This window comes from Dankookia sp. GCM10030260 (genome assembly GCF_042666655.1).
Classification (GTDB): Bacteria; Pseudomonadota; Alphaproteobacteria; order Acetobacterales; family Acetobacteraceae; genus Paracraurococcus.
Map to the genome: position 1 here is coordinate 331,080 of NZ_JBHTDE010000004.1, position 56,499 is coordinate 387,578.

At 72.3% G+C, this 56,499-nt stretch carries 46 protein-coding genes, 1 tRNA gene and 1 other RNA gene (2 of these 48 running past the window's edge); 18 read left to right on the forward strand and 30 right to left on the reverse strand.

Annotated features, from left to right (window positions below):
- A protein-coding gene (locus ACFQS7_RS17180; protein ID WP_380068329.1) for a DHA2 family efflux MFS transporter permease subunit crosses the window boundary here: on the reverse strand, window positions 1-1,172 show its 5' portion. Its footprint begins 355 nt before the window's first position; the window shows 1,172 of its 1,527 coding nt (coding positions 1-1,172); it begins with the start codon at window positions 1,170-1,172; its stop codon lies beyond the left edge, outside the window.
- A 104-nt stretch (window positions 1,173-1,276) separates the two neighbouring features.
- Between ACFQS7_RS17180 and ACFQS7_RS17185 the strand changes: the two genes are divergently transcribed.
- The 3 genes from ACFQS7_RS17185 to ACFQS7_RS17195 all read left to right on the forward strand — a co-directional run bounded on the left by ACFQS7_RS17185 (window position 1,277) and on the right by ACFQS7_RS17195 (window position 4,170).
- Complete coding sequence (locus tag ACFQS7_RS17185) at window positions 1,277-1,762, forward strand: MarR family winged helix-turn-helix transcriptional regulator (RefSeq protein ID WP_380068330.1); 486 nt, start codon at window positions 1,277-1,279, stop codon at window positions 1,760-1,762.
- Entirely contained in the window at window positions 1,759-2,853 is a 1,095-nt protein-coding gene (locus ACFQS7_RS17190; protein ID WP_380068331.1) for an efflux RND transporter periplasmic adaptor subunit, read from the forward strand. Before ACFQS7_RS17185 ends, ACFQS7_RS17190 begins: the two co-directional genes overlap by 4 nt.
- Window positions 2,854-3,090: 237 nt before the next feature.
- Window positions 3,091-4,170 carry a putative zinc-binding metallopeptidase gene (locus tag ACFQS7_RS17195; protein WP_380068332.1) on the forward strand — a complete coding sequence of 360 codons (1,080 nt, stop codon included), beginning with the start codon at window positions 3,091-3,093 and terminating at the stop codon, window positions 4,168-4,170.
- A 107-nt stretch (window positions 4,171-4,277) separates the two neighbouring features.
- On the opposite strand, the gene ACFQS7_RS17200 is transcribed toward ACFQS7_RS17195, so the two are convergent.
- Complete coding sequence (locus ACFQS7_RS17200; protein ID WP_380068333.1) at window positions 4,278-5,297, reverse strand: NADP-dependent oxidoreductase; 1,020 nt, start codon at window positions 5,295-5,297, stop codon at window positions 4,278-4,280.
- Between the two features lie 164 nt (window positions 5,298-5,461).
- Here ACFQS7_RS17200 and ACFQS7_RS17205 point away from each other — a divergent pair, with 164 nt between their 5' ends.
- Both ACFQS7_RS17205 and ACFQS7_RS17210 read left to right on the forward strand, forming a co-directional pair.
- On the forward strand, window positions 5,462-5,938 hold the full coding sequence (locus ACFQS7_RS17205) for a DUF427 domain-containing protein (protein ID WP_380068334.1): 477 nt from the start codon (window positions 5,462-5,464) through the stop codon (window positions 5,936-5,938).
- A 124-nt stretch (window positions 5,939-6,062) separates the two neighbouring features.
- Window positions 6,063-6,395, forward strand: a complete 333-nt coding sequence (locus ACFQS7_RS17210; RefSeq protein WP_380068335.1) for a hypothetical protein — start codon at window positions 6,063-6,065, stop codon at window positions 6,393-6,395.
- A 19-nt stretch (window positions 6,396-6,414) separates the two neighbouring features.
- Here ACFQS7_RS17210 and ligA read toward each other — a convergent pair whose 3' ends face one another.
- The 24 genes from ligA to ACFQS7_RS17330 all read right to left on the reverse strand — a co-directional run bounded on the left by ligA (window position 6,415) and on the right by ACFQS7_RS17330 (window position 34,510).
- On the reverse strand, window positions 6,415-8,553 hold the full coding sequence (gene ligA / locus ACFQS7_RS17215) for an NAD-dependent DNA ligase LigA (protein WP_380068336.1): 2,139 nt from the start codon (window positions 8,551-8,553) through the stop codon (window positions 6,415-6,417).
- Complete coding sequence (locus tag ACFQS7_RS17220) at window positions 8,550-9,020, reverse strand: GNAT family N-acetyltransferase (protein ID WP_380068337.1); 471 nt, start codon at window positions 9,018-9,020, stop codon at window positions 8,550-8,552. Before ACFQS7_RS17220 ends, ligA begins: the two co-directional genes overlap by 4 nt.
- Entirely contained in the window at window positions 9,017-10,699 is a 1,683-nt protein-coding gene (gene recN / locus ACFQS7_RS17225; protein ID WP_380068338.1) for a DNA repair protein RecN, read from the reverse strand. Before recN ends, ACFQS7_RS17220 begins: the two co-directional genes overlap by 4 nt.
- A 25-nt stretch (window positions 10,700-10,724) precedes the next feature.
- Window positions 10,725-11,591: an outer membrane protein assembly factor BamD gene (locus ACFQS7_RS17230; protein ID WP_380068339.1), complete on the reverse strand. Its 867-nt coding sequence runs from the start codon at window positions 11,589-11,591 to the stop codon at window positions 10,725-10,727.
- Between the two features lie 178 nt (window positions 11,592-11,769).
- The gene (gene lpxC, locus ACFQS7_RS17235) at window positions 11,770-12,744 is read right to left on the reverse strand and encodes a UDP-3-O-acyl-N-acetylglucosamine deacetylase (protein WP_380068340.1); all 975 of its coding nucleotides are present in this window, start codon (window positions 12,742-12,744) and stop codon (window positions 11,770-11,772) included.
- A 245-nt stretch (window positions 12,745-12,989) separates the two neighbouring features.
- A complete protein-coding gene (ftsZ, locus tag ACFQS7_RS17240) occupies window positions 12,990-14,525 on the reverse strand; it encodes a cell division protein FtsZ (RefSeq protein ID WP_380068341.1) in 1,536 nt (511 codons plus the stop codon).
- Between the two features lie 116 nt (window positions 14,526-14,641).
- Window positions 14,642-15,937 (reverse strand): cell division protein FtsA, encoded by a 1,296-nt coding sequence (ftsA, locus tag ACFQS7_RS17245; protein ID WP_380068342.1) that lies wholly within the window; start codon window positions 15,935-15,937, stop codon window positions 14,642-14,644.
- A complete protein-coding gene (locus tag ACFQS7_RS17250; protein WP_380068343.1) occupies window positions 15,934-16,818 on the reverse strand; it encodes a cell division protein FtsQ/DivIB in 885 nt (294 codons plus the stop codon). Before ACFQS7_RS17250 ends, ftsA begins: the two co-directional genes overlap by 4 nt.
- Window positions 16,808-17,731: a D-alanine--D-alanine ligase gene (locus ACFQS7_RS17255; RefSeq protein ID WP_380068344.1), complete on the reverse strand. Its 924-nt coding sequence runs from the start codon at window positions 17,729-17,731 to the stop codon at window positions 16,808-16,810. The genes ACFQS7_RS17250 and ACFQS7_RS17255 overlap by 11 nt, the downstream gene beginning before the upstream one ends.
- Entirely contained in the window at window positions 17,728-18,690 is a 963-nt protein-coding gene (gene murB, locus ACFQS7_RS17260) for a UDP-N-acetylmuramate dehydrogenase (RefSeq protein WP_380068345.1), read from the reverse strand. The genes ACFQS7_RS17255 and murB overlap by 4 nt, the downstream gene beginning before the upstream one ends.
- Window positions 18,687-20,123 carry a UDP-N-acetylmuramate--L-alanine ligase gene (gene murC, locus ACFQS7_RS17265; protein ID WP_380068346.1) on the reverse strand — a complete coding sequence of 479 codons (1,437 nt, stop codon included), beginning with the start codon at window positions 20,121-20,123 and terminating at the stop codon, window positions 18,687-18,689. Before murC ends, murB begins: the two co-directional genes overlap by 4 nt.
- The gene (murG, locus tag ACFQS7_RS17270) at window positions 20,124-21,251 is read right to left on the reverse strand and encodes an undecaprenyldiphospho-muramoylpentapeptide beta-N-acetylglucosaminyltransferase (protein ID WP_380068347.1); all 1,128 of its coding nucleotides are present in this window, start codon (window positions 21,249-21,251) and stop codon (window positions 20,124-20,126) included. It lies immediately after the preceding gene.
- Between the two features lie 52 nt (window positions 21,252-21,303).
- The gene (locus ACFQS7_RS17275; protein WP_380068348.1) at window positions 21,304-22,488 is read right to left on the reverse strand and encodes an FtsW/RodA/SpoVE family cell cycle protein; all 1,185 of its coding nucleotides are present in this window, start codon (window positions 22,486-22,488) and stop codon (window positions 21,304-21,306) included.
- Window positions 22,488-23,858, reverse strand: a complete 1,371-nt coding sequence (gene murD, locus ACFQS7_RS17280) for a UDP-N-acetylmuramoyl-L-alanine--D-glutamate ligase (RefSeq protein ID WP_380068349.1) — start codon at window positions 23,856-23,858, stop codon at window positions 22,488-22,490. The genes ACFQS7_RS17275 and murD overlap by 1 nt, the downstream gene beginning before the upstream one ends.
- Complete coding sequence (mraY, locus tag ACFQS7_RS17285) at window positions 23,855-24,943, reverse strand: phospho-N-acetylmuramoyl-pentapeptide-transferase (protein ID WP_380068350.1); 1,089 nt, start codon at window positions 24,941-24,943, stop codon at window positions 23,855-23,857. Before mraY ends, murD begins: the two co-directional genes overlap by 4 nt.
- Window positions 24,940-26,316, reverse strand: a complete 1,377-nt coding sequence (gene murF / locus ACFQS7_RS17290; RefSeq protein ID WP_380068351.1) for a UDP-N-acetylmuramoyl-tripeptide--D-alanyl-D-alanine ligase — start codon at window positions 26,314-26,316, stop codon at window positions 24,940-24,942. Before murF ends, mraY begins: the two co-directional genes overlap by 4 nt.
- Entirely contained in the window at window positions 26,313-27,782 is a 1,470-nt protein-coding gene (locus ACFQS7_RS17295) for a UDP-N-acetylmuramoyl-L-alanyl-D-glutamate--2,6-diaminopimelate ligase (RefSeq protein WP_380068352.1), read from the reverse strand. Before ACFQS7_RS17295 ends, murF begins: the two co-directional genes overlap by 4 nt.
- Complete coding sequence (locus tag ACFQS7_RS17300; protein ID WP_380068353.1) at window positions 27,769-29,865, reverse strand: peptidoglycan D,D-transpeptidase FtsI family protein; 2,097 nt, start codon at window positions 29,863-29,865, stop codon at window positions 27,769-27,771. The genes ACFQS7_RS17295 and ACFQS7_RS17300 overlap by 14 nt, the downstream gene beginning before the upstream one ends.
- Window positions 29,862-30,797: a hypothetical protein gene (locus tag ACFQS7_RS17305; protein WP_380068354.1), complete on the reverse strand. Its 936-nt coding sequence runs from the start codon at window positions 30,795-30,797 to the stop codon at window positions 29,862-29,864. The genes ACFQS7_RS17300 and ACFQS7_RS17305 overlap by 4 nt, the downstream gene beginning before the upstream one ends.
- Window positions 30,794-31,765: a 16S rRNA (cytosine(1402)-N(4))-methyltransferase RsmH gene (gene rsmH, locus ACFQS7_RS17310; protein ID WP_380068355.1), complete on the reverse strand. Its 972-nt coding sequence runs from the start codon at window positions 31,763-31,765 to the stop codon at window positions 30,794-30,796. Before rsmH ends, ACFQS7_RS17305 begins: the two co-directional genes overlap by 4 nt.
- Window positions 31,762-32,199 carry a division/cell wall cluster transcriptional repressor MraZ gene (locus ACFQS7_RS17315; protein ID WP_380068356.1) on the reverse strand — a complete coding sequence of 146 codons (438 nt, stop codon included), beginning with the start codon at window positions 32,197-32,199 and terminating at the stop codon, window positions 31,762-31,764. Before ACFQS7_RS17315 ends, rsmH begins: the two co-directional genes overlap by 4 nt.
- Before the next feature lie 362 nt (window positions 32,200-32,561).
- An RNA gene (gene rnpB, locus ACFQS7_RS17320) (RNase P RNA component class A) lies at window positions 32,562-32,970 on the reverse strand.
- A gap of 65 nt (window positions 32,971-33,035) precedes the next feature.
- Complete coding sequence (locus ACFQS7_RS17325) at window positions 33,036-33,716, reverse strand: N-acetylmuramoyl-L-alanine amidase (RefSeq protein WP_380068357.1); 681 nt, start codon at window positions 33,714-33,716, stop codon at window positions 33,036-33,038.
- Window positions 33,713-34,510, reverse strand: a complete 798-nt coding sequence (locus ACFQS7_RS17330) for a TerB family tellurite resistance protein (RefSeq protein ID WP_380068358.1) — start codon at window positions 34,508-34,510, stop codon at window positions 33,713-33,715. The genes ACFQS7_RS17325 and ACFQS7_RS17330 overlap by 4 nt, the downstream gene beginning before the upstream one ends.
- 129 nt (window positions 34,511-34,639) lie before the next feature.
- Here ACFQS7_RS17330 and ACFQS7_RS17335 point away from each other — a divergent pair, with 129 nt between their 5' ends.
- The gene (locus ACFQS7_RS17335) at window positions 34,640-35,509 is read left to right on the forward strand and encodes a TauD/TfdA dioxygenase family protein (protein WP_380068359.1); all 870 of its coding nucleotides are present in this window, start codon (window positions 34,640-34,642) and stop codon (window positions 35,507-35,509) included.
- 137 nt (window positions 35,510-35,646) lie between these two features.
- Here the strand turns inward: ACFQS7_RS17335 and ACFQS7_RS17340 are convergent, their stop codons facing one another.
- Window positions 35,647-36,168, reverse strand: coding sequence for a winged helix DNA-binding protein (locus tag ACFQS7_RS17340; RefSeq protein ID WP_380068360.1), 522 nt, complete (start codon window positions 36,166-36,168; stop codon window positions 35,647-35,649).
- A 126-nt stretch (window positions 36,169-36,294) separates the two neighbouring features.
- Here ACFQS7_RS17340 and ACFQS7_RS17345 point away from each other — a divergent pair, with 126 nt between their 5' ends.
- Window positions 36,295-39,903: a hydantoinase B/oxoprolinase family protein gene (locus tag ACFQS7_RS17345; protein WP_380068361.1), complete on the forward strand. Its 3,609-nt coding sequence runs from the start codon at window positions 36,295-36,297 to the stop codon at window positions 39,901-39,903.
- A 19-nt stretch (window positions 39,904-39,922) separates the two neighbouring features.
- Window positions 39,923-42,811 carry an AsmA family protein gene (locus tag ACFQS7_RS17350; protein WP_380068362.1) on the forward strand — a complete coding sequence of 963 codons (2,889 nt, stop codon included), beginning with the start codon at window positions 39,923-39,925 and terminating at the stop codon, window positions 42,809-42,811.
- A gap of 342 nt (window positions 42,812-43,153) precedes the next feature.
- Here the strand turns inward: ACFQS7_RS17350 and ACFQS7_RS17355 are convergent, their stop codons facing one another.
- Window positions 43,154-43,435, reverse strand: a complete 282-nt coding sequence (locus ACFQS7_RS17355) for a hypothetical protein (protein ID WP_380068363.1) — start codon at window positions 43,433-43,435, stop codon at window positions 43,154-43,156.
- A 249-nt stretch (window positions 43,436-43,684) separates the two neighbouring features.
- Between ACFQS7_RS17355 and ACFQS7_RS17360 the strand changes: the two genes are divergently transcribed.
- The 3 genes from ACFQS7_RS17360 (at window position 43,685) to ACFQS7_RS17370 (ending at window position 46,321) form a co-directional block, all read left to right on the forward strand.
- Window positions 43,685-45,088: a M20 family metallopeptidase gene (locus ACFQS7_RS17360; RefSeq protein ID WP_380068364.1), complete on the forward strand. Its 1,404-nt coding sequence runs from the start codon at window positions 43,685-43,687 to the stop codon at window positions 45,086-45,088.
- Entirely contained in the window at window positions 45,088-45,651 is a 564-nt protein-coding gene (locus tag ACFQS7_RS17365; RefSeq protein WP_380068365.1) for a histidine phosphatase family protein, read from the forward strand. Before ACFQS7_RS17360 ends, ACFQS7_RS17365 begins: the two co-directional genes overlap by 1 nt.
- A 115-nt stretch (window positions 45,652-45,766) precedes the next feature.
- The gene (locus tag ACFQS7_RS17370; RefSeq protein ID WP_380068366.1) at window positions 45,767-46,321 is read left to right on the forward strand and encodes an EF-hand domain-containing protein; all 555 of its coding nucleotides are present in this window, start codon (window positions 45,767-45,769) and stop codon (window positions 46,319-46,321) included.
- A gap of 191 nt (window positions 46,322-46,512) precedes the next feature.
- Here ACFQS7_RS17370 and ACFQS7_RS17375 read toward each other — a convergent pair.
- Window positions 46,513-46,587, reverse strand: a tRNA-Val gene (locus ACFQS7_RS17375).
- Between the two features lie 110 nt (window positions 46,588-46,697).
- Here ACFQS7_RS17375 and ACFQS7_RS17380 point away from each other — a divergent pair.
- Complete coding sequence (locus ACFQS7_RS17380; RefSeq protein WP_380068367.1) at window positions 46,698-47,510, forward strand: DUF3108 domain-containing protein; 813 nt, start codon at window positions 46,698-46,700, stop codon at window positions 47,508-47,510.
- On the opposite strand, the gene ACFQS7_RS17385 is transcribed toward ACFQS7_RS17380, so the two are convergent.
- Window positions 47,478-48,128: an HAD hydrolase-like protein gene (locus tag ACFQS7_RS17385; RefSeq protein WP_380068368.1), complete on the reverse strand. Its 651-nt coding sequence runs from the start codon at window positions 48,126-48,128 to the stop codon at window positions 47,478-47,480. The two genes, ACFQS7_RS17380 and ACFQS7_RS17385, sit on opposite strands and share 33 nt — an antisense overlap.
- A 157-nt stretch (window positions 48,129-48,285) precedes the next feature.
- On the opposite strand from ACFQS7_RS17385, the gene glmU reads away from it, so the two are divergent.
- The 6 genes from glmU to ACFQS7_RS17415 form a co-directional block, all read left to right on the forward strand.
- Entirely contained in the window at window positions 48,286-49,596 is a 1,311-nt protein-coding gene (gene glmU, locus ACFQS7_RS17390) for a bifunctional UDP-N-acetylglucosamine diphosphorylase/glucosamine-1-phosphate N-acetyltransferase GlmU (protein ID WP_380068369.1), read from the forward strand.
- Window positions 49,596-51,419 carry a glutamine--fructose-6-phosphate transaminase (isomerizing) gene (gene glmS / locus ACFQS7_RS17395; RefSeq protein ID WP_380068370.1) on the forward strand — a complete coding sequence of 608 codons (1,824 nt, stop codon included), beginning with the start codon at window positions 49,596-49,598 and terminating at the stop codon, window positions 51,417-51,419. Before glmU ends, glmS begins: the two co-directional genes overlap by 1 nt.
- Before the next feature lie 1,403 nt (window positions 51,420-52,822).
- Window positions 52,823-53,971, forward strand: a complete 1,149-nt coding sequence (locus tag ACFQS7_RS17400; RefSeq protein ID WP_380068371.1) for an enoyl-CoA hydratase/isomerase family protein — start codon at window positions 52,823-52,825, stop codon at window positions 53,969-53,971.
- A 3-nt stretch (window positions 53,972-53,974) separates the two neighbouring features.
- Window positions 53,975-54,919 (forward strand): Bug family tripartite tricarboxylate transporter substrate binding protein, encoded by a 945-nt coding sequence (locus tag ACFQS7_RS17405; RefSeq protein WP_380068372.1) that lies wholly within the window; start codon window positions 53,975-53,977, stop codon window positions 54,917-54,919.
- An 8-nt stretch (window positions 54,920-54,927) separates the two neighbouring features.
- On the forward strand, window positions 54,928-56,109 hold the full coding sequence (locus tag ACFQS7_RS17410; protein WP_380068373.1) for an acyl-CoA dehydrogenase family protein: 1,182 nt from the start codon (window positions 54,928-54,930) through the stop codon (window positions 56,107-56,109).
- A gap of 5 nt (window positions 56,110-56,114) precedes the next feature.
- A protein-coding gene (locus ACFQS7_RS17415) for an acyl-CoA dehydrogenase family protein (protein WP_380068374.1) crosses the window boundary here: on the forward strand, window positions 56,115-56,499 show its start. It continues 620 nt past the right edge of the window; only the first 385 of its 1,005 coding nucleotides appear in the window; the start codon lies at window positions 56,115-56,117; the stop codon falls past the right edge of the window.

A 56,499-nucleotide genomic window follows, 5' to 3' on the forward strand; every position in this document is an offset into this window, starting at 1 on the left:
TCGAGCGTGCGGAAGGTCAGCACCGTCAGCGGCACCCAGATGATCCCGACCGCGACGCCCTGCAGCACCGCGTTCCACAGCAGCGTATCGACATCGACGTTGAGGTCGAGGCACATGAGCCACAACCCCGAGACCACCAGCAGGCCGAAGCCGATGCTCATGCCGAGCCGCGGGTCCCAGCGGCCGATCAATAATGTGCTTCCAAAGCCGATGACGCCGCCGATGCCGCGGTAGCCGACGATCTGGCCGATGATGCTGTCGGGGTAGCCGGCATAGGATTGCAGCAGGGTCGGCAGCAGCACGATGGGGGTGAAATTCACCATCCCGTAGATCAGCACCAGCGCCAGCCCCAGGGCGTAGTTGCGGTCCAGCAGCAGCCGCAGGTTCAGGAAGGGCCTGTCCGTGGTCAGCGAATGCGCCAGGAAGACATAGAAGGCGAGGGCGGCGATGCCGATCTCGGCGATGATCTCCGGGCTCTCCAGCCAGTCCAGCCGCTGGCCGCGGGAGAAGACCAGCTGCAGGCAGGCGATGGCGGTGGCCAGCGCCAGGAAGCCGAGCCAGTCCATCGGCACCTGCTGGCCGGGCCGGTCGGGCGGCAGGATGACGGCGACCGCGGCGGCCGCCAGGGCACCCGCCGGGACGATCATGTAGAAGGCCCATCGCCAATTGTAGGTCTCGGCCAGCATGCCGCCGAAGACCGGGCCGATCACCGGCCCCAGCACCACCGTCATGCCGAAGATCGAGCTGACCAGGCCCGCCTGTCTTCTCGGGAAACTGTCCAGCACGATCGCATTGGCCAGCGGCACCACCGGCGCGCCGATGCCGCCCTGCAGGATACGCCAGAGCACCAGCGTCTCCAGGCTCTCGGCCTGGCCACACAGCCAGGTCGCCACGGTCGAGCCGATGACCGCCACCAGCAGCACCCGCTTGCGGCCGAACCGGGCCGCCAGGAAGCCGCTGGTCGGGGTGGCGATGGCGGTGGCCAGGATGTTGAAGGTGGTGGTCCAGGCGATCTCGTCCGGCGTCGCCGCCATGCTGCCCTGCATCTGCGGCAGCAGGGTGGAGGCGACCAGCAGGGTGGTGGCGTAGAGCGTCGAGCACAGCACCACCGCCGCCAGGATCAGCACCCGGCGGATGACGGGAAGCTCCAGGCTTTCCGGCGAATCCGACATTTTCCGCGACGACCACCTCGTAACCTTGACGAAAGTGTGCCGGGCGATGATGACTTAGGCAACAAACCACGGCCAGCCCCTCATGCCCCGCCCAGGACCCGCCCGTGCCGCCCCCGGATGACCGTCGCCATATCGGCTTTCTCATCGCCGACGTGGCGCGACTGATGCGGTCCTCCTTCGACCGGCGGGTGAGACGGATGGGGCTGACCCGGGCGCAATGGCTCGTGCTCAGCCGGCTCGACCGCCACCCGGGCATCAGCCAATCCGAACTGGCCGAGATGCTGGAGGTGGAGCGCGCCACCGCCGGGCGGATGATCGACCGGATGGAGCGCCGCAACTGGCTGGTCCGCCGCCCCGATCCCGCCGACCGCCGCATCAACCGGCTGTTCCTGACCGCCGAGGCCCATGCGGTGCAGGTCGAGATGGGGCTGATCGCCGAGGGGCTGCTCGACGACGCCATGGCCTCGCTCGACGAGAGCGAGCGCGAGGCGCTCACCGACATGATGGAGCGGGTGAAGGGCCAGCTGCTGAGCATGGGCGCGCGCCGCCCCGAGGCACGCCCCGAAGACCGTCCCGGGGCGGCGCCATGAGCGCGCCGCTCCGCCGCCGCCTCCTCCGCTTCACCTTGCTGGTCGGCGTGCCGCTGCTGGCCCTGGCCGGGGCCGCGTTGATCTGGCAGCGCGGCGGCCGCTACATCACCACCGAGAATGCCTATGTCCGGGCCGACATCGTCCAGGTCGCACCCGAGGTCGCCGGCCGCATCCTGGAGGTCGCGGTGCGCGACCATACCCGCGTCGCCGCCGGCGACGTGCTGCTGCGGCTCGACCCCGAGCCCTTCCGCCTGGCGGTCGAGCGCGCCGAGGCCGAGCTGGACACCGCCCGTACCCTGGTCGAGACCGCCCGCGCCACCTACCGAGAGACCCAGAGCGAGATCGGTGAGTTGCAGTCCCGCGCCGACTACCTGCTGCGCCAGGCCCGCCGCCAGCAGGACCTGCACGCCCGCGGCGTGGCGGCGCCGAGCAAGATGGAGGAGACGCAGAACGAGGCCGACGTGGCGCGCGAACGCATCAACGTGGTCCGCCAGCGCCTGGTGCGGCTGCTGGCCACGCTGAAAGGCGACCCCGACCTGCCGATCGACGACCACCCGACGGTGCGCGAACGTCTGGCCGAGCGCGACCAAGCCTTGCTCGACCTGCGCCGCACCACCATCGCCGCGCCGGTCGGCGGCACCATCGTCAACATGCGGCTGCAGCGCGGCGAGCAGGTTAAGGCGGCGACGCCGATCTTCTCCCTCGTGTCCGAACGCCGGCCCTGGGTCGAGGCCAACCTGAAGGAGACCACCCTGACCCATGTCAGCGTCGGCCAGGCGGTGGACGTGGTGCTGGACCTCTACCCGGAGGTGACCTGGGTGGGCGTGGTCGAGAGTATCAGCCCGGCGACGGGCGCGGAATTCGCCATCCTGCCGCCGCAGAATGCCTCGGGGAACTGGGTGAAGGTGGTGCAGCGGCTGCCGGTGAAGATTCAGCTGCAACCCTTCGCCGGGGAGCCGCCGCTGCGCGCCGGCATCACCGCGACGGTGGCGATCGACACCGGGCGGCAAAGGCGGCTGGAGGACATCGCCGCCGCGGTGACGGGCTGGATACGGGGCAGCGCCAGTGCGGCGGCGGTGGCCAGCAAGTAAGGCAAGGTCAGGGAAGAAGTATCCTCCCTGACCCTCCTCTGTTTTTGGGCGTCGGCACCTGCCGCGCGGCGGGTGCCGGATTTCCAAGAAGGAAGGGTGGGGCTTGGCGAGGGAATACGTTTCCCTCCCCAACCTTGCTTGTCCGGCCATGGCCTTTCGCAGGTGCGAAACCCACGGCCCTTTGGCGCGTCCTGCCTCTGCCCGCGACTGCCGCCGGGCGCGTCCCGGAGGCCCGCCATGCGACTCTTCCGCTGCCAGCACTGCGATCAAGTGCTGTATTTCGAGAACACCAAATGTGAGCGCTGCGGCCATCGACTCGGCTTCCTGCCCGAGGTGACGCGGCTCTCGGCGCTGGAGCCCGGCGAGAACAACGAATGGCAGCCGCTGGCCAAGCCCGGCCAGCGCCGGTTGTTCTGCACCAACGCGCAATACGACGCCTGCAACTGGCTGGTGCCGGAGGGCACGACGGATGCCTACTGCGTCGCCTGCCGGCACAACCGCACCGTCCCCGACCTGACCGTCACGGCCTATCTCGCACCGTGGCGGAAGATCCAGGATTCCGAGCGGCGGCTGGTCTATGCCCTGCTGCGGCTTGGCCTACCGCTGCAGGACCGGGTCGAGGATCCGCAGCATGGCCTGGCCTTCGACGTGCTGGCCGACCCGCCGCAGGGCGGCACCTCCCGCGTCATGACCGGGCATGATGAGGGACTGATCACCATCGCCCTCGTCGAGGCCGACGACGCCGAGCGCGAGAAGCGCCGCACTGCGATGGGAGAGCCCTACCGCACCCTGCTCGGGCATTTCCGGCACGAGAGCGGGCACCACTACTGGGACCTGCTGGTGCGCGACGGCAACCGGCTGGAGGCATGTCGCGCGGTCTTCGGCGACGACAGCCAGGACTACAACGCGGCGTTGCAGCGCCACTACCAGTCGGGTCCGCCGGCGGACTGGCAGACCTCCTTCGTCAGCGCCTATGCGACGACGCACCCGTGGGAGGACTTCGCCGAGACCTGGGCGCACTACCTGCACATCATCGACACGCTGGAGATGGCCGACGCCTTCGGCCTGCAGGTCTCGCCCAAGGTGGCGAAGACCGACGACCTGGATACGTCGATCAACTTCGACCCCTATGCGCAGGAGTCCATCCAGCCGCTGGTCGAGGCCTGGTTGCCACTGACTTTCGCGGTGAACAGCCTGAACCGCTGCATGGGCACGGCGGATCTGTACCCGTTTCTGCTGTCGCCACCGGCGATCGATAAACTGGACTTCGTCCATCGCCTGGTGCGGGAGGTCAGCCGGGACCGGGCGAAGCCGTAAGGCCGGGGGAGAAGGTATTCTGCCCCGAACCGCGCGGCGAATACCAAGCCCGCACACAGGAAGGGTGGGGTTGGGGAGGGAATGCCTTTCCCTCCCCAACCTTGCCTTCAGTCGACCTTCACCACCAGCTTGCCGAAATTCTTGCCTTCCAGCAGCCCGATGAAGGCCTGCGGTGCATTGCGCAGCCCTTCCGCCACGTCCTCCCGCCAGGCCATCCGGCCATCCGCCATCCAGCCGAGCATCTCCTTGCGGAACTGGCCGTAGCGCGGCCAGCCCTTGTCGCTGACGATGAAGCCCTGGATGTGCAGACGCTTGCGCACCACGGCGCCGAGGTTGGGGCCCGGCGCGCCGCCGAAGCTGTCGGCGCCCTCGACCGAATTGTACTGGCTGATGACGCCGCACATCACCATGCGGCCGAAATCGCGGAAGCGCGGGAAGACTGCCGCCTGCACCGGGCCGCCGACATTCTCCCAATAGACGTCGATGCCCTCGGGGCAGGCCGCGTCGAGCTGCGCGTCGAGGTCGCCTCTGTGGTCGATGCAGGCATCGAAGCCCAGCTCCTCCGTCACGTACTGGCACTTCTGCGGCCCGCCGGCGATGCCGATGACCTTGCAGCCGCGGATCTTCGCGATCTGCCCGACCACCTGGCCGACCGCGCCCGAGGCGGCCGAGACCACCACCGTCTCGCCGGCCTTGGGCTGGCCGATATCCTCGAGGCCGACCCAGGCGGTCAGGCCCGGCATGCCGAGCACGCCGAGATTGGCCGAGAGCGGCGCCTCCTTGGGGTCCACCTTGATCAGCCCGGCGGCCTTCACGCAGGAGTAGCGCTGCCAGCCATAGCCGCCCGCGACGATGTCGCCTGGCGCGAAGCCCGGCGCCTTGGAAGCGACCACCTCGCCGGCGGTGCGGCCTTCCATCACGGCGCCGAGCTCGACCGGCTTGGCGTAGCTCTTCGCCTCGGCCATGCGGCCGCGCATGTAGGGGTCGAGCGAGAGGTACTGGTGGCGGATCAGCACCTCGCCCTCCTGCGGCTCCGGCACCGCCGTCTCGACGATCTCGAAATCCTCGGCGACCGGGGCGCCCTTGGGGCGGCGGCGCAGCAGCACCTGCAGGTTGGCGTTGGTCATGGCATTCCTCCTCGTTGAGCAAAGGCCGGCCGGGTGGTCTCAATCCGGCCGCGTGATTTGCTCGCTTGATCAAGCCTGGACCGGCCGTGCCCAAGCAGGGCCGGTCCAGCTGGGCGCAACATCGCCCCGGTTGCGGCCCGGGGGAAGGGGGCCACCTGCTGCGCATGACCCAACGCCCCACCGAACGCGTCGCCGACTACCCCCGCCCGCCGCGGCTGGAACGTAGCGACCGCCTGGTCCGCATCATGCTCGGCGGCGAGACCATCGCCGAGACGCGCGAGGCCATGCGCGTGCTGGAGACCTTCCACCCGCCGAGCTGGTACCTGCCGCCCGAGGCCTTCCGCCCCGGCGTGCTGCGCCCGGCCTCCGGCGGCAGCTACTGCGAATGGAAGGGGAAGGCGCGCTACTGGACGCTGGCCGCCGGGGGCGTTGTGGCGGAGGCCGCCGGCTGGTCCTACCCGGACCCGACCCCGGCCTTCGCCGACCTGCAGGATCATGTCGCCGTCTATGCTGGCCGGATGGATGCCTGCTTCGTCGATGGGGAGCGGGTGGTGCCGCAACCCGGCAGGTTCTACGGCGGCTGGATCACCGCCGAGCTGGTCGGTCCCTTCAAGGGCGGGCCCGGAACGCTGGGGTGGTAGCGCCACGCGCTCAAAATCGTGAACTGGATGAGCGCGACATTGCCCCGTCGGCAAGCCGTTGTGATCCGCGTTCCAACGCCAATCCGGCGAGGGTGGCGGCGGAACCTTCTGGGGATGACACTGCATGCGAATCCACACTCTCACGCTTGCCCTCGTCGCCGCGGTGGCATTGACGGCCTGCGCCGACGTGAAGACGACCAGCGGCCCGCCGGTCGCCGGCACCGCGGCCGGCCCGGGCTCGGCGCCGCTGACGCAACAGGCGCGTGACACCATGGGCGCCAACAGTGCGAATGCCTCAAGCGGCACCGCCACCATCACCGGCACCCGCTCCGGTGGCGACGGCGGCGCCAAGCCGCAGATCGGCTATACCGGCGCTGCGCCGAGCGGCGGCGCCGGCAGCCCGACCCCCGTGCCGCTGCCGACCGGTGGCCGCCGCGAGGGCAACAAGGGCAGCTGAACCGGCTGTCCGGCGGGGCTCAGCCGAGCCCCGCCATCGCCCGCCACTCCGCTTCGGTCAGGACCTTGACGCCGAGCTCGGCGGCCTTCGCCGCCTTGCTGCCGGCATCCGCGCCGACCACCACGAAATCCGTCTTCTTCGACACGCTCTTGGTCACCTTGGCGCCGAGCGTCTCGGCCCGCGCCTCGGCCTCGGGCCGGGTCATGGTCTCCAGCGTGCCGGTGAAGACCAGCACCTTCCCGGCGAAGGCCGAATCCGCGGCGCTGGTGAAAGCGACCGGTGCGGGCGTGACCTGGCCGGCGAGGTCGTCGAGCGCCGCGATGTTGTGCGGCTCATCGAAGAAGTCGACAAGCTCCTGCGCGATCGCCGGGCCGATACCCTGGATCGAGCCCAATTCCTCCCGTGCCTCCGACCCGATGATGCGTGCGGCCAGCATCCTCTCCCGCCATTCGGGCAGCGAATGATAGTGCCGCGCCAGCAGCTTCGCGTTCGCCTCGCCGATCCGACGGATGCCGAGGGCGAAGATGAAGCGGTCGAAGGGCGGTGTCCGCCGTGCCTCGATGGCGCGGACCAGGTTGCGGGCCGAGAGCGCGCCCCAGCCTTCCAGCGCGGCGATCGTCTCCTCGTGCGCCGGCAGGCGGAAGATGTCGGCAGGCGAGGCCAGCAGGCCGGCATCGCGCAACTGGACGATCCGCTCCTCGCCGAAGCCGTCGATGTCGAGCGTGTTGCGGGCGACGAAATGCTTGAGGCGCTCGATCGTCTGGGCCGGGCAGATCAGCCCGCCGGTGCAGCGCTTCACCACCTCGCCCGGCGGGCGCACCGCATGGCTGCCGCAGAAGGGGCAGGTGTCGGGGAAGGCGAAGGGGGTGCTGTCGGCCGGGCGCTTCTCCGGCACGACGGAGACGACCTGCGGGATGACGTCGCCGGCGCGCTGCAGCACCACCGTATCGCCGACGCGGATGTCCTTGCGGGCGATCTCGTCCTCGTTGTGCAGGGTGGCGTGCTGTACCATGACGCCGCCGACATTCACCGGCTCCATCACCGCGCGCGGCGTCAGCGCCCCGGTGCGGCCGACCTGGATCTCGATTCGCAGCAGCGTCGTCGTCGCCTGCTCGGCGGGGAACTTCCAGGCGATGGCCCAGCGCGGCGCCCGGCCGACGAAGCCGAGCCGGGTCTGCCAGTCCAGCCGGTCCAGCTTGTAGACCACGCCGTCGATGTCGTAGGCGAGGCCGGCGCGCTGATCGGCCATCCGCGCCTGGAAGGCCTCGGCCGCCTGCTCGTCGGGCAAGGGCTCCGATAGCGGGTTGACCTGGAAGCCCCAGCGCTTCAGCTGGTCCAGGTAGCCGGAATGGGTCTCCGCCACCGGCGCGCTGGAGACCCCCTGGGCATAGGCGAAGAGCTTCAGCGGCCGCCGCGCGGTGATCCCGGGGTCGAGCTGGCGCAGCGACCCGGCTGCGGCGTTGCGCGGATTGGCCGGGATGCGGATGGCCTCGCCGACCTTCTCCCCGGCTTCGCGGCGCGCCTCGCGCTCGGTGAAACGCCGGGTCTGCTCGGCCTGGAAGGTCAGGAAATCCGCCTTGGTCATGAAGACCTCGCCGCGGATCTCGATCCGGTCGGGGAAGGGCGCCGGGAGACGACGTGGCAGATCGGCCAGCGTGAGCAGGTTGGCGGTGATGTCCTCGCCCTCGCTGCCGTCGCCGCGCGTAGCGCCGCGGACGAAGACGCCCTGCTCGTAGGTCAGGTTCACCGAAAGTCCGTCGATCTTCGGCTCGGCGACGAAGGCAAGCACCTCCGTTTCGGCCAGGCCGAGGAAGCGGCGGATGCTGCGGGCGAATTCGAGGAAATCCTCGGCCGCGAAGGCATTGCCGAGGCTGAGCATCGGCGTGCCGTGCCGCGCCTTGGCGAAGCCGGCGGCCGGCGGCGCGCCGGGCGCCGCGTCGGTCGGGCTGTCGGCGCGCTTCAACTGCGGGAAGCGCACCTCGATCGCCGCGTTGCGGCGGCGCAGCGCGTCGTATGCGGCATCGGTGACCTCGGGCGCATCCTGCTGGTGGTAGGCCCGGTCGTGATGCGCGATCTCGGCGGCCAGGGCGGCGAGCTCGGCGGCAGCCTCGGCCTCGTCCAGCGCCTCGGGCGGCCGGGCACGGCGTGCGGCGCTCATGGCAGGCTCTCCCCGGCCAGCCGGTCGAAGGTCTCACCGGCGAGCAGGAAATCGGTCACCATCGCCTCCTCGGCGCCGAGCGTGGCATGGAAGCCGAGCGCCAGGTCGTCCCCCGCATCGGCATTCCACCAGACGAAGCGGCCGCCGTCGCGGCGCGCCGCCGCGGCGACCGCGCCGACCAGGGCCCGGCCGATGCCGCGCCGCCGCGCCCCGGGCGCGACGTACAGATCGTTCAGGAACATCCCCCAGCGGCTGTGCCCGCTGTCGTAATGGGGATGCGCGGTGGCGAAGCCGACCGCCTCGCCGGCCTGGACCGCCAGCAACACCAGCGCGCGCGGATCGCCGATCAGGTCGCGCGCCACGCTCGCCGTCGAGATCAGGTCCGGCCGCAGCCCAGGCTCGTCGTTGATCGCGCGCAGCATGGCGGCCAGCGCTGCCGCATCCGCAACGGTCGCCGGCCGGATCACAGCAGCCCGCCGGTCAGCAGGCTGTCGGCCGCCGCCCGCGCCGCATCGGTTACGCGTTCGCCAGCCAGCATCCGGGCGATCTCCTCCCGCCGCTCGCGCTTGCCCAGCGGCTCGACCGTGGTCGCCGCGCGGTCGCCCTTCACCGACTTGGCCACCCGAAGCTGCTGCGCCCCGCGCGCCGCGACCTGCGGGCTATGAGTCACCACCAGTACCTGCAGCCGTTCCGCGACGCGGGCCAGACGGTCGCCGACCGCCGCCGCGGTGGCGCCGCCGATGCCGGCATCGACCTCGTCGAAGACCAGGGTCGGCACCGGCGAGCCCCGCGCCAGCACCACCTTCAATGCCAGCATCAGCCGCGACAGCTCGCCGCCCGAGGCGATCTTCTGCAGGTGCCCGGGCGTCTGACCGGGATTCGTCGAGACCAGGAAGGTAACCCGGTCCATCCCGTCCGCCGCCCAGCCGCTTTCCTCGCGCGGCGCCACCTCGACCACGAAGCGGGCGCGGTCGAGCTTGAGCGGCGGCAATTCCTTCGCCAGGGCGGATTCCAGTCGCTTCGCCGCGGCCGTCCGCGCTTCGGTCAATGCCCGTCCGGCGGCCAGGTAGGCGATGCGCGCCTTGGCGGCGGCGGCTTCCAGCCCGGCGACGCGCTCGGTGCCCGCATCCAGCGCGCCGAGCCGGTCCTTCAGCTGCGCCAGGTGCGCCGGCAGCTCGACCACCGGCACGGCATGCTTGCGGGCGGCGGCGCGGAGGCCGAACAGCCGGTCCTCCAGCACCTCCAGCCGGCGCGGGTCGGGCCCGCCGTCATGCATCATCCGTTGCAGCGCCATCTCCGCCTCGGCCAGCGCATCCTGCGCCTGGGCGAGGAAGCCGAGGATCGGCTGCGCTTCCTCGTTCGGTGCCGGCAGGCGTTCCAGCGCGCGGGACGCGCCGCGCAGCGCATCGCCCGGCCCGCCGCCGCGGCGACGGTCGCGCGGCTGCAGTTCCGCCAGCGCCGCGGCGATGCTCTCGGTGCGCCGTTCGCTTTGCTGCAGGCGCTGGCGCTCCTTGGACAGTTCCTCCTCCTCGCCCTCCTCCGGGGCGAGGTCGGACAGTTCCTGGACCGCGTGGCGAAGGAATTCCTCGTCGCGCTGGGCGGCGGCAATCGCCTCCCGCGCCGTGGCCAGCGCGCGGGCCGCCTCCCGCCAGCCGCGATGCGCCGCGGCGGTGGCGTTGCGGCGGCCTTCCAGCCCGCCAAAGGCGTCGAGCAGCGCGGCATGGGTCGCCGGATCCGCCAGGCCGACCTGGTCGTGCTGGCCCTGGACCTCGACCAGCGTCGCCGCCAGCCGGCGCAGCAGGGTAACGCCGACCGGCTGGTCGTTGACGAAGGCGCGGCTGCGGCCGTCAGCCTGCACCACGCGGCGCAGCACCAGCGTGTCCTCGCGCTCGATCCCCTGTTCGGCCAGCACTGCCAGGGCCGGGTGCCCGTCCGGCGGGGCGAAGGCGGCGGTGACCGAACATTGCGCCTGGCCGCTGCGGACCATTCCCGACTCGGCACGGATGCCGCAGGCCAGGCCGAGGCTGTCCAGCAGGATCGATTTGCCCGCGCCGGTCTCGCCGGTCAGCACCGTCAGCCCGGGGCCGAAGGCGAGGTCGAGCCGCTCGATCAGGACGACGTCGCGGATGGCAAGGGAGGTCAGCATCGGCGGGGCGCGACCGGCCCTGGCCTCAGAACACCCAGTTCCAGGCTCGTCGCGCGAAGCCCGGCCGGTCCTGCGCGGAGGCCTCGGCGCCCGCCACCAACAGGGCGTAGCTGTCCTGGTACCAGGGGCTGCCGGGGAAGTTGTGGCCGAGCACCGAGGCGGTCTTCCTCGCTTCCTCCGTCAAACCCAGGGTCAGGTAGACCTCGGTCAGCCGGTGCAGCGCCTCCGGCACGTGATTGGTGGTCTGGTATTCCTCCACCACCCGCTTGAACCGGCCGATCGCCGCGGCATAGAGACGTTGGCGCTGGTAGTAGCGGCCGATATTCATCTCCTTGCCCGCCAGGTGGTCGCGGCCGAGGTCGATCTTAAGCCGGGCGTCGCGGGCATAGGCGGTTTCGGGGAAGCGGTTCACCACGTCCTGCAGCGCCGCCATGGCCTGTTCCGTGGTGCGCTGGTCGCGCTGCGCATCGGCGATCTGCTCATAGTACGACAAGGCGCGCAGATAAAAGGCATAGGCGATGTCACGGTGCGCCGGATGCAGCTGGATGAAGCGGTCGAGCGCGCCGATCGCCTCGGCATAGCGGTTGCGCTGATACTCGGCATAGGCCGACATCAGCTTGGCGTTGGTTGCCCATGTCGAATAGGGGTGGTCGCGCTCGATCTGGTCGAAGTAGTCGGCCGCCGCGGCATAGCGCTTGGCCTGCAATGCCTCGACGCCGGCCGCATAGAGGCCCTCCGGCGAGGGATCGACCGTGGCATTCGCCGTGATCCGGCGCTCGCCATCCAGGGTAGCCTGCTTGCCATCCCAGCTGTCGAACCAGGACGAACAACCCGGCAGCGCAGCCAGGCCGAGGCAGAGAACGAGCAGGGTGGGGAGGCGTCTGGTCATCATGGCCCGGTCGCTGGAGTGCCGTGGCGCTGGGGCGGCTTCACGCTGCCGAGGCAGCATGCCGGCGCCCGAGGCCGCTGATCGATGCGCGGAATCCCGCGGCCGGGCAAGCCCGTCCCGCGGCGCCCCGCTCTATAGCACAGCGACGCGCCCGCCGACAGGACGGGCCGGCAACCCGGGTTCAGGCGACGGCGGCCGCCGCGGCGGCCGAGAACGGCATGCGGGCGCCGCCATCGAGGCTCGCGCCACCCGACAGGGCGCGCCAGTTGGCCCGGTCGGCGAAGAGCGCCCGCAGCAGCCGGTTGTTGAGCGCATGGCCGGAGCGATGGCCGGTGAAGCGGCCGCGAATCGGCGCCCCCGCCAGGGCCAAGTCGCCCACCACGTCCAGCATCTTATGGCGGACGAATTCGTCGGGCCGGCGCAACCCGCCAGGGTTCAATATCTCGGGCCCGTCCACCACCACAGCGTTGGCCAGGCTGCCGCCCAGCGCCAGGCCCGCAGCGCGCAGCCGCGCCACGTCCTCGGCCAGGGTGAAGGTGCGGGCATCGGCCAGGCCGGTGCGGAAGGTCTGCGGGGTGACCCGCAGGGAAACCGACTGCCGGCCGATGGCGGTGTTGGGGAAGTCGATGCTCAGCGAGGCGTCGAAGCGATCGCCACTGCCGGGGGCGAGCTCGGCCCAGGCGGCATTGGCGCCTTCACCCTCCTGCACCCGGACCGGGCGCAGGACCTCGATCGCCTCGGCCACGCCGGCGCCGATGCCGCCATGCGCGCTGAGGCCCACGCAGTCGATCAGGAAGACGAAGGGCGCAGCCGAGCCGTCGAGAATGGGGACTTCCGGCCCGTCCAGCTCGATCACCGCGTCGTCGACGCCGCAGCCGGCCAGCGCCGCCATGACATGTTCGACGGTGCCGATGCGGTGCTGCGGCGCTTCGGTGGCGCCGAGCGCAGTGCAGAGCCGGGTATCCACCACCTGATCAAACGACGCCGGGATCTCCAGGCCGATATCGGTCCGATGGAAGACGATGCCGGTGCCCGGGGCGGCCGGCCGCAGCATGAGCTGAGCACGGCGTCCGCTGTGCAGGCCGATGCCGACGCAGCCGATGGCGGCTTTCAGCGTCCGGCGGCGACCTGTCTCAAGCGCGATGTAACCGTCCATTCCAACCCCTGCGAGCCCTGGACCACGCGCCAAGGCGCTCGTCCCATCGCATAGGTGCCACGCTTGATGCGCTGCGGCGAATAAAGCCTTGTTTCGTCATATTACGCTGTAAGTCACTGATCTAAATAAATTATTGCACTGCAAAATACTTCGCTGCGTTAACGATGTGGGCAGAGATGGGAAAGGCCGCCGCGGTCACCCGCAGCGGCCCCCGAAGTCGGCCCGGGCCGGGACGGCCCGCCGGATCAGTTCGACTGGCGGCGCAGGAAGCTCGGGATCTCAAGCGCCATGTCATCCTGCTGCGGCGCCCGCGTGGCCGGGCGCGGTGCCGGCGGCTCCGACAGGAGCCGGTCCGCCACCGGGGCGGGCGCCGGCTCGGGCAGGTTGCGACGCATCAGGCCGCCGCCGGTGACGTTGCGAAACAGGTTGCGGAAGCCGCCGCCGCTCGGCGGCGGGGCCGGGCGGACCTCGACCGGGCTGACCACCGGGGCCGGACGGCCGGCGGGCACGGAGTTCGGCGCCGGTGCCGGGGTGCTCAGCATAGGCTCCGGCTCCTCGACCAGCACCGGGCCCAGGGCATGCGGCTCGGCGGCCGGCACCGGGCCGGCGGTCACCGCGGGACGGAGGAAGGAACCGGGCATGCCCACGGCGCGGCGGGTGGCAGGGCCGGGCTGCTGCACGCCGGCGACCGGTGAGGCGGCGCGGGCCGGGGCCATCGCCGGCGCCGCCGCCGGGGCGGCGGGGCGGCCACCTGGGACCAGGGTCAGCGCTTCCGGCTTCGGCGCCGGCACCGCGGCCTGCTGGCCCTGCACCGCGTCGATGCCGGTGGCAACGACGGAGACGCGCAGCCGGCCGTTCAGGTCGTCCTCGACCGAGGTGCCGAAGATGATGTTGGCGTCCTCATCGACTTCCTTGCGGATGCGGCTGGCGGCTTCCTCGACCTCGTACAGGGTCATGTCGTAGCCGCCGGTGATGTTGATCAGCACGCCGCGCGCGCCGCGCAGCGAGGCATCGTCCAGCAGCGGGTTGCTGATCGCCTTCTCGGCCGCCTTCACCGCGCGGTCGTCGCCCTCGGCCTCGCCGGTGCCCATCATCGCCTTGCCCATCTCCGCCATGACGGTGCGGATGTCGGCGAAGTCGAGGTTCACCAAGCCGGGCTTGATCATCAGGTCGGTGACGCCGCGGACGCCGTCATACAACACCGCATCGGCCATCTTGAAGGCCTCGGCGAAGGTGGTGCGCTCGTTCGCCATCCTGAAGAGGTTCTGGTTCGGGATGATGATGAGCGTGTCGACGACCGACTGCAGCTCCTCGATGCCCAGCTCGGCGGCCCGCTTGCGCTTGCCGCCCTCGAAATCGAAGGGCTTGGTGACGACGCCGACGGTCAGCACGCCGCGCTCGCGCGCCATGCGGGCGATGACCGGCGCCGCGCCGGTGCCGGTGCCGCCGCCCATGCCGGCGGTGACGAAGACCATGTGCACGCCGTCGAGGTGCTTCTGCAGCTCCTCGGTCGCTTCCTCCGCGGCGGCGCGGCCGATCTCCGGCTTGGCGCCGGCGCCGAGCCCCTGCGTGAGATGCGGGCCGAGCTGCACACGGCGTTCCGCCTTGCTGTGCACCAGCGACTGCGCATCGGTATTGGCAACGACGAACTCGACGCCTTCCAGCCCCATGGCGATCATGGTGTTGACCGCGTTGGTGCCGCCGCCACCGACGCCGATCACCGTGATGCGCGGGCTGAAATCGGTGTGCTGGGCGACAGGCAAGGTGAGGTTGAGCGTCATGCGGGCATCTCCTCAGGCAATCCTAATGAGGTCAATCGATTCGCGTCCTGCGGGTGATGCCGGGATCGGCGATTCATCCACAGGAATTTTCGGGGCGGTGTGGCGTGCTGGCTGCATCACGCGCGATCCCGCAGCCAGTTGACCAGGCGCCGGAATACGCCCGGCGGCTGCTCCAGCCCCGGCAGCAGGTCGAGCAGCGGCCGGCCTTCGCCAGCGCACCAGCCGAGCAGGCCGAGCGGCGCGGCGAAGGCCGGGCCCTGCGCGGTTTCCGGCAGGCCGCGCACCGCATGCGGCCGGCCGAGCCGGACCTGACGATCGAGCACGCGCGCGGCGAGTTCGCGCGCGCCGACCAACTGGCTCGCGCCGCCGGTCAGCACCACGCGGCGACCCATCTCCTGGCTCAGCCCGGCGGCGTCGAGCCGGTCGCGGATCAGCTCGAATGTCTCCTCCAGCCGCGGACGGATGATGCCGACCACCATGGCGCGCGGGATGCGGGCGATCTGGTCGTCCTCCTCCCCCACCAGCGGCACCGGCAGCCATTCGCGCTCGTCGTCCGGCGCGCCGAGCACGCCGCCATGCAGCGTCTTCAGCCGCTCGGCATGCGCGACTGGCGTGGAGAGCAGCCGGGCAAGGTCGTTGGTCACGTGCCAACCGCCGACCGGCAACTGCGCGGTGTGCAGCAGGTGGCCCTCGGCGAAGACCGCGAAGCTGGTGGTGCCGCCGCCCATGTCGATGACGGTGGAGCCGAGCTGCTTCTCGTCCTCGACCAGCGTCGCCAGGCCGGCGGCGAAGGGGGCGGAGACCAGTTCCTCGACCTCGAGGTCGCAGCGCATCAAACAGGAGCCGAGGTTGCGCAACGACGCCTGCGCCGCATCCACCATATGCAGCCGCGCGGTGAGCTGGTCGCAGATCATCCCGCGCGGGTCGTTGGCGCCGGGCGTCGCATCCACCGTGAAGCCCAGCGGGAAGGCATGCACCGTCTCCCGCCCGTCCTCGGCGCCGCGGCGGCGGCCTTCGGCCAGGATGGCGCGCAGGTCGGCCTCGGTCACCGCGCGGCCGCCGATCTGCCACTGGATATTGTGGTGGCGTGATTCCGGCTGGCCGCCGGAGAGGTTGACGACGACGCTGCGCAGCCTGGTGTCGGCCATCTCCTCGGCCTGACCGACCGCAGCGCGGATCGCGGCCTCGGCCTCCTCCAGGTCGATGATGCTGCCGGCCTTGATGCCGCGCGCCCGCTGCCAGCCGAAGCCGAGCGCGCGCGGCTCGCCGTCATTCTCGATGCGGGCGATGATGCAGACGATCTTGGTGGTGCCGATGTCGAGCACCGCGAAGACGCCGGACTTGGCGCCGCGGCGCCGGCGGGTCGGCGCCGGCGGGTCGATGGCGGGGGGCAGGCGGGACAGCTGGTTCATCCGCGGCCGCTCCTCGACTTCTGCTGCTCGGCCGCCGGGATGCCGGGCGGCGCCGGCGGCAGCCGCAGCACCAGCTTGTCCGGCAGCCGCAGGTCGATGGCGACCAGCGGCCGGTCCATCAGTCCCTGCTTCGCCTGCAGCTCGGCCAGCCGGGTGATCGCCGCGATCTCCTGGCCCTCCGGCAGCAGCACGTCGGTGCCGTTGCGCAGGCGTAGGTTCCAGCGCCGCTCGGAGACGCGGACCAGGGCATGGACGCGTTCCTGCACCTCAGCCGCGCTGCGCAGCGCATCGACCATCGGCGCCGCGGCACGGTCGGCGCCAAGGCCTACGATCAGCGGCAGCCGGCCGAAGGCGCCGACATTCTCGGTCGCCACCACGCGGCCCGCGCGGTCGATGACCGAGAATTTGCCGTCGCGCTGCCAGATCGCGAAGGGCTGGCGTTCCTGCAGCCGCACCTTGATGGTGCCGGGCAGCAAGCGCTCGACATGGGCCTGTTCGACCCAGGCAATCTGTTCCAGCTGCTCGCGCGCCCAATGCGGATCGAACCCCAGCATCGGGTCGCCGCGGCGGACGCCGAGCGCCTCGCGCACCAGCGCCGGCGCGGTGTGGTGCATGCCCTCGACCTGCACGTCCTGCACCTGCAGGCCGCCGGCGGCGGCGATCTCGGCCGCACCGTCCCAGATGGCGGTCATCCGGCCATAGGGATCGGCCGCCATGACCGCGAAGGCGGCCACGGCCAGCCCGCCGGCGGCCAGCACGCCGAGGCCCGCCGGGCGCAGCAAACCACGGCGGCGGCGCAGCCAGAGGCGCAGCGAAGTCGGCCGGCTCGGCGCGCTGCTGAGCGAGGCACGGCTGCGGGCAGGGGAGGGATTACGTGCCATGGCGCGCCTGCTCGACCATCCAGGCGCAGAGCGCGGGAAAGGGGATGCCGACATGCGCGGCCTGTTCCGGCACCAGCGAGGTGCGGGTCATGCCGGGCTGGGTATTGACCTCGAGCAGGAACAGCCGGCCGGGCTCGCCCGCCGTGTCGTCGTAGCGGAAATCGGCGCGGCTGACGCCGCGGCAGCCGAGCGCGCGATGCGCCGCGACCGCGGCCTCCATGGCCTGGCGCGCGGCGTCGGGGTGGATCGGTGCGGGGATGGCGTGGCGGCTGCCGCCCTCGGCGTATTTTGCCTCGTAGTCGTAGAACTGCAGGTGGGTGGCGATCTCGGTCACCGCCAGGGCGCGGTCGCCCATGACGGCGACGGTCAGCTCGCGGCCGGGGATGTACGGCTCGACCATGATCTCCGGCCCGAAGCGCCATTCGCGGGCGATGGCGGCGCGGCGGTTGTCGCCGTCCCGCAGGATGGTGACGCCGACCGAGGAGCCCTCGTTCGGCGGCTTCACCACGAAGGGCCGCGGCATCGGGTCGGCGGCTTCCAGCGCTTCCGGCGTCACCATCACATGCGCGCAGACCGGCAGCCTGGCCGCGGCGAGCAGCGCCTTGGCGGCCGGCTTGTCCATCGCCACGGCCGAGGCGCGGACGCCCGACCCCGTATAGGGCAGCTGCAGCCAGTCGAGCACGCCCTGGATGCAGCCATCCTCGCCGAAGCGGCCATGCAGGGTGTTGAAGACGACGTCGGGCTTCGCCGCGGCGAGGGCCGCGATGACGCCGGCAAGGTCGGCCGAGACATCGACCGGCGTCACCTCGAAGCCCGCCTCGCGCAGCGCCGCGATGCACTGCGTGCCGGAGGCGAGGCTGACCTCCCGCTCCGCCGAGATGCCGCCATAGAGGACCGCGACTCGGGTCGTCATGCGGGCTCTCCCAATCGCTTGATTTCCCATTCGAGCGTGATGCCGCTGTTGGCCAGGACACGGGCGCGCACCGTCTCGCCCAGTGCTTCCAGCTCGGCCGCGCTGGCGCCGCCGGTATTGAGCAGGAAGTTGCAGTGCTTCTCGCTGACCTGCGCCGCGCCCTGGGTCAGGCCGCGGCAGCCGGCGGCGTCGATCAGCTCCCAGGCCTTGCGGCCGGGCGGGTTCTTGAAGGTGGAGCCGCCGGTGCGGGCGCGGACCGGCTGGGTCGCCTCGCGCGCCGCGCGGATCTCGTCCATGCGCGCGGCGATCGACACCGCATCGCCGGGCCGCGCATGGAAGCGGGCTCGGGTGACGACGGCGCCGGCCGGCAGCGTCGCGTGGCGATACGCGAAGGCGAGTTCGGCCGCGACCAGGCGGCGGATGCCATCCGCGGTGGCGATCTCGGCCCAGTCCAGCACGTCCTTCACCTCGGCCCCGTAGGCGCCGGCATTCATCGCCACCGCGCCACCAATGCTGCCCGGGATGCCGGAGAGGAATTCCAGTCCCGTCAGCCCCGCCGCCGCGGCGTGCTGCGCCACGGTGACGTCGAGCGCCGCGGCGCCGGCGACGATCCCATCCGCCTCGACCCGGACCTGCCCGAAGGCGCCACCCAGCCGCAGCACCATGCCGGGCAGCCCGCCATCGCGGATGATGAGATTGGACGCCGCACCGAGCACGGTCAGCGGCATGCCCGCGGGCAGGCCCGCCAGCAGCGCCACCAGGTCGGCGTCGTCGGCGGGCCGCACCAGCCATTCCGCCGGGCCGCCGACGCGGAACCAGGTGAAGGGCGCCAGCGGCGCCGCAGCCTGGACGCGGCCGCGGAGGACGGGGATGGCGCGGTCGCCCCCGATGACCGCAGGGCCGCTTGGCCCGGAGGTCTCAATCGGCGGGCGCTTCATGACCATCCTGCGCGCGCTCATGCGCGCCTCATCGGCGTGACGCGCCCGCCCGGCTGAAGCGCGGTCAGTTGTTCCGGCAGGGCATGCGCCCAGGTGGTGATGCTGCCGGCGCCGAGGCAGACGACGAAGTCGCCCGGCTTGGCGATGGCGTTCACCATCTCGGCCAGGCTGTCCGGCCCCGGCAGCGGCACCACGCTGCGATGCCCGCGCGCGCGCAGGCCCTCGACCAGCCCGTCCTTGTCGATGCCCTCGATCGGCGCCTCACCGGCGGCATAGACATCCGCCACGATCACCGTCCCGGCGTCGTTCATGCAGGTGCAGAAATCCTCGAACAGGGTGGCGAGGCGCGAGTAGCGGTGCGGCTGGACCACCGCGATCACGTCCCGCGCCCCGGCCTGCCGCGCCGCCTTCAGGACGGCCGCGATCTCCACCGGGTGGTGGCCATAGTCGTCGATCACCGTGATGCCGCCGGCCTCGCCCACATGGGTGAAGCGGCGCTTGACCCCCTTGAAGCCGGCCAGCGCGCTGCGGATGGTGTCCTCGTCGATCTCCATCTCGACGCCGACCGCGATCGCCGCCAACGCGTTCTGCACGTTGTGCTGGCCGAGCATCGGCAGCCGCATCGGCTTCATCGTCCGCGTGCGGCCGGTGGTGCGGTCCTGGACGGAGACCGTGAAGGTGGCGCCCTTGCGGTCGGTCAGCAGCTTCTCCGCCCGCACGTCGGCCTGCGGCGAGAAGCCGTAGGTGACGATGCGGCGGTCGAGCTTCGGGATCATCGCCTGGACTTCCGGGTGGTCGAGGCAGAGCACCGCGAAGCCGTAGAAGGGGATGTTGGAGACGAACTGGGCGTAGCCCTCCTTCATCGCCTCGGCCGTGCCCCAGTGGTCCAGGTGCTCGGCATCCATGTTCGTCACGATGGTGACCACGGAGGGCAGCCGGAGGAAGGAGCCGTCGCTCTCGTCGGCCTCGACCACCATCCATTCCCCGGCGCCGAGCCGCGTGTTGGTGCCATAGGCGTTGATGATGCCGCCGTTGATCACGGTCGGGTCGATCTTGGCGGCTTCCAGCACGCAGGCGACCAGGCTGGTGGTGGTGGTCTTGCCATGCGTGCCGCCGACCGCGATCGACCATTTCAGCCGCATCAGCTCGGCCAGCATCTCGGCCCGCCGCACCACCGGGATCAGCTTGGCGCGGGCCGCCTGGACCTCCGGGTTGTCCTTCTTCACGGCGGTCGAGACGACGACGACCTGCGCCGCGCCCAGGTTTTCCGCCGCATGGCCCACCGTCACGGCGATGCCGGCGGCGCGCAGCCGGGCGACGTTGTAGCCCTCGGCGATGTCGCTGCCCTGGACCTGGTAGCCGAGGTTGTGCAGCACCTCGGCGATGCCGGACATGCCGATGCCGCCGATGCCGACGAAGTGGATGGGGCCGATGGTGAGGGGCAGGGCGCGCATTCAGTGGGAATCCTGCCGGGCGCGGGCCCGCACGAGGGAAAGGATGAGGTCGGCGAGCCGCCGCGCCGCATCCGGCTGGGCGAGCTTCGCCGCGGAGGCGGCGGCGCGGGCCAGGCCGCGGTCATCCGCCAGCAGCGCGCCGAGCTGGCTGGCCAAAGTCGCCGGGGTCAGGCTGGCCTGCGGCATGACGATGGCCGCGCCGGCTTCGGCCAGGGCGCGGGCATTGGCCTGCTGGTGGTCGTCGATCGCATGCGGCAGCGGCACCAGGATGGCCGGGCGGCCGGCGCAGGCGAGCTCGGCGATGGTGCCGGCGCCGGCCCGCGCCACCGCCAGATGCGCGGTGGCCAGCCGCCCGGCAACATCGGGGAAGAAGGCGGAGAGCTCGGCCGGCACGCCGGCCGCGTCGTAGGCGGTGCGGACCCGGGCCAGGTCCTCCGGCCGGCACTGCTGCGCGACCACCAGGCGCTTCCGCAGCGGCTCCGGCAGCGCGGCGACGGCGGCGGGGACGATATCGGCGAAGATCCGGGCGCCGAGCGAGCCGCCGAGTACCAGCAGCCGCAGCGCGCCCTCGGTCCCCGGATAGCCGGCGCCGACCAGCGCGGCCAGCGCCGGGCGAACCGGGTTGCCCACCACCTCGGCCTTCGCGCCGGCCGGCACCCGCGCGGTGCTGCCATGCGACAGGGCGAGCAGGTCGGCGCGCGGCGCCAGCAGCCGGTTGGCACGGCCGAGCACGGCGTTCTGCTCGTGCAGCACGGTCACCGGGCCACGGCCGAACATGGTCATGGCGGCGAGCAGCGGCGGCACGCTGGGATAGCCGCCGAAGCCGACCACGGCGGCGGCGTGCAGGTCGCGCAGCAGGCCGCGCGCCTGCATGGTCCCAGCAGCCAGCGCCACCGCGCCCTTGGCCGCCCGCAGCGCGCCGCGGCCGGCGAGGCCGGAGCCCTTGACCACGAAGCGTTCGGCATTGGCGAAGGCCGGGCTGTCGAAGGCCGCCGACCGTGCATCGGTCATCAGCGCGATACGCTCGCCGCGCGCCAGCAACTCGGCGGCCAGCGCCTCGGCGGGGAACAGGTGCCCGCCGGTGCCGCCGGCGGCGATGACGATGGGATGCACCGCGGGGCCTCTCACTCTCCCCTCCGATCGTCGGAGGGCGCAGCCCGGAGGCGTGAATCGGCGGGGGTCATTCGCGGCCTTCCAGCCGCGGACCGCGGCGGCGCGTCAGCGCGAGCAGCATCCCCATCCCCAGCGCGATCGCCAGCACCGACGACCCGCCATAGGAGACGAAGGGCAGGGTCATGCCCTTGGTCGGGATCAGGTGCAGGGTCGAGGCCATGTTGACGAAGGCCTGCAAGCCGAACTGCGCCAGCAGCCCGGTCGCGGCGAGCACCACGAACATGTCGCTCTCGGCCATCAGCCGCCACAGCCCGCGCACCACGATGAAGCCGAACAGCAGCAGGATAACGGTGCAGATGACGAAGCCGAATTCCTCCCCCGCCACGGCGAAGACGAAGTCGGCATGCGCGTCGGGCAGGGCATTCTTGACCCGGCCCTCGCCGGGGCCGCGGCCGAACAGCCCGCCATAGCCGAAGGCCTCCATCGACTTGGTGATCTGGAAGGTGTCGCCCGCGGCGGGGTCGAGAAAGCGGTCCACCCGGCTGCGCACATGCGGCAGGACGAAATAGGCGCCGATCGCCAGGCCGACGCCGCCGGCGGCGCAGACGCCGACCAGCAGCAGGTTCAGCCCGGCGACGAAGAACTGCGCCAGGAAGACCGCGACGACGACCATCAGCATGCCGAAATCCGGCTGCGACTTCAGGATGACGGCGATCACTGCCAGCAGCAGCAGCGCGAGGCCCGGCCACAAGACCTGGGGGTGCAGCAGGCCGATGCCCTGCGGGCGGCCCTCCGCCAGCCGCGCCGCGGCGGCATCCTTGCCCAGCGCCATCAGCCAGGCCGTCACCACGGCGAAGCAGGGCTTGAGGAATTCTGAAGGCTGCATGGTGCCGAGCAGCGGGATGATCAGCCAGCGCCGGGCGCCCTTGGTCTCGAACCCGATCACCAGCGTCGCCGCGGTCAGCACCAGGGCGCCAAGGCAGCCCAGCAGGGCGAAGCGCCGCACGCCCTTCGGCGAGAGCAGCGAGACGATCACCATCAGCGACGCGGCCAGCCCGAGGAAGACCACCTGCTTGGCCAGCAGCAGCGAGCGGGACGAGGTGCCGATGACGCGCTCCGCGACCGCCGGCGAAGCCGCCAGCATCATCACGTAGCCGAAGCCGATCAGCGCCAGCAGCGCCGCCAGCGTCCAGCGGTCGATGGTCCACCACCAACGGCCGATGGTGGAATTGTCGGCCCGGCTGATCGCCATCAGGCGGCCCTCCCCTGCGTCAGGGCGGTGACGAGGTCACGGAAGCGGTCGCCACGCGCGTCGTAGCCGGTGAACTGGTCCCAGGAGGCGCAGGCGGGCGAGAGCAGCACCACCGGCGCGCCGCCGGCGAAGGCGGCGGCGGCGGCGGCGGGCAGCGCGGCGTCGAGCGTCCCGGCGATCTCGTGCGGCACGCCATGCGCGGCCAGGGTTGCGGCCAGGGCCGGTGCGTCGCGACCGATCAGCACGGCGCGGGCGATGCGGGGGAAGAAGGGGGCGAGGCTCTCGATCCCGCCCTCCTTGGCCTCGCCGCCGGCGATCCAGACGACGCGGTCGTAGCTGGCCAGGGCACGCGCCGCGCTGTCGGCATTCGTCGCCTTGCTGTCGTTGACGAAGGCGACGCCGCGGATCGTGCCGACCCGCTCCTGCCTGTGCGGCAGGCCGGGGTAGCTCCGCAGGGCTTCGGCCACCGCCGCGCGCGTGAGACCAAGGTCGAGCGCGCAGGCCGCGGCAGCGGCGGCATTCTGCGCATTGTGGCTGCCAGGCAGGCTGGTGGCCTCGCCCAGGTCGAGCAGCGGGCCGGACTCGTCCTGCAGCAGCGGCCCCACGGCCCAGACGCCGCCTGGCTGGAACGATTCGCCCGAGATCGGCACCAGCCGGCCGCACGCGGCGCTGCGCAGCGCGCGGCTGCCCGCGTCGTCCATGCCGAGCACGGCGAGGTCCGCCGGCCGCTGCCCCGCGAAGACCCGAGCCTTCGCGGCGGCATAGCCGGCCATGTCGCCATGCCGGTCCAGATGGTCCGGCGATAAATTCAACATTACCGCCGTATTGAAGCGAACCGTTACGAGTCTCTCCAACATGTAAGACGACATTTCGAGGGTGTAGAGACCGCCATCACACAACATGTTGAGCGAAAGGGCCGCAGGGCCCAGGTTTCCGCCGACCTCGGACGCAATGTTCCCATGTCGAAGCATATGGTGCAGCAGCGCCGTGGTGGTCGACTTGCCGTTGGTGCCGGTGATGCCGACGAAACGGGCAGCCGAGCCTGCCGCCCGGACGGCGCGGTACAGATATTCGACGTCGCAGAGGATCGGGCGGCCCGCGGCCCGCGCGGCAGCCGCCGCCGGATGTACGCGGGGCAGGAGATGCGGGATGCCGGGGGAGAGCAACAGCGCGTCCCAGCGGAAGGCGCCCTCCGCCGGATTCGCCACCGCCAGTCCCGCGGCTTCCGCTGCGGCGCGGCCTTCCGGCCGGTCGTCCCAGCAGGTGACCTCGGCGCCCCAGTCGGCCAGCCGGCGCGCTGCGGGCAGGCCGGCGCGGCCGAGGCCGACCAGGGCGATGCGTTCGCCGCAGAAGGGTTGGAAATTGCTCATCGGATCTTCAGCGTCGACAGGCCGACAAGCGCCAGCACCATGGCGATAATCCAGAACCGGATCACGATGGTCGGCTCCGCCCAGCCCTTCTTCTCGAAGTGGTGGTGCAGCGGCGCCATCAGGAAGACGCGCCGTCCGGTTCGCTTGTACCAGAAGACCTGGATGATGACGCTGACGGTTTCGACCACGAACAACCCGCCGACGATCGCCAGCACGATCTCATGCTTGGTCGCCACCGCGACGCCGCCGAGCGCGCCGCCCAGCGCCAGCGACCCGGTATCGCCCATGAAGACGGCGGCCGGCGGCGCGTTGAACCAGAGGAATCCGAGCCCCGCGCCGACCAGCGCGGCGAGGAAGACCGCGAGCTCGTTGGCGCCGGGGACGGCGTGCAGCTGCAGGTAATCCGCCAGCACCCGGTTGCCGACGAGGTAGGCGATGAGGGCAAAGACGCCGGCGGCAATCATCGCCGGCACGATCGCCAGCCCGTCCAGCCCGTCGGTCAGGTTCACCGCGTTGGAGGCGCCCATCATCACCACCATCCCGACCAGCGGGAAGGCGAAGCCGAAGGGGATCAGAACCTCCTTGAATACGGGCACCGACAAGCCACCGGCGATCGCGGGCGGATGCAGCCACCAGACCCAGATGGCGGCGACCAGGCCGATGCCGGCCTGCACCGCCAGCTTCATCCGGCCGGAGACGCCCTTGGTATTGCGCTTGGTCACTTTCAGCCAGTCATCGGCGAAGCCCAGCAACCCATAGCTGACCGTCACCAGCAGCACCGCCCAGACCAGGCCGCTGCGCAGATCGACCCAGAGCAGCGTGGACAGCACCAGGGCCAGCAGGATCAGCACGCCGCCCATCGTGGGCGTGCCCTTCTTGGTCACCAAGTGGCTCTGCGGCCCATCGTCCCGGATCGGCTGGCCGCCGCGTTGGAAGCCGCGCAGCCAGCGGATCACCGCCGGGCCCAGCACCAGGGAGAAAACCAGCGCCGTCAGGCAGGCGGCACCCGCGCGGAAGGTCGTGTACCGCACCAGGTTGAACAGTGCGAACTCGTCCGCATAGGGCGCGAGCAGGTTGAAGATCACGTCACAGTCTCCGTCAGCGCCCGCACCACCAGCGCCATACGGCTGCCCAGCGCACCCTTCACCAGCACCACGTCCCCTGGACGCAGCGCCTCCCGCACGATCGGCCCCAGCGCAGCGCTGTCCGCCGCATGCGCGCCCCGCTTCGCCGCCGGCAGCAGCGCATAGAGCCGCGCCATCTCCGGCCCGCAGCAGAAAACCACGTCCGCCTTGCCAGCTTCCGAAGCGAGACCCGCATGCAGCGCGGCGGAGAACTCGCCCAACTCGCGCATGTCGCCCAGCACCGCCACGCGTCGTGCGCCGGGCCGCTGCGCCAGGGTCCGCAGCGCCGCCCGCATCGCCGGCGGCGCGGCGTTGTAGCTCTCGTCCACCAGCAGGGCGGTACCGCCCGGCACTGCGATCTCGCGCGGCGCGCCACGGCCGGCACCCGGCGCATAGGCCAGCAGCGCCGGCGCGACACGCCCGGCGTCGTGCCCCAGCGCCTCGACCAGGGCCAGCGCGCAGCAGGCATTCTCGGCATGGTGCAGGCCCATGGCCGGCATGGTGACCTCGACCAGCCGGCCGCGGATGCCGACCAGCAGGCGGGTGCGGCCGTCGCGCAGGATGCTGGCCTCGGCCAGGCGGACCTCGGCGCCGGGGTCGCGGCCGAAGCCGATGATGCGGCCTGCCCCGGCGGCCCGTGCCATGGCGGCGAGCCGGCCGAAGAACTCCGAATCGCGCGGCAGCACCGCGGTGCCGCCCGGCACCAGCCCGGCGGCGATGCTGCCCTTCTCGTCGGCCACCGCCTCAAGGCTGCCCATGTGGCCGATATGTGCCTCCCCGATCATCGTCACCGCGGCGGCATGCGGGCGGGCGAGGCGGGCGAGGGGCAGGATCTCGCCCGGATTGTTCATGCCGATCTCGATGACGGCGAAGGCGGCGCTGGCCGGCATCCGGGCGAGGGTGAGCGGCACGCCCCAGTGGTTGTTGTAGGACGCGGCGGCGGCGTGGGTCGCACCGATCGCGCCCAGCAGCAGCCGCAGCATCTCCTTGGTCCCGGTCTTGCCGACGCTGCCGGTGACGGCGGCGACCTGGCCGGCGCAGCGGGCGCGGCCGGCGACGCCGAGCGCGGTCAGCCCGGCCAGCGTATCCGCCACCCGCAGCAGCGGCGCCTCGGCCGGCAGGCCGGGCATGTCGCGGTCCACCATGGCCGCCGCCGCGCCGGCGGCCAGCGCATCGGCGACGAAGTCGTGCCCATCGCGCAGGTCGCGCAGCGCGACGAAGAGGTCGCCGGGCGCCAGGGTCCGCGTGTCGATCGAGATGCCGGTGACGGGGGCGGCGGGGGCAAGGTTCCCCCCGGTCGCGGCGCGCAGGGCCTCGGCGGTCCAGAGGCTCATGCCAGCCCCCCGACCAGGTCGCGGACCACCGCCGCGTCGTCGAAGGGCGTCGTCACGCCATGGATGGTCTGGCCGCTCTCATGCCCCTTGCCGGCGACCGCCAGCACGTCGCCCGGGCGCAGCGCGGCGAGGGCCGCGGCGATCGCCGCGCGGCGGTCGCCGGCATCGATGCCGCCCGGGCAGCCGGCCAGCACCGCGGCGCGGATCGTCGCCGGGTCCTCGGAGCGCGGGTTGTCGTCGGTCACCCAGGCGCGGTCGGCATGCGCGGCGCAGGCGGCGCCCATCAGCGGCCGCTTGCCGGGATCGCGGTCGCCGCCGGCGCCGAAGACCACGTGCAGCGCGGCGCCGGGCGCCACATGCGGGCGCAGCGCCGCCAGCAGCCGCTCCAGCGCGTCGGGCGTATGGGCGTAGTCCACATAAGCGGCGGCGCCGTTGGGCAGCCGGGCGGCCAGCTCCATGCGGCCGCGCACGCCGGCGAGGCGCGGCAGATGGGCGAGGGCCCGCGCCGCCGGCATCCCGGCGGCGATGGCCAGGGCCAACGCCATCAGCGCGTTGTCGGCCTGAAAGCGGCCGGGCAGGGCCAGCCGCACCACCTGGCGGGTGCCGAAGGCGTCCAGTTCGATATCCTGGCCGTCCGGCAGCGGCCGCTGCGCCTGCAGCCGGATGTCCGCGCCGGCTTCGCCGACCGTGACCAGCCGCAGCCCGCGCGCCGCGGCGACGGCGCGGATCGCCGCCAGCGTCGCCGCATCCATGTCGGCATTGGCCACCGCGGTGGCGCCCGGCGGCAGCAGCGCCGCGAACAGCCGCAGCTTGGCCGCCCGGTAGGCCTCCATGCCGCCGTGGTAGTCGAGGTGGTCGCGGGTCAGGTTGCTGAAGCCGGCCGCGGCCAGCCGCACCCCGTCCAGCCGACGCTGCTCGATCCCGTGCGAGGAGGCCTCCAGCGCCGCATGGGTGATGCCACCGCGGGCCAGCGCCGCCAGCTGGCCCTGCAGCGCCACCGGGTCGGGCGTGGTCAGCGAGGGGCCGGGCGGGAAGCCTTCCGCCAGCAGTCCCAGCGTGCCGAGCGAGGCGGCCCGCGCGCCGTCCAGCGTCCAGAGCTGGCGGAGGAAATCCACCATGCTGGTCTTGCCGTTGGTCCCGGTGACGGCGACCACCGTCTCCGGCTGCGCCCCGGCCTCGGCCGCCGCCAGCAAGGCCAGCGCCCGGCGCGGGTCGGCCACGGCGAGCAGCGGCCGCGCCGGGACCCCGGCCGGCCAGGCGGTGCCCTCCGGCGCCAGCACCGCCGCGGCGCCCTGCGCCACCGCCTGGCCGATGAAGCCGCGGCCATCGGCCTGCGTGCCCGGCAGGGCGGCGAACAGGAAGCCGGGCCGTACCGCCCGGCTGTCGGCCGTCAGCCCGGCGATCTCCACCGCGGCGCCCGCGGCGGCATCGAGCCCGGCGCGGCGGAGGAGGTCATCGAGGCGCAAGGCCGGCCTCGTCCGACGGGGCCGGGAAGGCGACGAGCCGGAAGGCGGCCGGCAATTCGGTGCGGCGCAGCGCCGGCGGCGGTGGCACGGCCGGCACCGCCGGAACCGGCCGCATCGGCGCGGCCGGCGGGCTGTTGGCCTGCGCGTTGGCGCGCGGCGCGGCCGGCGGCCGGGTCGGGGTGCCGGCCGGGCGGCCCGGCTGCAGCGGGATGGCGATGGTCTGCTGGATCTGCGGGATGCGGTCGGTCTCCGGCACCATGCCGAGGATCGGCGCGACCCGGCGGATCACCGCGCCCGCCGCCGGCGCCGCGACCCAGCCGGCGGTCGCATAGCCGTGGCTCTGCGCATTCGGCTTGGGCTCGTCCACCATGACGTAGATGGCGTAGCGCGGCTGGTTCATCGGGAATGCGCCGACGAAGGCAGCGACCCGCCGGTCCTTCAGGTAGCCGCCGCGCGCCGCCGACTTCTCCGCCGTGCCGGTCTTGCCGCCGACGAAGTAGCCGGCGACCTCGGCACCCTTGCCGGAGCCGTCGGTCACCACCAGCCGCATCAGCTTGCGCATGGTGTCGGAGGTCTTCTCCGACAACACCCGCGTGCCGTCCCGCGCCACGCCGTCGGGCTGCGCCACGATGGTCGGCTGGCGCAGGATGCCGCCATTGGCGATGGCCGAGACGGCGTTGACGACGTGCAAGGGCGTCACCGAGATGCCGTGGCCGAAGGCGACGGTCATGGTGTTGATGTCGCGCCAGGCATTGGCCGAGGGCGCCAGCGGCCGGGCGGTTTCCGGCACTTCGAGGCCGAGCCGGTTCAGCATGCCCATCCGCGCCATGAATTCGCGGTGCCGGGCCGGCCCGACGCCCATCGCCATGTGCGCGGCGCCGAGGTTGGAGGAATAGGCGAGCACTTCCGGCAGCACCAGGGCGCGGTGCTTGCCCTTGTAGTCGCTGATGGTGAAGCGGCCGTAGCGGATCGGCTTGGAGGCGTCGAAGCTGCTCCAGATATTCGCCGTGCCGGCATCGAGCGCCATCGCCGCGGTCAGCAGCTTGAAGGTCGAGCCTGGCTCATACAGGCCGACGGTCGCGCGGTTGAAATGCGGGTCTTGGTCCGGCCGTGCCGTGACTGGCGTCGGGGCGCGGGCGGCGACCTGGCGGATCGGCGATTCCGCGTCCGCCCGCTGCTGCAGCCCGCCGGGGTCGGAGGCGTCGTAGTCGGGCAGGCTGACCATCGCCAGCACTTCGGCGGTGTTGATGTCGAGCACAACGCCGGCGCCGCCGACGCCGTTGAAATCGGCGATCGCCTTGTCCACCGCCTCCCGCAGCGCGACCTGGACGCGAACATCGACCGACAGGCGCAGCGCCGCATGGTCGGCGCGCAGCCGCTCGTCGAAATGCTTCTCGACCCCGGCGATGCCGTGGCCATCGACATCGACCTGGCCGAGCACGTGCGCCGCGGCGCGGCCCTGCGGGTAGAAGCGGCGCTCGGCGGCACGGAAATGGAAGCCGGGGATGCCGAGGTCGTTGATCGCCTGCTGCTGCCGCGGCGGCAGGTTGCGGGCGATATAGGCGAACTGCACCGGGCGGTCGCTGTCGCCCACGGTGCGCTGGCTGATCCGGGCGATCAGCCTTTCGCGGTCGAGCCCGGGTAGCACGCGGCGCAGTTTGTCGGCGGCGGCGGCCGGGTCGTTGATCTCCTGCGGGTTGGCGTAGAGTTCGGTCACCTGCAGGGAGACCGCCAGCACTTCGCCGTTGCGGTCGGTGATCGGGGCACGGCCGATGGTCGGCGAGCCGTCCGGCACCCGCGCGGCGGCGCGCAGCTTCGGCTGCAGCGGGTCGATCACGGTGGCGACCGCCAGCTTCAGGCCGACCGCGCCGAACAGCAAAGCGAAGCCGCTGGCGGCGATGACCAGCCGCCCGCGCGTGGTGTCGAGCTGGGCGCGGCGGGCGAGGTCGGGTCCGCTGACCCGCACCAGCGTGCGCGAGGCCGAATGGGCCGGGCCGCTGCCCATGGGCAAGGGCCGCCCGGCTGGCGCGGCATGCGGGGAGGGCGGTGGGCGCAGGTCCTCGCGGTCGAATTCGAGGTTCACCGCAGGCCACCCCCCAGGCTGGCGGCATTGGCGGACCCGAAGGGCACCGGCGGCGCCAGCAACGGCCGGCTGCTGCCGAGCGCGGAGCCGAGCGAGATGGCCGGCGCCTCGGACAGGCGCGGGGCCGGGGCGGTGGCGACCTGGGTGACGGCCGGGCGCGGGGTCGGGGCCGGTGGCGGCGCGGCGCGCGCGACCAGCGCGGGCGCGGCCATGGCGGGGCGCGGCGCGGCGACGGATGGCAGCGCCGCCACCTCCGGCGCCTGGCGCGGCGCCGGGCGGGCCACGACGAAGCGGGCGGGCGGCGCGATGCGCGCAGGCTCGACCGGCGCCGGCCTGGCTTCACGCACCGGCTCGCGCCCGATGTCACGTGCCGGCTCCCGGACGACGAGCACCGGCGGTGGGGCGGGGCGGGGTTCGGCGACGGGCTTCGGCGGTGCGTCCGGCAGCGCCAGGATGACCGGGGCACTGACGGCCGGCGGGGCTATGGGCGCGGCGACCGGCGTCGGCGGGGCGGGCGGCGGCGGCACGGCACGCGCCAGCTGGACCGGGTCCGGCACCCGCGGCAGCAGGGCGAGGGCGACGGGGCCTTCGGGCGCCACCGGCAGGCGTTCGGCGAACAGCGCCGTCGGGCCGTCATAGGCGGCGAGCATCGGCAGTCGCCGCTCGGCCTCGTTCAGCCGGAGGAATTGCGTCGGCTGCATGGGTTCCAGCTGCAGGTGCCGCTGCGCCACGCCGCGCAGCCGCTCCGGCTCGTTCAGCCAGGCCCATTCGGCCTGCAGCGCCTGGCTGCGGTCGTTCGCCTCGTCGATCTGCCGGGCGATGCCGCGCAGTTCGCGGTCGAGCAGCGCGACCTCGTGCTTGCTCTGATAGAGGTGCAGCCCGGCGAAGGCGGCGGCGAGGAAGGTGCAAAGGCTGAGCGGGCGGAAGATCATGCGGCGTCCCGTGGCTCAAGGCGTTCGATGGCGCGCAGCCGGCTGCTGCGGGCGCGTGGATTGGCATGGGTCTCGGCCTCGCCGGGGCGCAGCGGCCGCGGCGTCAGCAGGCGGAAATCGGCGGCCGGGCCCTTCGACATCAGCGCGCCGGGATCGTGGCGGGAAGCGCCGCCGGCCCGGCCGGTGCGGCCCGCCATGAAGCGCTTGACGATGCGGTCCTCCAGCGAGTGGAAGGCGACGACCACGAGCCTGCCGCCCGGGGCGAGCAGCGTCGCCGCGGCGTCGAGCCCGCGCTCGACCTCGCCCAGCTCGTCGTTCACCGCGAGGCGCAGCGCCTGGAAGCTGCGCGTCGCGCGGTCCATGCCGGAGGGATCGCGTGGGGTGACGCTGCGGATGATGGAGGCGAGCCGGCCGGTCGTGACGATCGGCGCCTCGGCGCGCGCGGCGACGATGGCACGCGCGATGCGGCGCGAATGGCGCTCCTCGCCGAGGGTGAAGAGGATATCGGCCAGGTCCGAATCGTCCAATGTATTCACGAGATCGGCGGCGGACTTGCCGGCCTTCTCCATGCGCATGTCAAGCGGCCCGTCGCCGCGAAAGGAGAAACCGCGTTCCATCTCGTCGATCTGGAATGAGGAGACGCCGAGATCGAGCACGACGCCGTCGAGCGCTGCGACGCCTGCGGCCGCGAGCAGGTCGAGCATTTCGCCGAAGCGCCCTTCCAGTAAATGAAGGCGCCCGGCGTAGCGGGCGGCCAGCGCGGCGCCGCGGGCGATCGCATCGGGGTCGCGGTCGATGGCGTAGAGCGTGCAGCGCGCCGCTTCGAGGATCGCGGTCGCGTAGCCGCCGCCGCCGAAGGTGCCGTCGCAATAGGTGGCGCCGTCGCGCGGCGCCAGCGTCGCCAGCACCTCGGCCAGCAGGACCGGGACGTGGCCGCCAGTGGGGGTGTCGGGGTGCGTGTCGGTCATACGTCGCCCCCCTCGTCCTCGGCTTCGAGCCGGGCTTCTTCCTCGGCCAGCCGGGCGGCGGACCAGATCTGGAAATAGGCGCCGAGGCCGGTGAACTGGATCTCGCCGTCGAGCCCGGCCTTCTCGGCCAGCTCCTTCGGCATGACGATCCGGCCCTCGCCGTCCGGGCGCAGCGTGTGGATGCGGGCGACCAGCTTGCGCATGATCGACTGGTATTCGGCGGAGAGTTGGCTGAGGCCTTCGACGCGGCGTTCTACCTCGGCCATGTAGGCCGGCTCCGGCCAGACATCGATGCACGGGGCATGGCGGGACGGCCGGAGGATGATCTCCTCCGCGCCGAGGCGGGCCAGGCTGGCGCGGAAGTTGGCCGGCACCGAGATGCGGCCCTTCTTCGCGTCAAACGTCCCACCAAATGTCCCCGCAAATCCGGACATCGCCCAGTGACCGCCCCCCCGGGCCAACGGCGCCCCCGCCGGATCAGCGGCCGGCGGGGCCCCCCGACCCCGCCGACTCGCCCGACCACCCCGTTCCGGACCACTCGCCCCCCCGAGCGTCTGGGTCCTTCACGGGATGCCATGGGATAGCACGCCATAGCCTGGGACGACAAGGGAGAATGCCGTTGCGAGTCACTAAGCTTTCTTGGTGAAGGCTCGGATTCTTAGAGGTTTAGCTTGAAGACTCGCCACAGGTTCAGGAAAGGGTCACTTGTCAATGGTATCCGATCAAAGTTGCCAGGTTGTTCTTTGAGCGGCTCAAACATGCCGCGGCAATCATGCCGCGGCCATGCTCGGAAAAGTGCGCCAGGTGGCCGGTAAGCCGGGTTCTGTCCATCTCCGGCAAGCCGGATATGGGACGACCATTCCTCTGGGGCATGCCTCGCGGCGTGCCTCACGCGGCCAACCCGGGTGGTGGGGCGGGAAGGCCCTCGCGTCACGCTCCCGAAGGAACGCCGCCGACCACCCCTATTCGGCCTTGCTCCCGGTGGGGTTTACCATGCCGCCCCCGTTGCCGGGGGTGCGGTGCGCTCTTGCCGCACCCTTTCACCCTTACCCGTGGACCTTGCGATGCACGGGCGGTCTGCTCTCTGTGGCACTGTCCCTGAGGTCGCCCTCGCCGGCCGTTAGCCGGCACCGTTTTCCCGTGGAGCCCGGACTTTCCTCCAGCCCCGCCTTGCAGCGGGGACCAGCGGTCGTCTGGCCACCTGACGCGGCGGTGTCATGCGCAGGGCCAGCGCGCCGCGTCAACGCCGCAGGGGCCGCGAATCGCGCCGTTACGCGCCTGTTGCCGCGGCGACGGCAGCGAGACGGGCCAGCGTGCCGGCATCGGCCACGCCATCCACCCGCGCCGGCCGCCAATGCCGCTGGAAGGCGGCGAGCAGGACATCGAGCGGCAGGTCCGTCCGGTAGCCGATCGCGGCGAGCAGCGCCGCCGCCTCGCCGGCCGGCGCCGCGGCCTCGGCCGGCCACAGGCCGACGCCGTTCGCCGCCAGGCCCTCCCAGTCGAACAGCTCGCCCGGGTCCTGCTTGCGGTCGGGGGCGATGTCGCTGTGCGCGACCACGTTGATCGCGGGGATCGGGTGGCGCGTCAGGATATCGAGGCATAGGTCGCAGACCGCGGCCATCTGCAGGGCGGGGAAGGGGCGGTAGCCCCAGTCGTGCCCTGGATTGACGATCTCGATACCGATGCTGCGGCCGTTCAGCGCGTCCATGCCGCGCCAGTGGGAGACGCCGGCATGCCAGGCCCGCCGCATCTCCGGCACCAGGCGGAAGACGGCGCCATCCTCCTCCACCACATAGTGTGCGGAGACCCTGGCCGCCGGGTCGCGCAGCCGGGCGATCGCCTCGACCCCTGTGCGCATGCCGGTGTAATGCAGCACCAGCACGTCGATCGGCAGGCCGTCCTCGCGGTCGTCGTGGTTCGGGCTTGGCGTATCCCGGACGCGAAGGCTCACAGCTTGCGCTCGCGCTTGACCCTGTCCCAGGCGGCGTTGATCTCGGCCACCTTGTCGGTGGCCCGCTTGACGAATTCCGGCGGCACGCCGCGCGCCGCCAGGCTGTCCGGGTGATTCTCCCGCATCAATTGCCGCCAGGCCTGGCGCAGCGCGTCGTCGCTGGCGTCGCGCCCGACGCCGAGGACCGCATAGGGGTCGGGGCCCGACTGCGGCGCCGCCGCGGCCGAGGAGTACTGCTGGGTCCGCCCGTCCCGCGCCCGTTCCCAGGCCGGCGCATCCAGGCCGAAGCCCAATTGCACCTGCTGCAGGAAGGCCACCTCCGACTTGGTCAGCGGCCCGTCGGCGCGGGCGATCTGGAACAGCGCCGCCAGCACGTCCTCCAGCATTCCCTTGTTGTCCTGGAAGGACTCGCCGAGCCGCTTGGCGAAGGGCCGGTGGTCGTCCGCCGAGTCGCGCGCCTGGTCGAACAGCTCGCCGACCTCGCGCAGGCTTTCCGGCGGGATGCGGAACAACCGCTTGAAGGTGTCGATCTCCGGCCGCTTCACCGGCCCGTCGCATTTGGCCAGCTTGGCGGCCAGCACCACGACCGAGATCGCGAAGACCTGCTCCTTCGAGCCCAGCATGGCGGCGACATCGGCGGCCTGCCGCGCCGAGGGGCGGCCGAACACGCCACCCATGGCACGCCCACCGCCCGCATCCGCGGCATGGCCCAGCGCCGCGCCCATGACGGCGCCCAGCGGCCCGCCGGTCACGAAGCCCGCCACGCCGCCGATGATCTTGCCCCAGAGGCTCAATGCGTGAATCCCTTGCTGGCTTGGGCTTACCACGCCGGGCGCCCGGCGGGGGAGGGGGCACGCGCCCGGGCGTTCACGCCGGGCCGCGATCGGCTCTAACCTCCCGGGCAGAAAAGAAGGGGAACCGCCATGACGCTGTCCTTGCGCCCGCTGCATCCGGTCTTCGCCGCCGAGGCTTCGGGTATCGACCTGCGGCGGCCGCTGGGCCCGGCGGAGATCGATGCGGTGGTCGCGGCGATGGATCGCCATGCCGTCCTGTTGTTCCGCAACCAACCGATGTCGGAGGACCAGCAGGTCGCCTTCGCCACTCAATTCGGCCCGCTCAACCCCGGCCTGAAGCAGATCGGCCGGCAGCATGAAAGGATGTCGCAGCACGCGCTGATCGACATCTCCAACCTCGGCTCGGACGGCAAGCCGCTGGCGCGCGACGCCAAGAAGATCGTCAGCGGCCTGGCCAACCAGCTCTGGCACTCGGACAGCAGCTTCCAGGCGCCGGCGGTGTCCTATTCCATGCTCTCGGCGGTGCGGCTGCCCTCCTGGGGCGGGGAGACCGAATTCGCCGACCTGCGCGCCGCCTGGGACGCGCTGCCGCAGCGGCTGAAGGACCGGGTGCGGGGGCTGCAGGCGGAACACTTCGCCCTGCATTCGCGGATGACGCTGCTGGGCGACACCGACTACACGGCGGAACAGCAGGCCGCCTTGCCGCCGGTGGTCTGGCCGCTGGCCCGGGTGCATCCGGGCAGCGGGCGGACGGCGCTGTTCGCCGGCATCCATGCGCGGCGCATCCTCGGGATGGGGGTGGCGGAGGGGAAGATGCTTCTGCTCGACCTGCTGGAGCACGCGACCGACAAGGCCTGGCGCTGGCGGCACGAATGGCAGCCCGGCGACCTGCTGATCTGGGACAACCGCTGCACCCTGCATCGGGGGCGGGCCTATGACCTGGACGAGCCGCGGGAGCTGCGGCGGACGACGAACGACGAGGTGCCGCGGGCGGCGTAGGAAAAGGGAATCTGGGAAGACGTCCTTCTCCCCGTTGGACGCATGCGTCCGACCCCGCATCCATTTTTCCGGGTTTGCCGGCTGCCAAGCCCACAAAAGCAGGAAGGCGGAGGAGGTCTGTCCCCCCGTCTTGCTTCCTACAGCGTCGCTGCAGCGCGCGATGCCGCGTCGTAGAAGCCCGACAGCGTCCGCAGCAGCGCCGCCACCGCCGACAATTCCGCCGCCCCCGGCCCGCCCTGGCCGACCGGCGCCGCCACCAGCCGCTCGCGCAGCGCGGTGTAGCGGGCGCACAGCGCCGCGCCTTCCGGGGTGATCGCCACCAGCTTCACCTTGCCTGCGCGGCCGGTCTTCACCAGCCCGGCCGCGGCCAGCTTGCGGATCGCGTAAGTGGCGATGTGGGTGTCCTCAATCGCCAGGGCGAGCAGGATCTCCGCCTGGCGCTTCGGCCGGTCGCGGTGCTGCACGGTGTGCAGGATCAGGACCTCGGTCGGCGACAGGCCGGGCTGCCCGGCCGCCGCGGCGCACAGCACCATCCAGCGCTGGAAGGCGTGGCCGGCCAGGATCAGCCCGTACTCGACCTCGGACAGGCCAGGGGAGGCGCCGGCGGCGAGATGGGCGGAGGATACGATGGGACCAGGGGGCGTCCGGGACTTCGGCATGCGGGGATCTCCTGCACCGCGACGTTGACAAGATACCGATAAATCGTCAACGAATTACCGGCGATGCAGCCCCGGCCTTGCGCCCGCGGCCCGGCATTGCGATGACGCGAGCGGGCGGAGGGTGCGATGAGCGGTTCCTGGCAGTTCTGGATCGATCGCGGCGGCACCTTCACCGATATCGTCGCGCGCGACCCCGCGGGGCGGCTGACCACCGCCAAGCTGCTGAGCGAGAATCCCGGGCGCTACCGCGATGCGGCCGTGGCCGGCATCCGGCAGATCCTCGGCTTGGCCCCCGGCGCCGCCATCCCGCCCGGCACGATCGAGGCGGTGAAGATGGGCACGACGGTGGCCACCAACGCGCTCCTGGAACGCAAGGGCGAGCGCGTGCTGCTGCTGGTCAACCGCGGCTTTGCCGACCTGCTGCGGATCGGCAACCAGGCCCGCCCGCGGCTGTTCGACCTGAATGTCCGGCTGCCCGACCTGCTGCACGAACGCGTCGCCGAGATCGGCGGCCGCGTCGCGGTGGACGGGGAGGAGATCGAGCCGCTCGACGAGGCCGCGGCCCGCGCCGCGCTGCAGGAAGGCTTCGACGCCGGCATCCGCGCCGTCGCCATCGCCCTGATGCATGCCTGGGCGCATCCCGGCCATGAGCTCCGCCTGGGCGAGATCGCCCGGGAGCTGGGCTTCCCGCAGGTCAGCCTCTCCCACCAGGCCAGTCCGCTGCCGCGCATCGTCCCGCGCGGGGATACCACGGTGGTGGATGCCTACCTCTCGCCGATCCTGCGCCGCTACGTGGAACAGGTCGCCGGCGAATTGCCCGGCGTGCGGCTCTATTTCATGCAGTCCAATGGCGGCCTGGCCGAGGCCGGGTCCTTCCACGGCAAGGACGCCATCCTGTCCGGCCCGGCCGGCGGCATCGTCGGCGCCGCCCGCACCGCCGGGATGGCGGGCCTGACGAAGATCATCGGCTTCGACATGGGCGGCACCAGCACCGATGTCGCGCTCTATGCCGGCGAGTTCGAGCGGGCCTTCGAGACCCTGGTCGCCGGGGTGCGGATGCGGGCGCCGATGATGGCGATCAATACCGTCGCCGCCGGCGGCGGCTCCATCCTGCATTTCGACGGGGCGCGCTACCGGGTCAGGCCGGACAGTGCCGGGGCGGTGCCGGGCCCGGCCTGCTACCGCCGCGGCGGGCCGCTGACAGTGACGGATGCGAACGTCATGGTCGGCAAGATCCAGCCCCGGCACTTCCCGAGCCTGTTCGGGCCCCAGGGCGACGCGCCGCTGGATGGCGAGGTGGTGCGGGAGAAGTTCGCGGCGCTCGCGGCCGAGATCGCGGCCGCCACCGGCATGCAGCAGGACCCGCGCGCGGTGGCCGAGGGCTTCCTCCGCGTCGCCGTCGCCAACATGGCGAATGCCATCAAGCAGGTCTCCATCCAGAAGGGCCACGACGTCACCCGCCACGCCCTGCAATGCTTCGGCGGCGCCGGCGGCCAGCACGCCTGCCTGGTGGCGGACGAGCTGGGCATGGAGACCGTATTCATCCACCCCTTCGCCGGCGTGCTGAGCGCCTATGGCATGGGCTTGGCCGACCAGACCGCGATCCGTGAGGGCGCCGTGGAGGCGCCCTTCACCGCCGGGTCGATCGAGGGCCTCGCCGCAAGGCTCGACGCCCTGGCGGCCGAGGGTCGCGCCGAGCTGCTGAAGCAGGGCGCGCCGGCCGACCGCATCGCCGCTGCCCGGCGCCTCCATCTGCGCTATGCCGGCACCGACAGCTTTCTGCCCGTCCCCTTCGGCGACCACGCATCGGTGCTGGAGGCCTTCACCGCCGCCCACCGCCAGCGCTTCGGCTTCGCCACGCCGGAACGCCAGGTGGTGGTCGAGGCCTGCATCGCCGAAGTCACCGCCGCCGGCGAGGCGGTGGCGGAAGCGAGGCTGGCCGCCCGCCCTGCCGGCCAGGCGCCCGCCATCATCGATACCGTCCCGCTGTTCACCGCCGGCGCGGCGGCCGAGGCCCCGGTCTTCGACCGCGACGCCCTGCTGGCCGGCGACCGGCTGCCCGGCCCCGCCCTGATCCGCGAGGCCAATGCCACCACCGTGGTCGAGCCCGGCTGGACCGCCGAGGTGACGCCGCTGAACCACCTCATCCTCCGCCGCACCACGCCACGCGCGGCGACGCGGGTGGACGCGACCGGGCGCCCCGACCCGGTGATGCTGGAGCTGTTCAACAACCTGTTCATGAGCATCGCAGAGCAGACCGGCGCGGTGCTGCAGAACACCAGCCTGTCCGTCAACATCAAGGAGCGCCTCGACTTCTCCTGCGCCGTCTTCGACGCGACCGGCGCGCTGGTGGCCAATGCCCCGCATGTCCCGGTGCATCTGGGCGCCATGGGCGAGAGCGTCCGCACCGTGATCCGCGAGCGCGGCAAGACCTTGCGGCCGGGCGACGTGGTGGCGTTGAACAACCCCTACAACGGCGGCACCCACCTGCCGGACGTCACCGTCATCACGCCCGTCTTCGACGCCGCCGGGGCGGAGATCCTGTTCTTCCTCGGCAGCCGCGGCCACCATGCCGATATCGGCGGCCTGACCCCCGGCTCCACCCCGCCGGTCTCCCGCACGCTGGAGGAGGAGGGGGTCGTCATCGACAACTTCCTGCTGGTCGAGCAGGGCCACCTGCGCGAGGCCGAGTTCCGCGCCCTGCTGGCCTCGGCGACCTACCCCGCCCGCAGCCCGGACGTGAACGTCGCCGACATCAAGGCCCAGGTCGCGGCCAACGAGAAGGGCGTGCAGGAACTCCAGCGCGCGGTCCGCGACTACGGGCTGGAGACCGTCCGCGCCTACATGCGCCACGTCATGGACAATGCCGAGGAGAGCGTCCGCCGCATCCTCGACCGGTTGCAGGACGGCGCCTTCGAGACCACCATCGACGACGGCACGCCGCTCAAGGTCGCGGTCCGCGTCGACCGGCCGAACCGCCGCGCGATGATCGACTTCACCGGCACCGGCCCCCAGCGCCCGACCAATTTCAACGCCCCCGCTGCGGTCTGCCGCGCCGTGGTGCTCTATTGCTTCCGCGCTTTGGTGGGGGAGGAAATCCCGCTCAACGACGGCTGCCTGAAGCCGCTCGAGATCGTGGTGCCCGAAGGCACCTTCCTCTCGCCGCGCCCCGGCGCCGCGGTGGTCGCCGGCAATACCGAGGTCAGCCAGATGACCTGCAACGCCCTGCTCGCCGCGCTCGGCGCCTGCGCCTCGGCCCAGGCCACCATGAACAACCTGCTGTTCGGCGACGCGATCTACCAATATTACGAAACGGTCTGCGGTGGCGTCGGCGCCGGCCCCGGCTTCGACGGCTGGGGCCCGGTGCAGACCCACATGACCAATACCCGCATGACCGACCCGGAGATCCTGGAACTGCGCTACCCCGTCCGCCTGGAAGAATTCTCCATCCGCCGCGGCTCCGGCGGCGCCGGGCAGTGGTGCGGCGGCGACGGCGCCCGGCGGCGGATCCGCTTCCTCCACCCGATGCAGGCCGTGGTCGTCGCCTCTCGCCGCAACGTCGCGCCGCACGGGCTGCGCGGCGGCGCCGATGGCGCGCCCGGCCGGCAATGGGTGGAGCGCGCCGACGGCAGCATCACCCCCATCCCCGGCAATACCGGCAGCGCCCATCTCGCCGTCGGCGATACCCTGGTGCTGGAGACGCCCGGCGGTGGCGGCTGGGGCTCCCCTGGCTGACGCAGCGCCCGCACCCGGGGTGACCGGGCCGCCGGCCCCGTCCTGGACGCGCCGGCTGCTGCTCGGCCTCGGCGGCCTCGCCGGGCTGCTGGCCGCGGCGCTGTGGATCGTCCCCCGGCTGCTGGACTGGGAATCCTGGCGCCCGCAACTGGCCGAGCTCGCCACCGACCGGCTCGGCCGCCCGGTCCATCTCGATGGCCCGATCACCCTCGTCCTGCTGCCGCAGCCGCGGATCGAGGCGCAGGACGTCTCGGTCGGCGCCGCCGACGACGGGCTCAGCATCACCGCCCGTGGCCTGCGGCTGCGGCTCGACCTCGGCGCGCTGCTGGCCGGCCGGCTCGAGCCGCGCGAGCTGGTCCTGGTCGGCGGCGACATCGCGCTGCCCTGGCCGCCCGTGGCGCTGCCCGGCTTCCGCGCCCCGCCCTGGCTCGGCCCGCTCGACGCCCGGCTGGAGGATTGCCGGCTCCGCATCGGCGGCCTGCAGGCCGATGCGGTCAACGCAAGGCTGCTGACCGGCGGCGCCACGGACGCCGTGGTGGCCGAGGGCAGCCTCGCCTGGCGCGGCTATGCCGCCCGCTTCAACGTCCAGCTCGGCCGCGCCGGCTTTGACGGCGTGGCGCCGCTCGACCTCAGCCTCGCGGCCGTCGGCTCCACCTTCTCGGCCCGCGGCGCACTCGCCGCCGAGGGCGGCTTCGAGGGCCGCATGGAGGCCGGCGGCAGCGACCTTGCCCTGCTGCTGCCGGCGCCGGCCGGGCCCTGGCGCGCCACCGGGCGGCTGACCGCCGCGGCCGACCTGATCGCGGCTGACGACCTGAATTTCGACCTCAACGGCCAGCCCGCCCGCGGCGCCGCCACCTTCCGCCTGGCGCCCGATGCGCGGCTCGACATCGCCCTCGCGGCCGGCCGGCTCGACCTCGACGCCTGGGTCGCGGCGCTGCGCCAGAGCCGGGGGTACACCCTGCCCAGCACGGTGCCGGTCAGCATCGACCTGTCGGCCGAATCGACCGGCTTCGCCGGCCTACCGCTGCGCCGGCTCCGCGGCGCCTTCTTTCTTGAAGGAGAGCGCCTCTCGCTGTCGGACGTCTCCGCCGTGCTGCCGGGCGAGACCACGATCGAGGTCGCCGGCGCCACCGCCGGGCCGCGCCTCGACCTTGCCGTCCAGTTCAGCGCGAAGACCCTGCGGGAGACGCTCGCGGCGCTCGGCCTGCCGCTGGCCGGCACCGACCCGGCCCGGCTGCGCAGCGCCGAGGGCCGCTTCAAGCTGGCGCTGGAGGGGACCGAGGCCGCCGTCTCCGACCTCGCCGCCACGCTGGACGGGGCGAAGCTCGCCGGCAACGCGGTCTGGCGGCCGGCGGTGGCCCAGGCGGCGCGGCCCAGCCTCGGCCTCGGCCTCACCATCGACCGTCTCGACCTCAACGGGCTGCTGCCGCCGCTGCCCGAGGCCGCGGCGCTGAATGCCCGGCTGGCCGGCTTCGACCTCAACCTCCGCCTCGCCGCCGACCGCGTGCTCTGGCGCGACCTGGCGGCCGAGCGCGCCACCCTCGACGCCGCGCTGGAGAATGGCCGGGTCACACTGCGCCGGCTGTCGCTGCGGACCGGGGAACTGGACGCCGCCGCCTCCGGCGCCGCCCAGCTCGGCGCGCCGCTGCGCTTCTCCGATGCCAGCCTGGAACTGGCCGGCGCCGGCGCCGCGCTGCTGCCGCTGCTGCCGGCCGGCTGGGCCGGGCTCGCCCCCCTGCTCGCCCAGCCGCTGGCGCTGCGGCTGTCCGGCAGCGGCGCGCCGGAAGCCCTCGCCTTGCGCGGCGAGGGCGATCTCGGCGCGTTGCGCGCCGAGGCGACCGCGACGCTCGACACCACGCAAGCGCGCGGCAACGGCACCCTGACGCTCCGCCACCCCGGCACGCCGCGGCTGCTCGCGCCGCTGCTGGGGGCGGAGGCGGTGGGCTGGCTCGGCCAGGGGTCCTTTTCCGTCATCGCCGGCCTGTCCGGCCAGGGCCGCACCCTGACCGCCGAGCACCTGGACCTGGTCGCCGGCAGCTTCCGCGGCCGCGGCCAGATGACCCTGGCGCTGGACGGCGCCCGGCCACGGCTGACCGGGCGCTTCGCCGCCGACGTGCTGCCGCTGCCGCTGCTGCCGCTGCGTGGGGCGGACCCGCTCGGGCTCGACCGGCTGGGCACGCTGGAAGCCGACCTGGCGCTGGAGGCGGCCCGGGTGGAGGCGGCCGGCGGGCTGGTGCTGGAGTCTGCCGGCACGGCGCTGAAGCTGGCCGGCGGCACGCTGCGGCTGGAGGGTCTGCAGGCCCGGCTCGGCGGCGGCGGGCTGAAGGCGGCGTTGGTGGTGGAAGGGGCGGCGGTACCGCCGCGCCTGGCGCTGGAGGCCGCGCTGGCGGATGCCATCATCTCCGGCCCGCTGTTCGACCTGCCGCTCGACCTCGGCGCCGGACGGGTGGAGGGGACGGCCAGGCTGGCGGCGCAGGGCCACAGCGCGGCAGCGATCCTGGCGACCCTGGGCGGGGAGGCGAGCGTGCTGGTGCGCGACGGCGTGCTGGTCGGCTTCGACCTGGCGGCGCTGCAGGCGGCCGGCGGCATCACCGACCTCAAGGCGGCGGAGGCGGCGCTGCGCCAGGCCCTGGCCGGCGGGGCGACAGCCTTCGAGCGGCTGGAGGGCGCGGCGCGGCTGGAGGCCGGCCGGGCGGTGCTGGAGGCGATGCGGCTGACCACCGAAGGCGGCGGCGAGGCGATGGCAAGCGGGGCGATCGACCTCGGCCGCGGCGCGCTGGACCTGCGGCTGGCGGCGAAGCCGATGGCGGAGGCGGCGGAGGTCGGGCTACGGCTGACCGGGCCGGTGGGGGCGCCGCGGCGGCTGCCGGAAGTGGCCGGGTACCTGCAATGGCGGGCGGGGCGGTGAGGCGATGGCCGGGAAGGGCGCTGCCCTCCCCGGACCCGTCCCGCCAGGCCAGGACCTGGCCTGGACCGGTTTGTGGGTCCGCCGGTTTCGGACAAAACGCCTGGGGCGGGGCGTCCGGGCGGTTGGGACGGACCGAATTTTACGTCGCCTAAAGCCGCGGGAATGCGGTTTTCGGACAAAGGGTGCTGACGGGATGCGGCAGCGCTTGCAAGCGTCGCGGCGATGCGTGGAAGGGCACCCTCGGGTGCCGGGAACGGGGCGCGCCTGCCCATCCGGTAGCCTCCAAACAGGCGGCCTGAATAGGAAATATTTACTATTATTTCAAGCGAAATCGGCGATGGGTCAGGGTCCGGCGCGGTCCATGCTCGGCCGCAGGCCCAGATGGCGAGCACCCGTGCCACCGTCGCCAGACCGGGGTCCCCGTCCTCGGCCCGGGCACGGCAGGGCGTCGGCCGCGCTGGCGATCTGGCTCATGCCGGTGGCACGGGCAACGGCGCCGAGCCCTTGCGCGATATCCCCCGGGTCGCCGCTGGCGGAGAATTGGCGGAGGCATTCGAGGCGGCTTTCCTCGTCGGTCAGCATCCCGGCGGAGTCGAAGGGCGTGGTCTCGAGCGGCGTGGTCATTGCCTGTCCTGACGTGCGATCACCTTGGCCGTCGCGATGTCCCGGCTTTGCGAGCCCTCGTCGCCACCGCACGACGACACGACGGCGATTCGATCGCGCCGCTTTTCGTATCCTATGGAAGACAGGCCGGGACGCGAACACGGCTCGGCCGTCTCGTTGGCGGGGTGAACGCACGCCCCGCCCGCCATGGACCGCCGGCCCCGCCTTCGCCATGCTCCGCGGCCCACCCCCATCTGCCCGGGACCCATCATGCCCACACGCCAAGGCGCCATCGCCCGCGCCGCGACCTTCTTCGACGACGGCGCCTACAAGGCCCTGCTGACTAGACTGGTCGAAATCCCCTCCACCGCCCAGGACCCCGCCTTCGCGGCCGAGCTGCACCGCTACCTCGACCAGGCCATCCGCCCCTGGGTCGAGTCGATGGGCTTCACGGTCACCATCCATCCCAACCCGCTGGACGGCTTCGGCCCCATCCTCACCGCCGCGCGGATCGAGGACCCGTCCCTGCCGACCGTGCTGTTGTATGGCCACGGCGACACCGTGCGCGGCCTGGACGAGCAATGGCGCCCCGGCCTGCTGCCCTGGACGGTGACCGAGGAGGGCGACCGCTGGTACGGCCGCGGCACCGCCGACAACAAGGGCCAGCACGCCATCAATCTGGCGGCGCTGGAGGCGGTGATCGCCGAGCGCGGCGGCCGGCTCGGCTTCAACGTCAAGCTGCTGCTGGAGATGGCGGAGGAGCGCGGCTCGCGCGGCCTGCAGGAATTCGCCGACGCGCACAAGGACACGCTGGCGGCCGACGTGCTGATCGCCTCCGACGGCCCGCGGGTGGAGCCGGGCCTGCCGACCATCGCCACCGGCAATCGCGGCATCTTCCAGTTCGACCTGGTGCTCAGGCTGCGCGAGGGCGGGGTGCATTCCGGCCATTGGGGCGGGCTGACCACCGACCCGGCGATCCGCCTGAGCCACGCGATCGGCGCCATCATGGACCCGCGCGGCAAGATCCTGGTGCGCGACTGGCTGCCCCGCAACGGCATCCCCGCCGAGGTGCGCGCGGCGCTGGCGGGATGCCCGGTCGGCGCCGGCGACGGCGCGGCCTCGGCCACCATCGATTCCGACTGGGGCGAGCCCGGCCTGACTCCGGCCGAGAAGATCTACGGCTGGAACGGCTTCATCGTGCTGGCGATGGTCAGCGGCCAGCCAAAGAACCCGATGAACGCCGTGGCGCCCTCGGCCCGCGCCACCTGCCATATCCGCTACACCGCGGACACCGACCCGGCGACCTTCGAGGCCGCGCTGCGCAAGCACCTGGACGGGGAAGGCTTCGCCGACATCGCCATCGAGAATGCCGGCATGCGGATGGCCGCGGCGCGCACCGCGCCGAACCACCCCTGGGTGCTCTGGGCGCAGGACAGCATGCAGCGCACACTGGACATGCGGGTGCAGGTGATCCCGAACAGCTCGGGCGGCCTGCCGGGCGACGTCTTCGCCGACCAGCTCGGCCTGCCGATGGTCTGGGTGCCGCACAGCTACAACGGCTGCAAGCAGCACGGGCCCGACGAGCACCTGCTGATGGGCCCGGCGCGGGAGGGGATGCTCGCCTTCGCCGGCCTGTGGTGGGATCTCGGGGAAGCGGGGACGCCGAAGCGCTGATGGGCACGGCTTGGTTCGTCACCCATCCGGAGGTCGAGATCGACCCCGCGGTGCCGGTGCCGGACTGGGGCCTCTCGGCGGAGGGGCGCCGCCGCGCCGGCCTGCTCGCCGGCCGCCCCTGGGTGTCCGGCCTCGTCGCGGTCTTCAGCAGCGCCGAGCGCAAGGCGCGGGAGACTGCCGCGGTGCTCGGCCTGCCGGTGCTGGTGCGGGCGGCGCTCGGGGAGAACGACCGCAGCGCCACCGGCTACCTGGCGAAGGCCGCCTTCGAGGCGACGGCCGACCGCTTCTTCGCCGAGCCCGAGGCCAGCATCCGCGGCTGGGAACGCGCGGTGGATGCGCAGGCCCGCATCCTCGCCGCGGTCGCCGCCGCCCTGGCCGAGGCACCGCCGGGCGATCTGGCGATCGTCGCCCATGGCGGCGTCGGCGCCCTGCTGCGCTGCCACCTGGCCAGTGTGGCGATCACCCGGGCCGAGGACCAGCCGCCCGGCGGCGGCGGCCATGTCTTCGGCTTCGACCGGGCGACGCGCCGCCTGCTGACCCCCTGGCGGCGGATCGAGGATTGAACAACCCCCGTTACGAAACCTCACTCCATTGCGCTGCCGCTGTCATGCGCCCGTTACATGGGCGGCGCATCTCTTTACGGCATGGCCCGTTGGGTCCGCACAGGAGGACTTGCCGATGAAGAATTTCCGCATGGCGCTGCTGGGCACAGCCTTGCTCGCCGCAGCCCCCGCCCTGGCGCAGCCCGCGCCGCCGGCCGGCGCGCCGGCCCCCGGTGGTCCGGCCCCGGCCGCTCCGGCCCCCGCCGCCCGCCCGCGCGCCGATCGCGGTCCAGGCGTGATGTTCAACCAGGTCGACGCCAACAAGGACGGCAAGGTGACCTGGGAGGAAGGCTGGGCCTATGTCCAGCAGCGCTTCGCCGCCGCCGACCCGGACAAGGACGGCAGCCTGACCCAGAAGGAGATGGAGGCCGCCCGCCTCGGCCCCGGCGCCGGCCGGCCCGAGGGCGGCCCCCCGGGTCCGCAGCGCGAGCGCATGGTCGGCATGATGTTCCGCGGGCTGGATGCCAACCGCGACGGCGTGGTGACGCTGGAAGAGATCAAGCCGATGGCCGAGGCCCGCTTCCGCAGCCTCGACGCCAATGCCGACGGCGTGGTGACCAAGGATGAACTGCCCAGCCCGCGGCGGCAGCATCACCCGCACCGCGGCCAGGGCGGCCCTTCGCCGACCTGACCGGCGCGGGCTGCTGCCCGCCATGGAGACGCGATGAGGCGTAGCCCGCGACGGGACATCCCGCCGCGGGCCGACCACCACGGTCGGCATCATGGGCATGGTCCGGAGCCGCAGAAAGAAGATCGGGTCTCGCCGCCGCCCGGGCGACGCTTCGGGCGAGTGGCAAGCCTGGACAGGATCGAAGGAGAAAATGGTGGGCGCGACAGGGATTGAACCTGTGACCCTTCGCGTGTGAAGCGAATGCTCTACCGCTGAGCTACGCGCCCGTCCTGCGGGAGGCGGGGAGATACGGAAACCGGTCCCGGGTGTCAAGCCGTGTGGCCGGCTCGGGCGAACCGCGCTTGCTGCGCCGTGGCAGCGGCCCATATGGTCGGGCATGGCATCATCCCGGCTGCTCCAGATCGCTGCCTGCCTGCTGGCCCTGGCCCCCATCCGGGCGGGCGCCGAAACACTTCTCGCCCGCTACGAGGTCCGCGCCGCCGGCGTGCGGATCATGGAGGTCGAGGCGCAATTCGCCCTCGACGGCCCCCGCTACCGCCTGCGCACCCATGTCCGCACCAGCGGCGTCGTCAACGTCCTCGGCCGCGGCGACCAGGTGACCAGCACCGAGGGCGCCTGGCGCGGCGCCGACCCCATCCCCGCCCGCTACCGGACGGAGGGAACCTGGCGCGGCGCCCGGCGCGTGGTCGCGCTGGACTGGCCCAGCCCAGGCCAGCCCGTGCTGGGCGAGCTGGAACCGCCGATGGAGGAAGACCGCCAGCCGGTGTCGGCGGCGCTGCGCCTCGGCACCATGGATTCCCTCTCCGCGCTGGCGAAGCTGACCCGCACGGTGGCGCAGACCGGCCGCTGCGACGCCGCGGCGGCGGTCTACGACGGACGCCGCCGGGCCGACTACACGGTGCAGACCGAGGGCATGCAGGTGCTGCCGCAGGAAGGCGGCTTTGGCGGCGAGGCGCTGCGCTGCGGCTTCGAGAGCCGGCTGGTGGCCGGCTGGCGCAGCGACCGGGAGGCGGAATGGGCGCGCACGTCGCAGCCCGCCACCGCCTGGCTCGGCCGGCCCTTGCCCGGCCGCCTGGCCATCCCGGTCAGGATCGAGCTGCCGAGCCGCTGGCTGGGCACCATCCGCGTGGTGCTGCTGGGCGTGGAGGCGCTGCCCTCAGGGCAGGAGGTCGCGCAGCACCGGCAGTAGCGCGGCCGGCGTCGCCGCGGTGGCCGCGGCGCCTGCCGCCATCGCCGGGGTGCCGTAGCCCCAGCCGGCGAAGACGCAGGCCAGGCCGGCGCCCCGGGCCGCCATCACGTCGTTGCGGTGGTCGCCGATCATCACCGCCCGGGCCGGGTCGCCCTTCGCCTGGGTGATGGTGCCGAGCAGGTGGCCCGGATCGGGCTTGCGCACGGGGAAGCTGTCGCCGCCGCCGACCGCGGCGAAGCGGCCGGCCAGGCCCAGCGCGCCCAGCAGCGCCGCGGTCGCCGCCGCCGGCTTGTTGGTGCAGACCGCCAGTGCCCAGCCATCGGCCGCCAGGACGTCCAGCGTCCCGGCAATGCCGGGGAACAGCGCCGTCGCCTCGGCTGCGCGGGCGGTGTAGTCGGTGGTGAATTCCGCCAGCAGGGGGTCGGTGAAGGCCAGGCCGCGGGCCGCCGCGGCGCGTTCGACCAGGACGCGGACGCCGTCGCCGATCATCGCGGTGACCTCCGGCCGGGTGAAGGCCGCCCGGCCCTGGCCCGCCATCAGGCGGTCGAGGGCGGCGTGGATGTCGGGCGCGCTGTCGACCAGCGTGCCATCGAGATCGAAGACGGCGAGGCGGGGCATGACCCGGCCTACCGCGTGCCGCCGCACTCTGCAATGCGGCGTGCGGTCCGCCGCGACGCGGCGCTTGCCTAGATCAGGCTACGCCGGTCACAACCAGCATGCGATATTGCAGCCGCGTGGGCTATCCTGCGCGCCGAGTCCGATGTCCGGAGATGCCATGCCCGCCGCCGCCATCATCCTTGCCGCCGGTCTCGGCACCCGCATGCGGAGCGCGCTGCCCAAGGCGATGCACCCGGTCGCCGGGCGGCCGATGATCAATCATCTGGTCAGTGCCTGCGAGCAGGTCTTCGACCGGATCGTGGTGGTGGTGGGGCCGGACATGCCGGCGATGGAGCGCGCGGTGGCACCGCATGCGACGGTGGTGCAGGCGGATCGCCTGGGCACCGGCCATGCGGCGCGGATGGCGGCGCCCTTGCTGCGGGATTTCGCCGGCGACGTGGCGGTGCTCTATGCCGACAACCCGCTGATCACCGTGCCGACCATCCGGAAACTGGTCACGACGCGGGCCGCGGCCGGGCTGGCGCTGCTGGCCATGCGGCCGGCGGATCCGGGCCGCTACGGCCGGCTGGTGACGGCTGCCTCCGGCGAGGTCGAGCGGATCGTCGAATGGGCCGATGCGACCGAGGCCGAGCGCGGCATCGGGCTGTGCAACGCCGGCGTGGTCTGTGCGCCCGCGGCCGACCTGTTCCGCTGGCTGGACGCGGTCGGCAACGCCAACAGCAAGGGCGAATACTACCTGACCGACATCGTCGGCCTGGCGGTGGCCGACGGCCGCCGGGTGGTGGCCGAGGAGGCCTCGGAGGCCGAGCTGGCCGGGGCCAACAGCCGGGCGGAGCTTGCCCTGCTGGAAGCCGGCATGCAGGCGCGGCTGCGCGATGCCGCGATGGCCGGCGGCGCGACGCTGACCGCGCCGGAGACGGTGTTCTTCGCCTGGGACACGACGCTCGGCCAGGATGTCAGCGTCGGCCCCAACGTGGTCTTCGGGCCGGGCGTCACGGTGGAGGACGGGGTCGAGATCCGCGCCTTCAGCCACCTGGAAGGCTGCCTGGTGCGGCGCGGCGCCGTCATCGGCCCCTTCGCCAGGCTGCGGCCGGGGACCGAGGTGGGGCGCGAGGCGCATGTCGGGAATTTCGTGGAACTCAAGGCGGCGCATTTGGCCGAGGGCGCCAAGGCCAACCACCTGAGCTACCTGGGCGACGTGACGGTGGGGGCGCGGGCCAATATCGGCGCCGGCACCATCACCTGCAATTATGATGGCGTGAACAAGCACCGCACCGAGATCGGCGCCGGCGCCTTCGTCGGCAGCGACACCGCGCTGGTGGCGCCGGTGCGGGTCGGTGCCCGGGCGCTGGTGGCGGCCGGCAGCGTGATCACCGAGGATGTGCCGGACGACGCGCTGGCGATCGCGCGCGGGCGGCAGGCGACGAAGCCCGGGCGCGGGTTCAAGGGCAAGAAGGGTCAAGTCTGATGTGCGGCATCGTGGGCGTTGTCGGCAAGGCGGATGCGGCGCCGCTGCTGCTGGAGGCGCTGCGGCGCCTGGAATACCGCGGCTATGACAGCGCCGGCATCGCCACGCTGGTCGGGGGCCATGTCGACCGTCGCCGCGCCGAGGGCAAGCTCGGCAACCTGACCGCGGTGCTGGAACGCGACCCGCTGAGCGGCACCACCGGCATCGGCCATACCCGCTGGGCGACGCATGGCGCGCCGACCGAGCGCAACGCCCATCCGCACAGCACCGCCCGCGTCAGCGTCGTGCACAACGGCATCATCGAGAACCATGCCGAACTGCGCGCCGAGCTCGAGGCCAAGGGCGCGGTCTTCGAGACCGAGACCGATACCGAGACCTTCGTCCGGCTGCTCGACGATATCCTGGCGCAGGGCCTGGCGCCGCAGGCGGCCTTCGCCGCGGCGCTGAAGCGGGTGCACGGCGCCTTCGCCCTGGCCGCCATCTTCGCCGGCCATCCGAAGCTGCTGATGGCCGCGCGCCAAGGCGCGCCGCTGGCGATCGGCTTCGGCGAGGGCGAGATGTTCGTCGGCTCCGACGCGCTGGCGCTGGCCCCGCTGACCCGGCGCATCGCCTATCTGGACGAGGGCGACTGGGCGGTGCTCGACACCGACGGCGCCGCCTTCTTCGATGCGAAGGACGCTGCGGTCGAGCGCAAGGTCGTCGTCACCGCCGTCTCCGGTGCGGCGGTCGGCAAGGGCAACTACCGCCACTTCATGGAGAAGGAGCTGCACGAGCACCCGGCGGTGCTGGGCGACACGCTGCGGCAATACCTCGACCCCAAGACGCTGGAGGTGCGGCTGCCGAAGCTGCCCTTCGACCCGGCCAAGGTGCCGCGGCTGACGATTTCCGCCTGCGGCAGCGCCTTCCTGGCGGGTGCGGTCGGCCGCTACTGGATCGAGCAACTGGCGCGGCTGCCGGTGGATGCCGACGTCGCCTCTGAACTCCGCTACCGCAACCCGCCGCTGATGGAGGGCGGCGCCGCCATCCTGGTAAGCCAGTCGGGCGAGACCGCCGACACCATGGCCGCGCTCAAGCTGCTGAAGGAGGGCGGGCAGAAGGTGCTGTCGGTCGTCAACGTGCCCGAATCCTCGATGGCGCGGGAGAGCGACGGCGCGGTGCTGACGGTGGCGGGACCGGAGATCGGCGTCGCCTCGACCAAGGCCTTCACCGCGCAGCTGGCGGTCATGGCCTGCCTGGCGATCGGGTTCGGGCGGGCGCGGCGGGAGCTGTCCACGCTGGACGAGGGCAGGCTGACCCAGGCGCTGCTGGAGGTGCCGGGCAATGCTGCGCTGGTGCTGGAGAAGGACGCGCAGATCCGCGAACTGGCGGCCGAGGTCGCCAAGGCGCGCGACGTGCTCTTCCTCGGCCGCGGCAGCCTCTACCCGATCGCGCTCGAGGGCGCGCTGAAGCTGAAGGAGATCAGCTACATCCATGCCGAGGGCTATGCCGCCGGCGAGATGAAGCACGGGCCGATCGCGCTGATCGACAACCTGGTGCCGGTGATCGCGCTGTGCCCCACCGGGCCGCTCTTCGAGAAGACCGCGTCCAACCTGCAGGAGGCGGCGGCGCGCGGCGGGCGCATCCTCGCCTTCACCGATGCCGATGGCATCGGCCCGCTGTCGCGCTTCGCCGAGCGGGTGATCGAGCTGCCGAAGGTCGGCGCCTTCTCGACCCCCATCCTCTATGCCATCGCGGTGCAGCTGCTGGCCTACCACGTGGCGGTGCTGAAGGGCACCGACGTGGACCAGCCGCGCAACCTGGCGAAGAGCGTGACGGTGGAGTAGGGCGGCGGTGCGGGGAGGTGTGGGCTCAAAATCGAGCCGTGCACTTTCGAACGAACCCGTTCCAACCCGAAGCCCGTTTGATTCCTGGCGAAGGACAAAGCCTTTCCGACCGGGCGCTACGCCTTTGGCAGGACAACGTCGGGCTAGGCTGCGGCGGGCAAGGAGCTCCGGGCGTGTAGTCTCCATGCACGCCTCAATTATCGGCAGGTCGCCAGCGGTCGGGCCCTCGGCCCGCATCGCGCGGCAGGGCGGCATCGCGTCGTCGGATCTCGAACGCGGCCCTGCGCCGCTTGCACGCCCCGGCAATCCCGACGGCGCCTTCGACGAAATCGATCGTTCGAAGCAGGCGGCGCGACCTTGCGCGAATCCACCCCGTCCGGCCTGAAGCCGCTTGCTTGATCGCGGTGCAGGTCGGCCCGGGGGGGCGGCTCCGACTTCATCGGCACCGCCGCGGCGTGTCTGCATCTGCCGCGCGACGCGCAGCCGGTGTCCGACGCCGTGCCCCTGGCACTGACCGGAGGCATCGCCCGCTCTGGCCCCGGGACAGACCGTCGTCGGTTCCGGCGGCGGTCGGCTTCATCGCGCTCTCGGTGTCGCGGTGCCCCACGGTCCGGCCATGCTGGACCACATCAAGCAGCTGCGTGCCGAGGGGTTGGGCAGGCCGGAGGAGAAATCCCAATCCGGCGGCCGGGGCGACTTGAGCATACGGCCGGAGCGGCTGCAGCGCTCGCCTGGGAACAAGCGCGGTACGGGAAGCCCGCCGAACGTCGGCAGCGACGGCGCTGAAGGCCTCGACCAGGACGTGCCCTTTGGTGACGCTGCCGTCCGCCCGGCAGCGCCTGCGGCTTCGCCGCCGCGCGAAACCCGGCGGGATGACCGACACCGGGGCCGGGTATGACCGGGCGGTCGCACCGCCCGACCCATGATGCACCGCAAACCGCCACGGAGGATGGTCAGCCGGAGGCGCTTGCCGCCGCGGAGGGACGACTATAACCTCAGCCTGACCGATCGGTCAGTCAAGGATCGAGCTGACATGGGGCCACAGCCTCCGACGCGAAGGATGCGATGTGACAGGCCTCGGCGCAGCTCGTTCCGCGCCATGCTCGCCGGCGTTGCCGGCGCTTCGGCGTGCAGTCGCCGGGCAAGGCTTTCGGCCAGCCCGTTGCCGATGGCGAACGTGCCCCACGACCCGGGCCGGGAGGTCATGCCGATGAGCCTGCTGGTCCGTTCGGCCTATGCGCCGGTGCTGCATCGGCCGCCAGCGGCGCGCTGCGTCGTGGACCTGGTCGCGCGGGCCAGGGCGCGGCCGGCGCAGCCGGCCTTCCCGAGTGCCGGCATCGGCCTGACGCATATCCCCTTTGGCGGCACCGGCTCCTCGATGCAGGGCACCGTGGCAGGCCCGGGTGCCGAAGACCATCGACAGCCTGGGCGTGCTGATCCGCGCCGACCGGCTGCGCGCACCGGGCGTCACGCCGTCCAGCCGTGGGCGGGAACTTCCCGATGTGCCGAGCATCGCCGAGACACTGCCGGGTTTCCAAGTCACGGTGATCAATCGGCTCATGGCCCGCACAGGCACGCCCGAACCGATTGTTGCGCGGCTTGGCAAGGCGTTGATGCGGGCCATGGCCGGCCCCGCCGCCGCCGCGCGCTACGCCGATACCGGAGCCCGGCCCGAGGGCAGCACGCCCGCGGCCCTGGGCGCCATGCTGGATGACGGAGGACGGAAGCGGCGCGGTGTCATCCGCCATGCCGGCATCCGGTTGAATCAGGGAGAAGGCGGAATGAGCGAAGACACGGTGACGCTGGAGGTGAAGGACTACGTGGCGGTGGCCACCCTGAACCGCCCACCGGTGAACGCGGTGAACTGGGCGATGCGCGACCGCATCATCGAGATCATGGACCAGGCAACCGACCGCGAGGATATCCGCGTGGTGCTGCTGACCGCGCAGGGCAGCGTGTTCTGTGCCGGCGCCGACCTGAAGCAGCGGCCAGACCCCGGCAAGCACGGCGAGTACTGGTGGCACAACCGGCTGACGCGGGAGACCGGCAACAGCATCAAGGAATGCGCCAAACCGGTGATCGCGGCGGTCAACGGCGCGGCGCTCGGCGCCGGCTTCGGCCTGGCGGCCGCCTGCGACTTCATGCTGGCCAGCGACAACGCGGTCTTCGGCATGCCGGAGATCAATGTCGGCCTGGCCGGCGGGGCGGCGATGCTGTCGCGGCTCTTCCCGCCGTCCAAGGTGCGGCGGATGATGTTCACCGGCCAGCGGCTGCCGGCCAGCGAGCTGTACCGTCTGGGCCTGCTGGAAGCCTGCGTGCCGCAGGACAGGTTGTTCGACGAAGCCTATGCGCTGGCCGCCGAGATCGCCGCCAAGGCGCCGCTCGGCATCAAATACGCCAAGCTGAGCTGCAACATGGTGGAGCTGATGCCGGCGAAGGACGCCTACCGCTTCGAGCAGAATTTCACCTACGAGCTCAGCAAGACCGAAGATGCCGCCGAGGCACGTCGCGCGACGCTGGAAAAGCGTCCGCCGGTCTACAAGGGCCGCTGAGCCATGTTGCGGCGCACGCTGCTGGGCTCGCTGCTTGCCACGCCGGCGCTGGCCCAGGGCGGCTGGCCGCAGCGCGGCGTCGAGATCGTGGTGCCCTACGCCGCCGGCGGCCCGACCGACCGCTACGCCCGCGAATTCGCCCCGCGCCTGAGCGAGTTGTGGGGCCAGCCGGCGGTGGTGGCGAACAAGCCGGGCGGGGCGACGGCGATCGGCACCGCGGCGGCGGCGCATGCGCCGCCGGATGGCCACACGCTGCTGCTCGCCAGCTTCGGCATCGTGACCAACCCGCTGATGCTGCGGAACCTGCCCTACGATCCCGCCGCGCTGGCGCCGCTCTGCCGCTTCGCGCTGGGCGGCGCGGTGCTGTACCTCCACCCATCGGTGCCGGCCCGCACGCTGACCGAACTGGTCGCCTGGGCGAAGGCCAATCCCGGCGCGCTGCGCTTCGGCTCCTCCGGCATGGGCTCCTCGCCGCATATCTCGGCCGAGCTCTTCGCCTGGGCGACCGGCATCGAGATGCTCCACACGCCCTATCGCGGCAGCGCGCCGGCGCTGACCGACCTGCTCGCCGGTCATGTCAACGCGCTGTTCGACAGCGTCACCACCATGCGCTTCGCCCGCGACGGCCGGCTGCGGGCGATGGCGATCGCCCAGCCGCGGCGCAACGCCAATGCGCCGGAGGTGCCGACCATGGCCGAACAGGGCCTGCCGCAGGTGGTGGCGCGCACCTTCTACGGCTTCTTCTGCCCGGCCGCGGTGCCGGCGCCGCTGCGCGAGCGCATCGCCGGTGACCTGCGCGACATCGCCGCCAGCGAGCCGATCCAGCGCGCGATCCGCGACGACGGCCTGGAAGCGATGGCCGAGACCCCCGCCGAGTTCGCCGCCTTCCTGGCCGAGCAGCACGCGCTGTGGAGCCGCGTGGTACGCGAGCGCAACCTTTCCCTGTGACGAGGCCGATGATGGACGAGACCGCCGAGCTGGCCGCCTTTCGGGCCGAGGTGCGCGACTTCGCGTCGACCCGCTGCCCGCCGGAGATCCGTGCAGTGGTCGCCGCCAACGGCAAGCTCGGCCGCAAGCACTGGGCGCCCTGGCAGCGCATCCTGCACGCGCATGGCTGGGGCGCGCCGAGCTGGCCGGTCGAGTATGGCGGCACCGGCTGGGACCAGCGCCGCCGCCACATCTTCGACGAGGTGCTGGCGGAATGCGACTGCCCGCCGCAATACCACCACGGGCTGCGCCATATCGGGCCGGTACTGATCGCCTTCGGCAGCGAGGCACAGAAGGCCCGCTTCCTGCCGGGCATCCTGAATGGCGAGGATTGGTGGTGCCAGGGCTATTCGGAGCCCGGCGCCGGCTCAGACCTCGCCAGCCTGAAGACCCGCGCGGTGCGGGACGGCGACGACTATGTCGTCACCGGCCAGAAGCTCTGGACCAGCCACGCGCAGGAAGCCGACTGGATGTACACGCTGGTCCGCACCAATGCCGAGGTGAAGCGCCAGGAGGGCATCACCATGCTGCTCATCCCGCTGGACTCGCCCGGCATCCAGGTGCGGGAGGTGCGGACGATCGACGGCTGGCACCACGTGAACGAGGTGTTCCTCGACGCCGTGCGGGTGCCGGCGGCGAACCGCATCGGCGAGGAGAACAAGGGCTGGACCTACGGCAAGTTCCTGCTCGACCGCGAAAGGCTGGGCGGCGCCAACGTCGCGCCGGCCTTCCGCTTCCTCGAGCGCTGCCGGGCGCTTGTGGCGCGTGAGCTGGCCGGGCCGGCGAACACCCTGAAGCGGGAGCAGCTGGAATACCGCCTGCTGCTGGCCGAGGCCGAGCTGCGCGGCGCGCGCGAGCTCGGCAAGGCCGCGGTGGACGCGGTCATGGCCGGCCGGCCGCTCGGGCTGATGCCGTCGGAACTCAAGCTTTCCACCGCGGACACGGTGCAGCGCATCGGCGCCGTCGCGCTGGATGCGGTAGGGGACCGCGTCGCCTCGCGCTTCCGCCCGGTCGATGGCTCGGGGCCGAATGCGGCGGTCGAGGATATCGAATGGGTGCAGAACTTCATGTACCTGCGCGCCAAGACCATCTTCGGCGGCTCCAACGAGGTGCAGAAGAACGTGGTCGCCAAGCAGCTTTTCGGGATGTGAGCGCCATGGCTTTCGAACCCACGCCGATGCTGCCCGGTGATGCCTACGATGCGGCCCGCCGCTTCGCCGAGGCCGCCACGCAGAAATTGGCGCCGCTGCATGATCCGGCGGCGCGCGCGGCGGAGCTGGCGGCGCAGTGGTCGTCGCTGCTCGACCTCGGTTGGGCCGGCCTGCTGGTGCCGGAGGAATGTGGCGGCGCCGGCGGCACGCTGCTGGACCTCGCCGCGCTGGCCGAGGGTGCCGGCAGCGCCGCGCTGCCGCTGCCGCTGGCCATGACCTGCGCCGTGGCGCCGGCCTTGCTGTCCGGGCAGGACGCGCTTCTGACGGATCTGGCAGCCGGGCGGCTGCGGCCCTGCGTGGTGCTGGCGGGCGGCATCACCGCCGAAGCCG

What these genes read in the sequence shown, in the direction of transcription:
- ACFQS7_RS17250 (WP_380068343.1), bottom strand. Translation starts at nt 16,818, where the DNA reads ATGGCACGTAATCCCTCCCCTGCCCGCAGCCGTGCCTCGCTCAGCAGC.
- rsmH (WP_380068355.1), bottom strand. Translation starts at nt 31,765, where the DNA reads ATGACCGACACGCACCCCGACACCCCCACTGGCGGCCACGTCCCGGTC.
- ACFQS7_RS17305 (WP_380068354.1), bottom strand. Translation starts at nt 30,797, where the DNA reads ATGATCTTCCGCCCGCTCAGCCTTTGCACCTTCCTCGCCGCCGCCTTC.
- ACFQS7_RS17315 (WP_380068356.1), bottom strand. Translation starts at nt 32,199, where the DNA reads ATGTCCGGATTTGCGGGGACATTTGGTGGGACGTTTGACGCGAAGAAG.
- ligA (WP_380068336.1), bottom strand. Translation starts at nt 8,553, where the DNA reads ATGAGCGCCGCACGCCGTGCCCGGCCGCCCGAGGCGCTGGACGAGGCC.
- ACFQS7_RS17255 (WP_380068344.1), bottom strand. Translation starts at nt 17,731, where the DNA reads ATGACGACCCGAGTCGCGGTCCTCTATGGCGGCATCTCGGCGGAGCGG.
- glmS (WP_380068370.1), top strand. Translation starts at nt 49,596, where the DNA reads ATGTGCGGCATCGTGGGCGTTGTCGGCAAGGCGGATGCGGCGCCGCTG.
- ACFQS7_RS17195 (WP_380068332.1), top strand. Translation starts at nt 3,091, where the DNA reads ATGCGACTCTTCCGCTGCCAGCACTGCGATCAAGTGCTGTATTTCGAG.
- ACFQS7_RS17335 (WP_380068359.1), top strand. Translation starts at nt 34,640, where the DNA reads ATGACGCTGTCCTTGCGCCCGCTGCATCCGGTCTTCGCCGCCGAGGCT.
- ACFQS7_RS17340 (WP_380068360.1), bottom strand. Translation starts at nt 36,168, where the DNA reads ATGCCGAAGTCCCGGACGCCCCCTGGTCCCATCGTATCCTCCGCCCAT.
- ACFQS7_RS17360 (WP_380068364.1), top strand. Translation starts at nt 43,685, where the DNA reads ATGCCCACACGCCAAGGCGCCATCGCCCGCGCCGCGACCTTCTTCGAC.
- ACFQS7_RS17210 (WP_380068335.1), top strand. Translation starts at nt 6,063, where the DNA reads ATGCGAATCCACACTCTCACGCTTGCCCTCGTCGCCGCGGTGGCATTG.
- ACFQS7_RS17230 (WP_380068339.1), bottom strand. Translation starts at nt 11,591, where the DNA reads ATGATGACCAGACGCCTCCCCACCCTGCTCGTTCTCTGCCTCGGCCTG.
- ACFQS7_RS17200 (WP_380068333.1), bottom strand. Translation starts at nt 5,297, where the DNA reads ATGACCAACGCCAACCTGCAGGTGCTGCTGCGCCGCCGCCCCAAGGGC.
- ACFQS7_RS17410 (WP_380068373.1), top strand. Translation starts at nt 54,928, where the DNA reads ATGATGGACGAGACCGCCGAGCTGGCCGCCTTTCGGGCCGAGGTGCGC.
- ACFQS7_RS17355 (WP_380068363.1), bottom strand. Translation starts at nt 43,435, where the DNA reads ATGACCACGCCGCTCGAGACCACGCCCTTCGACTCCGCCGGGATGCTG.
- ftsZ (WP_380068341.1), bottom strand. Translation starts at nt 14,525, where the DNA reads ATGACGCTCAACCTCACCTTGCCTGTCGCCCAGCACACCGATTTCAGC.
- ACFQS7_RS17405 (WP_380068372.1), top strand. Translation starts at nt 53,975, where the DNA reads ATGTTGCGGCGCACGCTGCTGGGCTCGCTGCTTGCCACGCCGGCGCTG.
- ACFQS7_RS17205 (WP_380068334.1), top strand. Translation starts at nt 5,462, where the DNA reads ATGACCCAACGCCCCACCGAACGCGTCGCCGACTACCCCCGCCCGCCG.
- ACFQS7_RS17275 (WP_380068348.1), bottom strand. Translation starts at nt 22,488, where the DNA reads ATGGCGATCAGCCGGGCCGACAATTCCACCATCGGCCGTTGGTGGTGG.
- ACFQS7_RS17365 (WP_380068365.1), top strand. Translation starts at nt 45,088, where the DNA reads ATGGGCACGGCTTGGTTCGTCACCCATCCGGAGGTCGAGATCGACCCC.
- murF (WP_380068351.1), bottom strand. Translation starts at nt 26,316, where the DNA reads ATGAGCCTCTGGACCGCCGAGGCCCTGCGCGCCGCGACCGGGGGGAAC.
- ftsA (WP_380068342.1), bottom strand. Translation starts at nt 15,937, where the DNA reads ATGAACCAGCTGTCCCGCCTGCCCCCCGCCATCGACCCGCCGGCGCCG.
- ACFQS7_RS17380 (WP_380068367.1), top strand. Translation starts at nt 46,698, where the DNA reads ATGGCATCATCCCGGCTGCTCCAGATCGCTGCCTGCCTGCTGGCCCTG.
- ACFQS7_RS17345 (WP_380068361.1), top strand. Translation starts at nt 36,295, where the DNA reads ATGAGCGGTTCCTGGCAGTTCTGGATCGATCGCGGCGGCACCTTCACC.
- lpxC (WP_380068340.1), bottom strand. Translation starts at nt 12,744, where the DNA reads ATGGACGGTTACATCGCGCTTGAGACAGGTCGCCGCCGGACGCTGAAA.
- murC (WP_380068346.1), bottom strand. Translation starts at nt 20,123, where the DNA reads ATGCGCGCCCTGCCCCTCACCATCGGCCCCATCCACTTCGTCGGCATC.
- recN (WP_380068338.1), bottom strand. Translation starts at nt 10,699, where the DNA reads ATGCTGACCTCCCTTGCCATCCGCGACGTCGTCCTGATCGAGCGGCTC.
- ACFQS7_RS17190 (WP_380068331.1), top strand. Translation starts at nt 1,759, where the DNA reads ATGAGCGCGCCGCTCCGCCGCCGCCTCCTCCGCTTCACCTTGCTGGTC.
- murB (WP_380068345.1), bottom strand. Translation starts at nt 18,690, where the DNA reads ATGAGCGCGCGCAGGATGGTCATGAAGCGCCCGCCGATTGAGACCTCC.
- ACFQS7_RS17370 (WP_380068366.1), top strand. Translation starts at nt 45,767, where the DNA reads ATGAAGAATTTCCGCATGGCGCTGCTGGGCACAGCCTTGCTCGCCGCA.
- murD (WP_380068349.1), bottom strand. Translation starts at nt 23,858, where the DNA reads ATGAGCAATTTCCAACCCTTCTGCGGCGAACGCATCGCCCTGGTCGGC.
- ACFQS7_RS17385 (WP_380068368.1), bottom strand. Translation starts at nt 48,128, where the DNA reads ATGCCCCGCCTCGCCGTCTTCGATCTCGATGGCACGCTGGTCGACAGC.
- glmU (WP_380068369.1), top strand. Translation starts at nt 48,286, where the DNA reads ATGCCCGCCGCCGCCATCATCCTTGCCGCCGGTCTCGGCACCCGCATG.